The organism is Ureibacillus sp. MALMAid1270 (genome assembly GCF_049202975.1).
Lineage (GTDB): Bacteria > Bacillota > Bacilli > Bacillales_A > Planococcaceae > Ureibacillus.
Map to the genome: position 1 here is coordinate 1 of NZ_JBMIRP010000024.1, position 53573 is coordinate 53573.

The window sequence follows — 53573 nt, forward strand, 5'->3', positions numbered from 1 at the left end:
GTTTTCTAATCAATTACACTATACCAAAAGAACGAGGTGTTTTTCATTTTTCATTAACATTGTCAAGTAACATAATGAAAAGGCCGCAGGCCTTTAACAATCAACGTGGATCACCTACTTTATTGGTGCGAAAGTTGAGTATATAATAAATGTTAACACAATTTATATAATTTATATAATACTTAATCCATTCTTTCTTTTTATAATTGCAAATATGTAACACCCTAAAATTTATAATAATATTTCTTTTCCTATTTATTTATCAATGTAGAATCTTATTGTCTTATATATATCATTAACTTATCCAACTAGAACAGAAAACATAATACTTGAAAATACTTGAAAATTATATAAAACTCTTTTACTTTTTCTAATATCTCTAATGTCAATCAATTAATATTTCTACCTACTCTTCACCAATCCCAACGGGATTAAACAAAGAGCCAGCACCCAAATCTCTTGAGTACTAGCTCTCCTATATAAATGGCGAACCATTAATATTCGAATTTAGTAATTCTAGCTGGGACGCTTTTACTGTCCCCAATGTCCCACGGCCCAATCTCACACCGCGCAACGCCGCTTATGTTCCAGGTTTGATGATGATCACAGAATCTTCATCCTCATTTCGAACAGGTTGAACTTTTGTGTTTGCTTACTTTTTAGATCGTTTGGACATATAGAAAGTTGTGCCACCAAAATAAGTAATTGAAAATAGTACATCAATGGCTCTTGTTCGCTTTTCTTCTATTGAAGATTTTGAAAGGTCTACCTCAAAGCTTAAATTTTCATCAAGAATGATTTTACTTTTTGATTGTCCAATTCCCTCTTCAATTTTAAAATTCATTTCCCAGATCCACGTATTTTCATCTGCGTATTCACTTGGTATTTGTAAAGCCACCAATTGCGACATTTCTGAAATTAATACAGGTGGTTGTTTTCGATAACCGAATTTCTTTCTCGTACCATTCATACGACCTTGTAAATCAGAACCAAAGCATTGACAAATTTGATCCATCACTTCATAAGCTGTTTCTACTAATTTAATATTTCCCTGATGTGTATAAACAATAGTTGAATGAATTCCATCATAGTGGGGCTGTATTGCCCTAATGCCTTTTTCTAGTAAAGACTTTAAAAAGTAACTTTCCACTATCATAACCTCCAAAACAATTATTCTCGTATACATGATGTTTACTCAAGGTTGTAAAAAATTAATTTAATCAACTCCATGAACCTACCGACCAACAAGTTCCCCTCTACTCGATATGAAGCACCTCTCTTTACACATTTACTTAGCTCAGCACGATTATAAATTTTTACAATTATGTAGAACTATGTAAGTTAATTATATAGTGAAATAGAATTAAAAACAACCAAATAATTGAATATTATTCCAAATATTTTAATATTAACCATATACAAAATTAACAATAATGTAATATTTTATTTTCCCTCCGTACAATACTTGAAATCTATTAAATAACCTTAGGATATTTAAAGAATTTCCATTGAAAATCACCCTAATTTACTAAAGTTATCACACCGATACCCCATTGGATTCCTCCCAAATTCTCCCTTACGATAAAGTTACCCGGGAATACTGATCAAGCGCTTCGATCGTTAGGAATCGGAAGTTGGAAGAGTTTGAACTAATTTTGGAACAATATGAACCTATGATTACAAGTATTCTAAAACGTGCCCATGTGTACAAAAATCATGAACACTTCATACAAAGTGCTCGTATTGCCCTTTGGAAAGCTTGGCAAAACTACAATCCTGAGCGTGGTCCATTTGCACCCTATGCCTACCGCAGCATGCAAACAACAATCTATACAGAAATGAAAAATGAAAACGACTATTCTGAACATCAAATCGCATATGAAAGAGACAAGCTAACTGCAACAGCACAAATTATGGAAGATCGATACCACCAAACAGAGCATGAACTCGGTGATATTCTTGACACTTTAAAAGAATTGCTCAATGAAAAAGAGATCCAACTAATTGTGGACCTCTATGTCAACGGGTACAGTTATGAAGATCTATGTAGTAAATATGGCGTAACGATTTACGCCCTTAGAAAACGCCGAGATCGGATTATCCAAAAAATTCGCAGTGAAATAGGATGAAGCCAACGGGACATTGGGGACAGGTAATCTGTCCCACTAGTCGGGAGGATATAATAAGGTGTACCTGGTGCACAAACAATAACCAACTCCACCTCAGATCAATACCGCGCAAAACAAGAAAATGAAGTCATCTTCTGTTTAATAGGCAAACTAGATGGATTATATATATTGTTAAAAGGGGTTTTTATGGCGATTCAGTATATAAAAAGTAAAAGGTAATCACATCACGTGATACCAATATTCTATATTTATTTTATCAATAATAGTCAGGGGAAACATAAAATTATTCCTTTTGAAAAACTTTTGGGATATATTGAGAAACTATATGAAAATCAACTGTGGTCAGATCAGTTAATGATTCTGTTGGTCAGGTAGACAAAAAAACAATGAGGCCGATTTAGTATTGTATAAAGTGCACCTGGTACATAAACAATAGTTGCCTAAATCTCATATGTGATTCATTTAACATTGCTATTCAATTAAATAATATATAATAATAAGTAAAAGATTATTTCACTTTTTAACTAACAAATTCAACCCTACAAACAATGAACATTCACTTTGCAAAACAAAATTTGTAATAAAGGGGGGGTTTTATTTTGTCAGATCGTGAATTATTAGAACAAATATTACATAAGGTCAATAAGGTTGATAACATTGAGCAGTCACTAAAGAGTGTACATCAAAAATTAGATGGAATTACAAAACAAGTCGCAAAAAACAGTGAACAAATTATGCTAATTAAAGAACAAACTGCTACTAATTCAGAATTAAAAACCCCTTTAGATGCTGTAATTACCAAAGTAGATGAAATTGAAACTGATTTAAAAGTTGTTAAGAAAGCAATCACTTCATAGATGTACAAAAAATTGTATTTTGAAGTACATCGGGTGCACAAACAATTCAGACAGCTCACTACAATTAAAACTCACAAGCAATCATTTCAAGCTTGTGAGTTTTTATGTTCGCAGTATTCACAATAATAATCATATGTACGCTGACTTTCTAATCGAAAAAAGGTGAGTAACTGATCAGGCTTCAAAAATGATGGTATAGCGTTTTGTTTTTTAAAGTATTGATAGCTGCTATAAGGGTAATGTTCAAGCTTTGCTACGAGTGGGGTTTTTGTTCGAATTGGATTTTGATGAATATAGCGACTCACTTCGAGTACACCATCAGAAGTGAGAATCATGTCTGAAAAATAGCGATTTTCATATAGATGTCCAGTATAACGATATTTTTTCTTATAATAGTCACTATAGCGACGATTAATGACCATCATTACCTTGCTTAGCGGAACCTCACTACGAATGAGCAGATGAAAATGATTGTTCATCAAACAATAGGCAACTAATGTATAAGAATATTTATCATAAACATAGTGAAGAATGCGGAGAAATTGTTGGAAATCAGCAGCTTCATGGAATAGAATTTGGCGATTATTGCCTCTTACAACAACATGATCAAAATAGTTCGGATGCCATTTTCTTCTTACTCTACCCAATAATAGACTCCTGGTTGAATGATTGTAATTTCCAACTAATTGCTTCTTCCAAATGCTGCTGATTCACAACTTCACAACTTGTCAAATCGGCAATTGTACGTGCAACGCGCATAATTTTAAGCTGTGTACGATTGCTCCATTTTTGATGGTAACATATCGTTTTTAAAAATTGTGATTGCTTATCCGTTAATGCACATGCTTCCTGAATTAACTGTGCAGGTGCATTGCCATTTAAAAATTGATTGTGATAACGGACACGCCGTATTTCTCTGGCAGTTGTCGTTCGTATTCTAATTTTTTCAGAACGTTCAACCATTGATTGACTGTGAAAACCGACACTTTTTAATGTAAGAAAGAAATCTAACCGGTCGAGTAACGGACCCGATGCCTTTTGTTGATATGCGTGTATCGTCCAATCCCTCCTTCTACAATTAGCATAGTAAAGAGGAAATTTTTCGTCAATAGGACCCCATTATAAGTCAGTAGTTGAAATCTGAATTTTCATAGCAAAAAGAAAGAGTAAAAGTCACTTTTCACATTAAGACAATAGTACTACAAAATAAGCTGACCCCTTGACAATAAAATGCTCTACACACTTTTTTAAACATTTCAAAAAAATATTTTCGATACATCGAAACTGCACTTGTATTCGTACTATTTCTAAAACAAAGAAGCTCTAAACAACCGCAGCTATCCAGAGCCTTCCCACCTTATGAAATTGTAGCAAATTGTCAGAATTGTTTATGCACCCGGTGCATGTTCCTGCAAGGCGGACCAATTCCAAACTTAGAGGAGTTACCTGAAGAATTTGCTCCTGGTATTACTAGGGACGATTATGAATTAATCAAAAAACGTCTAATGGAAAATTTATAATGGATTTTTTGTAGGAAAGTAAGCATCAAACAGTCCCCACCTATTAAAAAAGATGGGGACTGACTTATAATCTATTTATCATGTTGAATAAGACAGCGAATTGAAAGACTATTCGACCAAGGAAGTAACTGAAAAACCATTCTTCTAATTGAGTTAATATCTTCAAAGTCAAGGCATCTTGAGCGCACTCGGTTTACAGCTACATTTCCAACCATTAACATACCTAACTTTCCTTCTCCTTCTCCTTCAGCTTCTGCACGAATTAAACGTGCTAATAGTTTAACGTCTTCTTCAGTAGCTTTTATGACTGCGAAGGTGAATTTCCCTCCCTTTTATAAACATAAAAGCATTACTTCAATTTATGAAGTAATGCAAATGTAATACATTATTGTATGAGAAAAGATTTCTTAATATCATCGTTTAACTGCTTTAATATAAATTTTTTCTTATGAGAGGGTAAATGTACAGTTAAAATAAGTAAATCAACTAAATCTGGTTGTTCATTAGCTATTTCTTGCAAGTAATCTTTGCCGAACTCTTTCATAACAGGTAATAGTTTACTCATTTAGTGAAAGTCCACATCAATTTTCTTTTTGTTATCATTTGTTTTCTTAGGCATTCTGACTTCAAGAACACCGTTTTTATAGGTAGCTTTTACTCCCTCATTAGATACAGGGCTTGGCAAGGATACAGTCCTATGAAAGCTACCTGTATAGCGTTCTTTTCTATACATATTTTCTTCTTTAATCTCATTTGTTTTATTGATGGTACCGTTGATGCTTAACATATTATTTTCAATATCAATATTTACATCTTCCTTTTTCTCAAGACCTGGAATATCACATGAAGCAATTACTTCATTTTCAGTTTCATGCACATCAACTCTGATATTACCAAAATTATTGTTTTCCATTCCAAGATCTAGAGGGAAGTCAGAGAAAAAACGGTCAAAATTTCTTCTCATATTTGCTAGTTGTCTAAATGGATCATACGGTATTAATGACATACAAATCACTCCTTGTTTTTTATCACATATATTTTCTTCTTAGAATTAAAAAATATACAAGGAAAGTTATGTATATAAGAAATTTTATATTGTGAAAAATATTAAAGGTTAAATTTGGAGTATAAGGGAGATTAATTGTTTATGCACCCGGTGCAGGTTATTTATGCACCCGGTGCACGTTCCTATTTTGGTACAACAGGAACCCATAGTTCATGTCTTGGTTTATGCTTAGGACCGTAATAACATTCAATACATGGTAAATTCGCCAGTTCATAACCAGAAGTTGGGACCCATTCTGTATAAAGGCGTTTCCAAGCCTCAACTATATTCGGAAAAACAGCCCATGTACTTGGAGGAATGATAAGAGTCTCCATATCAATTGAAGGGTCTCCATCATATCTTACTCCCATAAAGTAAGTAAATTCATCGTCAGTTATTGCTGCTTCCTTACCACAAACTCCTAGTAGGCTTTCAAGGGTACATTTTGGATTTTCCCATGCCATATCTTTTAGTTCCTGCATAAATCCATCTTTCTTTGCGCTATTCCAAAGCGTAGGAATGTTTTTAAATGCCCTACTCGTTTTAACAGGCTTTCCTTTTCCAACAATTCTTAATTCATAATCAATATTCTCAATTCTGTAGTCCATTTCAGTATCTCCTTTTATTGAAATTTGAAAGGCGATTTTTGGAAAGGCTTTTAATTGTACCCCTTCAGTTCGGGCTTCAGAGGGTTTTATTCCATGTATTTTTTGAAAAGCACGAGAAAACGAGTCAGCAGACCCATAACCGTATTTAATTGCTATATCAATAATCCGAATGTCGCTTTTTTGAATTTCAAAAGCAGCAAGAGTTAATCGCCTACGTCTTATATATTCTGAGAGTGATATCCCAGAAATAGATGAAAACATTCTTGGAAAATGATACTCCGAACTATAAGCAATTTGCGCAATCTTTTTGTAATCAATCTCTCCGTCAAGATTAGATTCAATGTAATCTAGTGCATTATTCATTCTTTCCAACCAATCCATATTTTCATCCTTTCAATCAATAAATCTATAGGAAAAGGGGATTTTTTGTCCGACATTTTATGCACCTAAATGTCGGATAAATTTTACTTCCCAATAATATTAATTCTATTATCTTTAAGAGTTTTCCTTCACGTAGATTAAGTGCATGTTAGTTGAATATAAACAACCCATTTTAATTCAAGGATAACATACCTAATCAACCTATTCCTTGATATAATTTATATCTTTCTAAAAAAGAAGGAATCTCTTGACGTTTGCCCAACATCATGTTAGTACACCATTATGATAGAAAGGACAACTTCCTCAACAATCGAACTCATTTGTTTCGATCGTAGTGCAAGATTTGAAATTAAGAAAAATGAGAATGTTAAATAATATCGATTTCGGTATTGTCTCATAAACTTTCAAAAGCTACTGTATTTTTTATACAGTAGCTTTTAGATTATCTTTATTAATTAACTGCAATAATACGTAAGCGTAAAAGTTACTTTTCACATTAAGACAAAAATACTACAAAATAAGCTGACCCCTTGACAATAAAATGCTTTACACACTTTTTTAAACATTTCAAAATATTTTCGATAAATCGAAACTGCACTTGTATTCGTACTATTTCTAAAACAAAGAAGCTCTAAATCTAAACAGCCGTAGTTATCCAGAGCCTTCCCACCTTCTGAAATTGTAGCAAATTGTCAGAATTGTTTATGCACCCGGTGCACGTTATTTAAAATAATGATCAAAGGAAGTGCTAAATCGTACAATTCCCAAATCTTTAAATTCATCATGGCCATTGTTAAGAATAGTTCTAGAGAGATAACAGAAATAATTTCAATTCCTTTTGTATTCATCTCTACAAATTGTTTTTTACTATTTACTGTTGCAAACAACAACCCTACAAATAAACTAAATACATGTCCAGGTACTGTGAATCCTGTTGCATCTGTAATCCATTTTGCAACATTCGTCCCTACTCCTAAAACGATAATAATCACCGCAATTAAAGTGAAAACATTTTTCACAGTAATATGGTCGGTTTAGGAAATTTAATCATTCCTACGCTAGGTGCTACAATGGGAGCGATCGCCATTGCAAGAGCAAACTTCGGTTCCTGGATTAAATTTATGATACCTTTATTCATTATATGGATGGTTGTCGGTTCAATTATTCTATACTACATTTCATCAATTGGATGGGTTGGGTTTTAATATAATTTTAGACTCTAGGATAAACCCTTCTCTTAGCAGTGCTGATCCTAGGGGATGATTAATTGTTTAATGTCCAGTCGAATGAATAGTCGGAGAGTTTCCGGTTAAAATCAAAAACGAAAAAAGTGAAATCGAAACGCAGATTTCACTTTTTCATTATTTATCAACATTTGTAGAAAATTGGTGGGCGAGGAATCTATCCTGAAAATGTAAAATCCTAGATATTTTATGGTTAGATTATAATTTTCAATTAATTTGTATACATAACCGTAATTGATTGCAAGGCCATCTTATAAATAGACGGAGAATTTCCGCTTATATAGTAAACAGCCTTGAAAATAGCTTAAATAGACGGAAGAATTCCGCCTATTCACGTGAAAAACATCAAAAAAGGCAATTTTAATTAGCATAACCGGAATTTCTACCCTTATTTAGTACTAAACATGCTTTATTTCGTATCTTAACCGGAAAATTTACGCTTATTTTACTATCACATATTACCTCAATTAAAAGCAGTTTACATGTAGATTTTGATTACATTCAAGTTCTACCCCATGCATTTTCGGAACCATATTGCCTGTCCCATTCTTAACAAGCTTTATTAATCCAACCTTTTCATTAGGTATTGTGGAATTGACAATGTTGAAGATAAACTGGAAGGTTCTACTCATGATTAAAGGGGGGAAATACGACGATTAAATAAATATTACAGGTAATATAGAGGTCTGTGACAGGTTACTGGTTCCATTAATCTAAAGAGGAATTGGACGAGGTACCTGTCCCCTCGCCCCCTTAGCTATTGTTTATCACTCCAATAAACGCGGGATTTCTCCCCACAAGTAAAAACCCACCTAGCAATCTAGGTGGGCCATAATTATTACCTATGTTTCTTAAGTAAATGATAAACAGCTGATTCAAATTCAAGATATCCAAGATAAGATGCAGGGTCTTGATATGGGAACATTTGTGTAGCCCAGAAACCGCCAATTCCGTTTTCGCGGTCAATCCAGTAGTAAAGGTTCGCCAAGCCTGCCCACATTAGCTGACCTGCAGGGCGACCTGTCGGTAGTTCTTCTTCATTGACTTGGAATGTATAAGACCATGATTTTGTAACACCTGGGAAGAATTCACCATCATTTGATAACGTTGTATCCGATGTAATCCATCCTCCACTTTTTAATTCACCGAGTCCGTTTTGGGCCATTTTAGCTACCGTATCAGAATCTAGCACACCCGCACCATCATTCAATATCATTCGAATGAACTTCATATACTCCTCAATACTCGCAAAAAGACCGTGACCACCCATGTCCATTTCAGGAGATTGTGGAATTCTTAAATCGCGCTGAGGAGTAAGTGTACCTTCTTGATTTCTTGTATGCATTGTTACTCTGCGCTCTTCCATAGAAGGCGTTAAGGCAAAGCTAATATCTTTCATATCTAATGGAGAAAAGATTCTCTCTTGTAAAACTTCTCCAAGTCGTTTCCCTTCAACCGCTTCGACAACCTTCCCAACCCAGTCAATATTTACTCCGTAGTTCCAACGTTCACCTGGTTCGAACAATAAAACACTTTTTACTGAATCAAATGTGCTTGTTAACAGTGTAGGTGTGTCTGTAGCTTCACGGTATTTTCGATCTTCATGACTGAAAAATTCATAGCCAAATCCTGCTGTATGAAGCATTAACATATTAATCGTCACGTCTGTTTTTGGTTCTCTTAAGATAGGTTGTCCATCAGAATCAAAACCTTCAAGTACTTTGATGTCTTCTATCTCTGGAACATACTTTTTCACAGGGTCATCTAAACTTACTTTGCCTTCTTCAACAAGTTTCATTAATGCCGCACCAGTAATAGCCTTTGTTGTAGAGAATAACGAAAATACACTGTCTGTAGTCATTGGTGTCTTTGTATTTAGATCTCTAACACCTGCAGATCCTTCATAAATATTCCCATCACGATCCGTAACCATCGCCACTATACCAGGCGCACCACCAGCACGATTAACCGTATTATTCAGGATTCTATCTAGCGTTTCTTGCAATTCAGTTTTTAATATTACATTTCCCAATAGTTTCACCCTCCTAATCTATTTATTAGATTCTATGCAATGGTGGGAGAGAATATGATAGAGATTGCGATAGATTTCAAATTGTATAAATAAAAAAGCCTATATGAATTTAGCATAGTTAAATTAACAAATTGAAATGAATAATTAGATATTAAAATAAACGGAATTTTTCCGGTTAAAGGTTAATTGTTATTCGTTTTTAGGACTAATAAGAGTAAAAATTCCGACTATATGAAAAAAATCGCCCCATTTTAACGCTTTTCAAGTTAATAGCCGTAATTTCTCCGGCTATTTCCCTCTATTTTTATTTTAAATTCTAATTAAGCTGATATTTTCCGGTTAAAGCTGAAATGATGCTCGCTTTTGGGGCAAATAAGGGAAAAATTTCCGACTACGTGAAATAAAACACCCTATTTTTAAGTTTTTCAAGTTTATAGCCGGAATTAATCCGTCTATTTCCCCTTATTTTTATCTCCATTTACTAATTAGGCGGAAATCTTTCGGTTATTTAATAGATTGGACGCTTAATTTGATCCCCCAAGCGATAAGACCGAATTCGCACAGTCCCAGACGCAGGGATAAGCATCTTTTTATCTACAAGATTAGAAAGTATTTTCTTTACTGTTTTGTCACTCAGCTTCAAATGCTTTTCAATTTCTATAGGTGCTATACTTTCTCCTTTTTGAATCGCTAGCCGAAGCACTTCCTTCTCCAATATGGAAAGTGCGGTATGATCCAGTTCATTCCCCAACCATCTGCCAATCACTTGCTGAACAATTTGTTGGCATCGACGAGGCTGCTCTTTTACTTGGTCGTAAGAAAAACGAATCACCGTCCATCCATCAATCACCAACTGATTTTGGCGTTCCAAGTTATCAGAAAATTGCCATCTGCTTATGTTCCTTAAGTGAGGGCCGTAACCATCGATTTCAAAGCAAATTCTGATAGCTGGACGAATATAGGCAAAATCCAAATACCTTTTTCCATCCTTGAAATCATCAACTTCATATTCAGGATGTAAATAACGAAAATGATTAAAAATTGGCCACCAGACCTGTCTTAAAAACAAAATCTCTGCATGATTATGACCTTCTTGTAATCGTCTTAACCGTTCACCGGTTCTTACCTGTAAGTGTGCATTCATAAAAATCTCGTACTCTTCTTCAAATCCCATAGAAAATATCCCCTCCTATTCAATGGTCATGTATTTACGGGATTCTTAAAACTATTATATTAAATATTGTTTCACACCAATTATTCATTGGAATTACAGAAAATTGTTATTAAAATCATGAATAATAATTGAGCTTTAATCTAGTATTAAATGGAAAATTAATAGGAAAGTAAAACAACGAAGAGGCTAAGAAGAGAGAAAATCTGAGGATAGAACCTATTTTAAGTTTATTAGAATTCCTAATTTTGTCAATACTTTATCTTGAGTCGGAGGAAACTGGATTACTAATAAGCTGATTTTTTCCGACTACCTGTTATCATCGTGCTAACATTCACCTGAATTCCATCTAATAGCACCGATAATACTGCATAAACTTAGATTCACACCTTGAACTAAGTAATCCAACCTTTTCTAACCATGAAAATTACGTATGAACATGATGAACTCACAGCAATCGCACAATATATGACCTAAAAAATTAACACCACCATGACCAGTCAGAACTGCTTACAACACTATAATGAGGAAACTGTTCTCTGAATCGAAAAAGCCGGTAAATTTTACAAGGATGCTATCGGCTTTCTGGTTTGATAGAGTAAATCTGACCCTTCAGGATAATTTCTGGTTAGATGAAATAAATAGGCGGAATAATTCCGCTTAATTTGAAAATTAAATAAAAAATCGCCAAAATAGGCGGAGAATTTCCGGTTATTACCGGAAAAAGCAGAAAAATGAGGCGTCTAATTTCATATAGGCGGAATTTTTTCCCTTATTTACCCTGAAAGCGAGCATCTTTTCCCCCTTAACCGGAAAATCTCCGCTTAATAATTTCACTTTTATCTAAGCTAGTTTTGTGCCGACCTCTTTATGTGAAAATAAAACTAAAATCTCCCCACTCCTATTAAGCATGGCGCCATTTGCACTTAAATGGGTAATAAATTTTCCAAAATTAATCTACAATTCCCCTTCCAAATCTATTACATTATATTTAATACCAATTTTTAAAAGAATGGAGGAAATCTCTTTAGAAATCTTTGTTCAATTATCAAACGTCAGCTTAACAGAACTTTTATCCAACAGTCTTCGTGATAGCCTAGGACTAACAATGAACAATCAGTGGGATGAACAAATCCATCAAGATAGAGTTCACGAACTGTATTATGGAGAAATTAATAAAAACGAAACCAACCCAGTACTCCTGCAACATTTTATCCAAGACTGGAAGACGATATATGAGCAGCTATCCCTGCAACATGATTACAATGCATTACGATCAGAACTTGCAACAAAAGATTCATACAACATAACCGCGAAATTAGATGAACTAATGGATGATGTACACACACCTTTGGATGAACCCTGCAACACGTCTCCAACACCTCGATCAACTAGACAAAACCATCTCCGAACAAAAAAACATCTCCAAAAACCATTTACACTACTTGGCTAGCAACACACTCTCAATCCCAGAACTCTTTGAACTCATTGAACAAAATATGACCAGAGACAACGTCATCAATTATGCGATCTCAGAACAAACACAACAACAAATTAAAGAAAACTTCGAAACTTTACATAAAGCGATCCAGCATTATAATGAAAAACAAGAAATCGAGATTCTATATTGTTTAGTAGATAAATTAGTAGATTTCTACTCGTGGTTGAAGGGGTTACTAACGGTGATAAAAAAGCATTTACAGCTAAATCGTTAAAATAATATAGGGGCAGACTAACCATGAACTCTTAAAGTTTATGGCTAGCTACTGCCCCTTTACTTACCTTATGAAAATCAAAAACCTACTTAAAATATTCATTAACACCATAAACATTTGCTTTCCTATAGGATGGTAAACTATCACTATTTTTCGATAAAACAATGAAAGAATTTATAAGAGCAGAAAAAGACGTTTGCTCCTCACTTTCGAGACTAAACTTAATACCATATTCCGTTATATCTTCATTCACTTCTTCTTTCCAGACGATGCTACCCTTCAAATTTATGGATTTTCCAAGAAGTTCTGAATTAAACTGGTAAATGACATCACCTCTAATTGGTAACTTAAGATTAGATACAAATCGTACACCTAACACCGCTTATTCATTGAGAATAATGTCCTAAAAAGAAAGTTATATAAAGTTAAGTATTTATTAAGCATTTTTATCTAGTAGAATATGTACATATATTAGAAGGTTAAATTTTTATCAAAGAGCTAGAAGTATTTCCTCTCGCAAAATATTCTGAATAATGATAGTATTTAGTCATATCATAGATTGGGGTGTTTGAAAGTGGAAGTTAAGATGAAGCAAAAAACAGCAAGTCAAGTTATTTATGTGAATAATTTCACTGATGGTATTCTTAATCCAAGTAAAGAAATGGAGTATATTGTCAAAGATGGCGGACGTATAATTGCCAATACGACTCCAGGTTGCTGGGGACCAATGATCACACCTGCACTAAAAGGCGGTCATGAGGTTACAAAACCTGTATATGTCGAAGGTGCTGAAGTTGGCGATGCAATCGCGATACGAATTGAGTCGATTAAAGTAACTTCAATCGCTACTGCTTCTGGAAATGACGCGCCTGTGGATGGGCACTATGTTGGAGATCCATTTGTTGCTGGAAAATGTCCACAATGCGGAAAAGTAAACCCTGAAACATATATCGATGGAATCGGTCAAGATGCGATTCGTTGTAAAACTTGTGATACAAAAGTCACGCCGTTTGTTTTTACAAATGGATACACTATGACCTTTAATGATAAGAAATCTGTTGGGATTACCCTACATAAAGAGGCTGCAGAAAAAGTTGCCCGTCAAGGGAAAGAATATATGAATACACCAGAAAAATCGATTCAAAATCCGATTGTTACGATAGCACCAAGTCATTTAGTAGGAACAATTGCAAGACTTCGACCATTCTTGGGTCAATTAGGTACAACACCAGCTCGGGCATTACCAGATTCCCATAATGCAGGAGATTTTGGTCAAGCATTAATTAATGCACCCCATGATTATAGTATTACAAAAGAAGAATTAGAAGATCGTACAGATGGTCATATGGATATTAATAGAGTAAGAGAAGGTGCCATCCTCATTTGCCCAGTAAAAGTCGAAGGTGGCGGTGTCTATTTAGGCGACATGCACGCAATGCAAGGAAACGGTGAAATCGCCGGACATACAACCGATGTTTCAGGTATTGTCACTCTTAAAGTGGAAGTAATTAAAGGGTTAAACATTGCCGGACCAATATTACTTCCAGTCGAAGAAGATTTACCATACTTAGCAAAACCATTTACAGAAAACGAAAGGAAAGAAGCATTACAGCTTGCGAAGGAATGGGGAGTTGAGGAATTAGAAGAATCCTACCCGCTTTCCTTTATTGGAACAGGTGCTAATCTCAATGAGGCAACCGACAATGGTTTGGAAAGAGCGGCTAAACTACTTGGTATCACAGTTCCTGAGGCGATGAACAGGGCAACGATTACGGGATCAATTGATGTTGGTAGACATCCTGGAGTGGTTACTGTTACCTTCCTTGTTCCAAAGCAGTTGTTGGAAGCGAAAGGGTTGCTGGAGTTGGTAGAAGGGTTTTATAGTTAAATGATTTATTAAATTTTTATTCTCGGAGAATATTGATAAATATCCATTTATGAAAATTAAATAAAAAGAAGGATAGATTAAATTTTAATTCTGCATATAAATTGATGCAGAATTTTTTTATTTCCAATAACTTTTGCAAAGTTACAGTAATAAATTGGTCTATTCAACACAAATTAGGGGAATATTTCGGATTCAATCAAACTATTTTCTGGTATTCGGATCATCAAGGGAATTTAAGGGACCCTATTAACTATGGATTAAGTGATAGGGCACTCACGGATTATTTAACTGAATATCGCCCTTACGACTTACTATATCCAACGAAAAACGTAGAGTTATTTCGTGAAAAAAAGGCAAGTCGATTAGCCGACCTTTCTTTAACGGATCAATAAGATCATTCCCCATTTTTTCAATCCTTTTGGAAGGAATATGGATACCACGATGAAATGGTGGTAACACTGGTTCACCAAGGAGAATTCGTCGGAGCAATTGGAATGGCTCAAAAAGAAGAACAAAATAAATTTACAACAAACGATCGGAATACATTACATCTATATTGTTTATGCACCCGGTGCACGTTATTTTTTCGATTTGATATTCTTCTCGTAATTGATTTGCATATAACCTCATTGTACTTTCACCAAAAACGAAATTAGGAAAGCGTTCAAGTAACCAGTCCTGCATTTGTGCTGCACTTATATGTGGGTACTCTTGCAACCAAGCAACAAGCCAATCTTTATAAGCATCTAATTTTTTCTCTCTAGAACTCAACGAGTTCACCCATTCAAAAGCTTCTTCTGATGACATTTCCAAGTATTTATAAACTGTAGTACGAGATATTTTAAGCTGTTTTGCAATATCAGTAACAGAGAATCCTTGATCTGCCATTTGATGAATTTCTAGATATAACATTAATTTGTCTTTCACCTTTCATTCCCCAATTCCTATGTACTATTTAATAGTATAAAAGAATTAAGTTAATAATTGGCGAAAGTGTTCAATCTTATTTAGCGATAACTGTCCATTTTATTTTAGCGTTTACAAAAATATTGTTTTCTACATAGCATGTGTCAAATGTTCACTTAATTGCCCAATGATTTTTCAGCGTTTCAGTTTCGCCACACTTTATGAAATTGTAGTGAATTGTCAGAATTGTTTGTGCACCCGGTGCATTTTCCTTTCGTCCCCTTAGGAATGAGACAACCTTTTGCCTGCATAAGTATTATCGAGGTGACGCTTATGACTGTTAAAAGTAAAATAATAAATCTGGGAAACATTGTTACCTATTATCACGATGAAATAATGAATATGGAGAGAGCCAAAAATATTGTGTATGCAGAAAGAATACGCAAAAGTAGATTGATTCCACTGGTTGTTGAGGAAATCGCAAAGGGAAAGTATGTGCTTATTGAGAAATTTGAGTACTATTCATCACTCTTGAAGGTCTTACCTAATGTACCTGTACCCTGTCTTATCTACCCAGCTACAACTGATATAGAACGTCTCATTCATATTCTTAAGATAAGTATTCCTTTAGAAAAAGGAACTAGTTGGCTATTTAAAAATGAACATGTTATGAAATTAATTCAAGATTATAATTTATCAGATAAAGAAATTGCTAGATTAACTAATTATAACTTGGCAGTCATTAGGCGATATATACTTGACACCCGTATACCATTTCACATTAGAGAAAAAGCACTTGAAATGAAATCTAAGGGAGTACTAGAAGATATAGCTAGGTCAACAATTTTTCCGGAAGAAGTAAAAATGATCTTATACGAAAAAGCAATTTTAAGGAAAGGAAATGTCTGCAGATTAACAAGGAAAAAGTTTAACTATATGAAGGTATTTTTTTCAATATGTGTATTACCAGAATCTATATTAAAAAATACAACCGATCTAGAAAATCTTATAAGTTGGCTATTATTTTCCAACTTTAAAATAGAAGATCATATGATTTACTTATTTAATTCTATAGTCAAAAGACAACCTCATTAAACGGCTCTCAATAGGAATTCAACAAAGTATCAATCCATTTTCATGTTTTTTCTTTAGTTTTTCCCGCACACTACACTTAAAAAATCTGAAGAAATATATCTACTTCAACTCTCCAGAACAAAGTAAATGCCCTCTATAAGCCACAATTCTATTATCTCCAACCTTAATATCGCTTTCTCGAATTTTTGTAGGTAGCCCACTGATCCATTTGCAGCACCAAATACCGCTCCAACTACAATAGTTGCGTAACATATTCCACCAAGTCATAACCCTCCAGTAAACGAATAATACTAGTTTACTAGAAGTCTATTAATCTGGCGAAAGTGTTCACGGGATTCTAGCGAAATCTCTCTATTTTAGTATAACGGTTACATCACACAGAATTTTTGGTTCATCCAATATTTCATAGCTACAAAAAATATATAAAAGAATGAATTCAAACATAAAAATTACCTCTCGGAATAAATAACTTTAAGTTCCGTGAGGTGCAATCAGAATATTCGATATTACTTACTAGCTAACATTTGATACTAACTTTAATGTTGTATTGAATTGCTTGTGCACCTGGTGGATGTTCTTCGCTTTTCTTTTTATTTCGGAATTACAAGCTATGCAATGCCCTTCTCACCTTCTGAAATTGTAGCAAATTGTTAGAATTGTTTTTGCAGCCGGTGCACGATATTTTCAAAACATACTAAAAAATATTTTCAATACATCCTTCATGCACCCATTACAAACACAACCATATTACTAAATCAAAAAAGCCCCACAAAGTCGAAACTATGCAAAGCCCTCCCACCTTCTGAAATTGTAGCGAATTGTCAGAATTGTTTTTGCACCCGGTGCACGTTATTTTCTGCTAATATTACCCAAACAAAAGAAAAAACGATTTGTTATGGAATTATGCATGGAACAATCTCGGATAACACCGGTGGGAAACTAGCAGATGTAACTCCTACAAGTTATCTAAGTGGCTGGTTATAGTTATTTTGAAAGTCTCTAGCGTAGTAACACGATATTTTCAGTAGAAATGAGTTATTAAAATTAATTGGAAGGTTCTTAGCAAAGCCCTTTCACGTAAATTCTCACCTAATATCAATAAATAAACCCACCAAGTATCCGTATAGAATCCTATACATACACTCGGTGGATTCCTTTGATATCTTTATACTTCTTCTTTTAATTTATTAATTGCTACTTTAAGTTCATAATCTACTACATCTGGAATTGTTGAAGCGCATCCAGTTAAAGTGTAATGAAATTCTTGTGTGACCTTTTTATTTTTCATTATCTGATCCAGTTCAATATCAAATACTAAAAAGTAATGTGAATCTTTCATTCTACATACTGGCAAAAGTTCAAATAGTATAAATGGATCGTAATGATAAGGTACAAAAATTTCAAATGAAGCTGATACTAACAGTGCTTCTTGATTCCATAATGGATGAACTTGCTTTTTAACAAGATACCACCCCTCTGGCATCAATTGTACATATGTTTTTCCGGAATTCTTATGAACCTGTATTAGACCTAATTGCTTTAATTGGTCAAATTCTATAGCAGCATCTGAAATAACAGTCATATCAACCCATTCATTAGGTTCGTGTTGGTATTTCGATATTTTTTGTAAAAGCAAAATTGCTCTTCTACCAATCTGCTTCTCATAAAAGGTTTCTAAAATCTTGTCTATCGTCTGCTTTTTCCAAGTAGAATATGATGATACATTAAGTTCATAAAGATTTTTAGTTTTCTTAATCAATCCATAGTTAACTAAAGTGTTAATTACTTTCCAAACTGTTTCCTTTTCCATAAGTAATTCTTCTGTCAAAAGACGAACATTACGATTATTTTTTCTCTGCGTTAATGTCACTTTTTGTACTCTTTCAAAAAAATGAAGTAATAATACACATTTTAAGAAAATACTATGGATAGGATTTTCATTAATTGATGCGAAAGTTTTTACAAACATTGATTTTGACCAATGAATTAAGTATTCTTTAATATCATCGGGGAGCTCGCCATCAATTATTATGCCATAATCTTCTAATAATTGTAATTGTTTATCATTAATAGGTTTTTGAATATGTGCAAAAAGAAGTAAATCATTTACTGTCTTTTCATCTATAATATTAACTATTCGTTGAAAATTTTTTGTATAAAATTCTACTATAACTCTAGCATACCAAGTCTTCGTGGCCCCTTTAAATGGATCGATTTTTAATTTCTTCAATATTGAATTTAACTGTTCAAAACTTAATTCCGAAAGCGCATCACTATGATTCAAAAAACTCACCTCTATCCATTAATTCCTCAAATGTGAGAACTCGATATTGAAATCCATAATTGATTAGATTTCGTCTTCTTTTGGAATAATGTCTTTCTTCATCCGTATTTAATGAAACTAGTGAGTACAATATAGCCTCTTCTTTCCACTCTTGAGCCGGGAGTAATTTTCCCAACCGTAGATATTCTTCCCTTACAGACCCTTGCTGATGGGATAAGGCAATCATCACTTCAACCATGGAAAGCGGCATATTTTCAATAAGTTTTGAGGATGTTATTAATTTATCAATCTCTCTACTGTTAAATGAACTTATAAGGTATTTTTGCTTTTCTTCACCTAACTGAATCGTCAATGTATCTATTTCAATTAATTCACTACATGCTGTTGTAACCTCATTGAAGTAAGAAACAACCAATAATCTTTTTGCTTTCTCTTTTTTCAATAAAATGGATAACGCCTTATATTTGTTAGAATTTAAAGTGTCCGGATTTACTTTCTTATTATGATCTCTAGCTATATATTCATGCCACTCATCTGGTGGTAAAGGGATTTTAATTTCTACGCACCTCACTGGAACTTGATATCCTTGGTTTACCAGGGTTCGATGAAGTACTTCGTACCATCTTGGCCCAATTAATGCTAAAACAAGATGGCCATTGCCATCAGACCTTGCAAGAGTTGATGCTAAAGCTAATTTATTTGTTGCCTGAATATCTGCTGTTCTTTCATGCGTTGGCGTTGGAAGTTTATGAGCATCATCATATATCACAAAACCAAAGCCCTCCAAATCCTCTACGTGATCAGCAAGAATTTCATATGTTCCAATTGTAATTGGTTTTAAGTCTTTATCTTCCTTACTAAAGATTGTAATATTGCTCTCAGATAGGTCTGTCTTTTCAATGAGTTCACTTTTCCACTTCTCTGCCCTATGTTTATCTTCGACAATTATTAGAGTTGATGTTTTTAATGCCTCAATAATTTTAATTCCGACTAGGATCTTTCCTGAGTTAGGTGGCATAATTATCGTTCCACCACCTCCAGCTTGGTGGTTAAAAGTTAAATAAGATTCAACTGCAGCATGCTGGTAATCCAATAGTTGAAGGTTTATGCTGGTAATATCTAATTCCTCTCCAACTTCATATACAATATCTTTCGCAAATAATTCATGCTCAAAGAGTAGTTTCTTAACCTCTTTTCTGTACCGAGCTTTAAACAATAAAGTCTTCGGATCCGGATGACCTACGATTTTACTTTGAATTCCCTCAATGACTTTAATTTCGCTTATTAACTCTTTCGTTCTTGCCTGTAATTGCAAATGATCATCATCCATGGAGAATTGTAATGCTCCAAAATGGTTCATATTCTTTTTAATAGTCTCTTTTAACGAATCTGGTACTACATTTTGAGATTGTTGCTCTAAGAAGTGAGTAATATAGTCTACTTCTAACCCTTTTGCTTTTGCAGTCCATAACGCATATGGGGTTAAAGCATATGTATGAACTTGCTCGGGTGCTTGAATTAAATCTGCGAATTCAATTAATCCCTGACCGACTTCTCCTTTTTCATCTAACCCTTCCAACAAATAAATATTCCTGCTGTCAGGATGAATGACCAACGGTTTTCTATACACTTCACCACTTCCTCATTTAGATATTGTTTTTAGGTAATTCAATAATATATGAATAATCCAAGAGACTAACTCTACTGTAGATTGGATCAAATAGGGATAAAGCTTTCCGAATACAAAAACAAAATAGAATTATAGAAAAGTAAAAATGTAGAGTAATATGTCCTCTGTAAAACTACCTGTTTTGTATGTAAAGGGGAGATTCGGACGGACTGGTTTAAATGGGGCAAGAATAGGAATGCTTCGTACTGAAAATAAGTCTCCGATTAAATGAAACAGGTACCCTAATGAAATGCCAACTGTTAAGAAAGATGGGTAGATTAAAAAAACAAATGATACAAGCATCCATGCAAATAAACTATGTGTAACACCGCGATGTCCATATCTTTGTTTAACATATTTAGAAAGACCAAAGGATCTACGATCGATGAACGATCGCGGTTCATCGATATCCGGCAGCAAGCTACCAAAACATATCCCAATTACATAGCCAATATGAAAAGGATAATTTAACATAATTGACAAACCAGCACCTGCTGTTAACGAGCTTACGATGTGTGTTTTATAACGCAATATAACCAAGCTCCCCATATGATTTTATTTAATTGATATGCTTGGTTATTTATGGATATAACTTTTCACCTATAGAAACATAAATAAAAGCCCATCACCTATAACGGCAATGAGCAATCTGATTATTTCATATCCCCTCTAATAAGAAAAAACGCATCGTTTCGCATTTTATATTTTATTGAATGTCATCTGGATAGTGATAATGGACAAAATTATATTCTTTTAAAATCCTTATTGGAATGTAGATATTTATTTTACCATTATCATCTTCGTAGGTTGTGAATGGTATCATTTCTTCATGAATTAACTCAACCAATCTTGTTAAATCTTTAATACATAGCCATTCAGTGATAATTTTTTTCCCCTAGGAGACACAGGGACAGGTTCACTGTCCCTGTTAACTCCAAAAGAAACTGGGAAGAGGTTCCTGTCCCCTCGTCTCTATCACTACCTATATTTGTTCTATCATTAACATTCAAGTTTAAAAATAATAGTTGGGAGATTTCCACTGTCCCCCACTAGGGTTATCTAAATACTGAGCGTAGTGTGTATTCCTTTACCCTATGCCCCCCATCACCTAATCCGCCCAATCACACTTTTGGATATACCAGTTATTCTTGATAATTGTCTAAGGCTTACCCCTTTTAACGTTTTAACTTTTGCTAAAATAGTATCTCGGTGAGCTTTGTCTAATTGTTGCAGTTGACTTGAGTTAGCAATGCCAAACGTATATAAATAGTCCCTGACTTCCTGATCGGTTTTCTTAATGTTGTAGTGAACCTCTAAACACTGGTCATTATTTTGTTGTTGCATATAGTCGATATATAATTGTATGGCTTTTGTTCGATCTTTTGAAAATAATTGAAGTCCATAATCGATATCGATATTTTTGCTATTGTGGAGATAATCATTGACACTTGTCCATTGACTGTCAAATACGTTCGACACTAAACCTGCCTTCAACGGATTTTGATGGATATACCGCAGGACAGTTATGAAATAAACGGTATTTTCGACATTTTCACTTTTAAATCGTTCTTGAAATAAATGTCCGAACCTTCCGTATTTCCAATTAAACCAATAGACATAACTAGAACAAATTCGCTTCATGGCAACTGAAAGTTCCTCTTCCCCTTCTTTTAATAACAAATGAATATGATTGTCCATCAAACAATAGCTATAAAGCACATATTGGCTAATCTCTCGATACTTTTGTAAGATTTCTAAAAATCGCTGTTTGTCCTCATTTTCTTCAAAAATCGTTTGTTTATTGATCCCTCTCATGATGATATGGTAAATACCAGTTCTGCTCTTTTTCCTTGCTTCTCTCGGCATAATAAATCACCTCAAGCTATGATTGTAAGTACTAATATCCAAAACGAGATGAATGTCTTCAACACAAAGGATTAGCCTCTTCCCCGTCCACCGATTTTTCCTGATGTCACCATTTCTTTTGGCATATGAAGATTTTGCGTGCGCCTCATCGTAACGGCTTCCCAAATCGCTTCATTCGTAATGAATTCACTGCCATTCAAGTCAGCAATCGTTCGAGCAAGTCTTCTAATTTTCAATTGAACCCTTGTACTCCAGTTGTATTTACTTCCCCACATACGTAACATGTTTTCTTGATCTTCTCTTAATTTGGCACATTCAAATAATAGCTCATTGGAAGCGTTGGCATTTAGGAGTTGTTGGCCATATCGTTCGAATTGAATGTCGCGAGCTTTCATAACTCGAGCTCGAATCATTTCTGAAGTTTCGTTTCCTTGAGAAGTCTCATTCTCTAGTGAAACCGTATCTAATTTTAATTGAATATCCATTCGGTCATGAATGGGACCAGAAATTCGGTTATGATAAGCTGTAATTTGTTTAGGTGTGCATGTACAATAGTGAGACCTGGAACCAAAATAACCACATGGGCATGGATTCATCGCACCAAGTAACAAAAATTCGGCAGGATAAGTGACTGTGGAGGCAGCTCGACTAATGGTAACAACGCCCGTTTCCATTGGCTGTCGTAACATATCCAATGTCCGTTTGGGGAATTCAGCCATTTCGTCTAAGAAAAGGACCCCTCGATGTGCTAAAGAGATTTCGCCAGGTTTTGGTTGCGTTCCACCACCTATGAGGGAAACAGCAGATGCAGAATGATGCGGTGAACGATAAGGAGCAGTTGATGGATAAGCGTTACGTAGTCCAGCCAATTGATAAATACTCATCACTTCAAATCGAGATTCTTGGGTCAAAGGAGGAAGAATCGATGGAAATGTTTCGGCAAGCAAACTTTTTCCACAACCAGGGGGACCAACCATTAACACGTTATGACCACCTGCAGCTGCGATTTCCAGTGCCCGTTTTGCTTGTTTATGTCCTAGTATACTTTTGAAGTCCTTATCATAAGTATGTGGAGTTGAATCCACCGTTTCATTTGAGGAGATTGGCGCATGAAAGGATGCAGACAGTTGTCCTGAAAAAGAATCAATCACTTCTTGAAGTGTTTCGACAAACCGAAATTCAATACCATCGATTGAATCAAAAGGAACATCCAGAATTCTAGGTAAATAAAGAATCTTAAAACCTTCCTTTCTCGCTGCAATGATCGCTGGAAGCATGCCTTCAACTGATTTAATAGAGCCATCAAGTGATAAAACGCCTAAAAATGCAGCATCATTCGGAATCTTGTCTTTAATCTCACCAGCTTCATTCATCACGCCAATAGCCATGGCTAGATCAAAAATTGGACTGTTTTTCTTTTGTTCAGCAGGTGATAAATGAATAACCACTTTTTGATCGATAATTTGACAATCATATGAATAAAGTGCTGCCATCACCCGTTCCCTTGACTCTTTCACCGAAGTATCCGGAAGCCCAACAATACTCACCCCTTCTCCAGGAACTAACTGCACCTCAACCTGCACACGGTAGCCCTCAATCCCTTTCAAGCCAATACTTGAAACAACAGTAGCCAACTCTATCATCCTTTCTTTAGATTCAAATTATTTACATAAATAATAAAAGACTCAAAATAAAAAGTCAAGAACGTACGTTCTATTTTTAAGTAAAAAAAAGAGAATACATTAGTAACTTTATACAGCAAAGTAATCGTTCACGAACAATATATAAATTCAAATTATTATAAGTACCGTTCCTAAATTGTAAAAAATGGTGGGACGTGGTGCCTGTCCCCGCGTCCCTTAAGCCTGCAATCCAAAAACTATAGATTGAGGCTGTTCGTATCAGTACTATAAAGTATATTATTTTTATATTTCGGGTTCACTGTAAAAAAATGGTGGGACGAGGTACCTGTCCCCTCGTCCCGTTATATGTCCTATATTGTTCAACACAACCACCTCTGACTCCTATTTTACAAATTATTGTTAATTTATTCTACCCTTGAATTTACTTTTAATATATTTGTAAATTAGCGGGTAGTATTTCATCTATGTTCGTATAAACAGTAAGTTCCGGCTCCCTTTTCCAAAGTAGAAAGTTAAGGATTGCACATTTTGGCTCAATCAAGATTGCTGATGGAAAGTGGTCTTCGACCATTTTTTCTGGAAAAATATAACCCTAGTCCTGTGGGGAAATAAATGTCAATGGAGTTATTTGTAAAAAAATGGTGGGACGAGGTACCTGTCCCCTTGTCCCCTATGAAAATAGAGAAGTAGTAAAAGATTCTCCATTAAACTATAGAAAACAAAGAGAAGAATTAAATAAGAAGTTTATTCAGATAATATTGGCCGACCTGTATGAAAAGTCATTTGAATGGAGTGTACAAAAGGAAAAACCCGAAGGAAGAATTAGGTTTCCCGATATGAGTCTTAATATTGATTATGAGGGATACAATAAGTGGTATTTAGATTTCTATCCTAGTATTCATAGAAATCATAGAGGTCCTTCTTTCAACCTTAGTTTTGTATACGGTAGCATCTCAATGTATGAGTTATTTAATACGGATAAATACACTATTGTTGTTAATGATGAGAGAGAATTTAATATGATTATGAGAAGACCGCCTTTATCCCTCAGGGCTAACTTATATGTCATGCTCATTGATCTTGAATGGGGTAAAATTGTAAAAGAAGAGTCATTGTGTAGATATGGAAAAGAATAGTTACCAGAGGATTATGCAGGGGAAGCGTAGTTCATTTCTGTATTCAAATCAGCAAATTAACGCATTAAAGTATAGAAACCAAAAAAGCCACCCGCCAAGCTGCCGAATAAGACAGCCCAGCGGGTATAACCCCGTTCATTCACATGTTTAGAATTTGTTAAGTTAATAAATTTCCATTACTTCTGACGCATTACGTCTATGGGATGAGGCAACCCTTAGTTTTTCAGGCACTTTACCAACTGCAATCATCATAATTAAAATTTCAGAATCACTAATCTTTGCAGTTCTTTTTAATCTTTTTTCACTTGAATCAACAAGAGATAAATTTAATGGACATGTTCCTAAGCCTAATGAATGTAAAGCGTAGATTAAAGACATTGCATACATTCCACCATCAATATAACCTTGGTTTCTTTCATTGACTGCTACAAAATTTTCCCTCTTAGAGGTTACGATTAAAATTTTATTTGCAGTTTCTCCAAACCCTGCATTCCCATATTGGCATTTTAGCACTTCTTTTTTTAATTGTTCGTCGCTGTAAACATACACTCTAGAACTCTGTCTATTACAAACAGAAGGAGTTTTTTGTGCAATTTCAACAGCTTCTTTTATTAAATCTAAGCTGACCTCATCTGGAGTAAAATTTCTAATACTATATCTAGAATAAGCAAACTCTTTAAAATTAGTAAACTTCTTATGAATATCTGTTCTAAATAGTTCCGTTACACCACCAGTTGTCAGGTTATTTTCTTTTGGCGCTTTATTTTTTAAGTTAGTAATTTTATTCAGGAGGTCATCCATTGTTTGACCACTTCTAACATTAAAATCATGATAAGCAAACAATGTGTTTAAGGTAACTATTGAAACTTCATCCCATCCATATTTATTTGTATAATTTACTAATAAGTCAACTAAAAAATAAACGTGCTTTTTACCAAAACCGGGCTTTGGATTTGGTAAAGATAACCCCTTTTCAATTTTATGATAGTAAAAAATTAAACTTGCCTCGTGGTGTTCTTGTGTTTTAACAGAATTAAAAACCCCCGAAAATTTAGCAAACTTCTTCATATCTATTAAATAGTTTTTTATTAAAGCAGCTATTAAATATGGTTTACTTTCTCTAAATGATTGAGATGTAAATTTATTCATTGTACTCAGCCTTTCCAATTCTATAATTTTTCTAAAATATTATATTCCACTTGTAAATAAGTACCAATATCTCAACTGATCCTAGTTTCTAACAAAACTGAAAAGGAATTGTAAAATGCTAATTTATTTATGAATGTATTTGGAAAACAAATTAGAAGTAGTCTCCGGTAATGCAGCAGAATACAATTCTTTAATTTCCTCGTACTCAATCGATCTACCTAAGTTCGAGGTGCAAAAGTTAAAGAGTTTTTGAGAATTCTCTTCCATTTGTTCAATATCGCATTTCAAGCATAGTGCAAGCGGATAATCCTTTAAAATATCTATAACTTTATCATCATCTAAAGAATAAATATGAACTATAGGTTTTCCTGTGGCAATATATTCAAAAATTTTGCTTGGAATTTGATAAGAAACGCTATTCCCTAAATTAATTAGTATATCAGCGTTATACATTGCAGACTGTGCTTCTTCAAATGCAACTCTTCCATGTAAGATTAAAGTATTTTTTAAAGACGGTATAAATTTATTTAAGATAGAATCACAATCTCCTGTTGTATACATGTGTAATTCTGATATTTTGTTAATTCCTGATATTTTAAAAGTATTCAAAAAGTACTCTGGATTTCTTATTTTCTGGTAAAGCGCACCGGTATATACAATTTTAATTTTGTTGTTTCGACTAAAAACCTGTGAAAGATTTTTATTATCTACTTTACCTAGTAAAGGATGCTCTGTTAGAACTATTTTTGATTTATGTTCTGAGAAAGGTGGTTGGGAAAATATCTCTTCTAACTGAGGTAATATGAATACCTTGTCAGATGCTTCAATTACTTTTTTTTCAAGCGCAAGGTGCCTTTTTTTTCTTATTTTAGTAACAAATGAACCCTTATGCAGAGCAATATTCTGAGTAAATGGATCAAACAAATAAGGAATAAATACCGTTTCCTTTTGGTCTAATTTTAATTTATATCCTGCAACAACTGATTCATACCCCAAAGAAACAGGGATTATTGCAGAAACCTTTTTTTCAAAATTAATAGCCTTTGTATTTTCATAAAACTTGTTAATTATACTTCTTCTTATACTGGTAGGTTTAATTAAAAACACTAAATAGTTCAGTATCCTAAAAAGTTTGAATATGACTCCAAATAAAACCTTAGTATAGGAAGATTCTGAGCTAAGATATTTTCCCTTTAAAAGGTTAAGAATATATGCATAATTATCCCTAATTCTTATTACATTTACACCATCCATACTTTCTTTAATAATCTTTTCTTCACCATAATGTAGGCAAATAACAGAAACTTCATAATTTCCTTTTAAAGACTGAATTACGTTAAATGCACAATTGCTTGTAGCGGTAATGTTAGGTTTATAGTTCGAAAGTAAAAACACAATATGTTTCAATTACTTAAACCTCTCTTTTATTTTTCAAATTTTTAATTTCATTAATAAATAAAATTATGTCGTTCCTTTTTAGAACGATATATACAGCCAATACTATTAAATAAATAATAAATGAAAGGACTCCATTAAGAATTGATGTTATTAAAATAAATGATGCTATTATTAAGAGTTCTTCAATAATATTAAGATTGGACATTCCACCCATTTTCTTTTTAAGAAAAATTTCTGAAGAATAACAACGCCATAGTAGTGTCAATAATGTACTTACGGCTATTACTTCAATGCTATCAAAAATTATAAAAAGAGGAATGCCAATAACAAGGAAAACAGCTATACTAGATAAATTTGCCAATAGCATTGCTTTTTCTTTTCTAAGCACTTTATAGAATGTATTATTAACAATCTGCATTTTACTTTGAGCCACTACGATGGGAAATAATATAAATAAATAATCTAATGTGGGAATATATTCAGTCATTATATTTTCAATTAGCCATCTTACTGGAAAGTAAACTAACATCATACTAAATATTAATACGGATGTCATTGAGTTTAATCTCTTAAAACTTGTTATTTTTTGAGTATCTGTCATTCTAGCAATAATTGGGTATAACACAAGACTAATAGCTGTTATAAACATTAATGCCAAATTTGTAGAAGTAATTGCAAATGAATATAATCCATATTCTTCAATACTTTTAGTATGCTCAATAATAATTCTTCCTAATCCTATAAGAAGCATACCCACTAGATTTGCAAGTAACAAATTAATACCGATTTTAATATTTTCCTTAAATTCTCTGAAACCTTCTACTAAAGATACTCCCTTAGTGAAAATAATTTCCTTACAATTGTAGATATTTATAAGTAAGACAATAATTTTCGATATAACATCTAGAGCCACAACAATCTGAAAATATTTGAAATCGAACAAAAATAACAATGAAATAGCAGTAATCATTGTTATTTTGTCAATTATTGTAGTAAAACTGTATAATTTCATACGATTCGTGATCTGATATATCATAATAAATACACTATTACATCCTAAAATAAATATTGTAAATGAAGCAAATCTATAAGCAAATTGCATCATTGGATCTGCCTCAAAACTTATTAATATATTTAATAGAGTAACAAATAATATTAGCATTATAGTATAGATCTTATAAGCGGTATGGAGAAGGGGTTTAGGTAACTCATTATAATCATATTTCCCGTACTTAAGGTATATCCCATCACCAAAACCTAAACCTAACACAGCAAAATAACTACTATAAAATAAATAAATCTGCCAGTAAGCAAAATGTGTTACACCTAAAAAATTGGGTAATACGAAAGAAGTTAACAAACTTAATACATATGCAATAATTTGTGAAGTAACAACATAAACAATATTTCGTAGACCTAATTTTAGTAGACCATTATTCAAATTAAATACTCCTTTTGGAGGTACACAATAATATTAATAATACTGCAGTATTAAATATTTTCACTTATGAAATTCTTTGAACTTTGAACAACTTCTTCAATCTTAATAGATTTAAAATGATAGGGAATAGAGTCTAGGATTTTTCCAAAATCTTCTTTTCTTTCTACCACTCTATTCTTATTATCCGTAATCTCTAAAAGATTTTCGATTCGTGTTCCTCTTTTATTATTTAATTTAATTGAAGCAAAATCCTTATTAAAAATAATTGAAAATGCTGTTCCATGAAATGAGTTGGTTATTACATAATCAGCATTCATAAAATAACCTAAAAATTCTTCTGGTCCTGCAGCTCTGATATGATAATCAGATTTGTACCTGTTGATAAAACTTCCAATTGATACAATCTTTAAATTGCGCGCTTCTGCAACCTTTCTGGCTAACGGTGTAACTAGAGGGTCATTTTCCAATGTATATATCAGTAGATATTTATCTATTTTCGGCTTTTTTGAAATTTTATTATAATCTCCCTTGTTAAGTAAAAACACAGGATCTACAACAAGTTCCGACTTTTTAATTCCTAGGTTTTCCAATATCCCTCGTCCTGATTCTTCCCTTATAGAAATAGCATCAAAAACTTCTAGATGTTTTTTGATCAGATTCTTTTCTTCATTTTTAACATATTCCTTTCCAAAACTTGCAGCATACGAAACCTTCTTACCAAAAGTAACAAAATCCAGAAAGAATGCAGGATCGACACCTTTAGTAATGTCACTATTCCATACCTGATCACTACCCACTATATATACATCACCCTTTGGATTACTTTCCTGAAGTTGAGAATAAGTCTTAAAAGTATTATTAGTAAGTTTTAAATTCTCATTAATGAATTTATTAAAACGATAACTCTTAAGAATTCTAAAAGGCAATGAAATAAAAGAAGAGACTATTGACCTATGAATTGGAATATTATTTTGCTTTAATTGTATTATTTTGTATTCATTAGATATATAATCAGGTCTATAATCAATTATTTCATTTTTATATCCTCTTTGTATTAAATAGCTTTGTAATGCAAATGCCTGCAATACGGCACCGTAATTATGCGCACTATGCATTGTTAATGTTAATACCCTTTTCATGTTTTCTCCTCAAATTCTGTCTTTTCTTTTTGTTTTATATAATAAAAATAATTAATTAAGAGTTTTTTATACGGCTTCTAAACTCAAATAGTTTTGCCGTAATAAAAGATCCGAATACTTTTTGAAAAAGTTTAATAAGTTTTATATTAGCTCTGTTTGAGTAATTTAATAAATTAATATTATTATTTATTAGCTTGATTAAACTTTTTCTTTCTAATTTAGATACCTTGTTTAGCTGTAAAAAAACAGCAGCAAAGTTAAAGGCAAAGCGGTTGTAGATACTCTGTTTTATTGTCTGAGGTAATTTACTATCTTCAGCAAAGTCTATCCAGTACTTACTTAAATTTATGGAATCAGTACATTTCTTTAAATCTAAGCTATTAGTTATAGACTCAGGCCTCTCTAACCTATAGCAGACATGAGGGTTGTTATTAAAGGACACTACTTTTGCACAAAGCATAACCTTAATGAACCAATCAATATCTTCTCCTATAACCAAATCTCTCTTAAAAAATAAATTATTGGTTAAAATAAATTCCCTATTGTAAATATTTCTCCATGCTGCCCAAGTTTGTTCTGGAATTTCATCAAATAAATATGAAAGAATTTCCTTTCCTTCTCTTAAGGTTACTTTACTTGCATCATATTCAAAGGGAACTGTTCTTTTATCATTTTTACTTTGATAATAATAATTAAATTTACCTAAAACTATATCTAATTTATTTTCACTTACTATTGCTTCTATTATTTTCATACATTTTTCTTCTAAAAAATCATCACTATCAAGAAACATTATATAGCTTCCAAATGCATTTTTTATTCCATAATTTCTACTCTCAGAGGCTCCTGCATTTTCCCTGTGGAATACTCTTATTCTTGAATCACGTCTCGCATAGTCTTCACATATTTCTCCACATTTATCAGGGGAACCATCATTTATTAGTAAAATTTCAATATTATCTATATCCTGAGATAATATACTATCAATACATTCACTTAAATATTCTTCAGTTTTGTAAACAGGAATTATAATACTAATTAAAGGCTTCATGCTTTCTCCTTCATTTTAAAAAGATTGTTCTACCCTGAAATTTTCATTTAGTTGAATTGAATTTTTTTCATTCAAAACCTTGCCTCTAAAAAGAATTGCTAAAAGTAAAATAGCCATTGAATACATTGTGCTAAGGCCACCGGCAGTCACCCAAGACATATACATTACTATCATAATTAAGAAGTTATCAAAATTAATTTTCATCTTTGCGATTACAAAGAATATTAATATGTTCCATACGAAGAACCCTATTAAACCTACATTAGAGATAATTGTTGGTAAGAAACCAAACGCATAACTTGTACCTACTCCAATTCCAAAAAAAGGTCTAGATACTAACAAATCGAAATTTTCTAGTACACTAATTAATCTAACATGCTCTGAAATTGTATAATCAACTTGTGTTACATCTTTAAATAACATTAGACTGTTAATAATTCTATTTAAATAATACGAAAAGTATTCAGAAAAGAAAATAAAGGGAAAAGTACAAGCCATAATAATAAAAGCAAATATTTTTTTCTTATTAATTACTGCATAGATAGCTATAATACAAATTGCAAGAACTACACCCATTAATGCTCTACTAAGTAACAATTCTATTATTGCAATAATTAGAAATATATTGTTTTTTCGGTTAGTCTCTTTTGATAAAATAATTACAAATGAATAATAGAATATTCCTATCGAAAGCTGTGAAGGCTCTCTCGTTAGTCCTTGTAGCGAAAATATCCCGTCTCTAACTAATAAGTCGGTAATTGTTGAATTTCCAATTCCGAATATCCAGTTGACTGCAGTATTGTAAAAACTGCTTTTAAATATATTTTTAATTATGAACTCAATTAAAACTAGGATTATTACAATATTACCTGTTCCTATAAAATACTTCTTTAAAATATTTATGTCCTTCTTTTTAATAACACTAATAGCAGCTATCGCGATTAAGATGAATAGTAATATTCTTAATGTCATTTTTATACTCTGAAACGTAAATTGAGCGTTTGTTGATTCACCAGTACCCCAACCCATACCATAAGTAACAATAGGTTTATCAATTGGGTTTATAATTAGCATAGCATTACTTATTATTACTACAAATCCTAGGAGGAATCCGAAAAAAACCAAACCTTTGTTTAAAGGTTGCTTAATTATTATTATTATAGAAAGAACACCAAGTAATAATAGCAGGAATTCAGAATAGGTAAACTCATAGGAACCAAATCTTAGAAAATAACCCACGTTAACAAACGATTCAACAGAAATTGTGATTGCTAATAAAGAGACGTAAATTTCCTTGAAGTTCTTTTTTTTAACAAAAACAAAAAATACTACTAAAATAATAAATAAACCAAAAGGATACAAAAAATCTACCTCTTTCAATTGGAACATGTAACATATAGAGCGCTAATACATGAATTACATATCATTAGATTCTATATACTTTACTTTGTTCTTGTATGTGGAAAATAGTAATTCAGCAAGTTTATTTGAATCAAACGGCTCAAAAAAATAGGCATTTTTATAACCATCCAAAACTTCATGTGAGAAAGGACAATCCGATGCTATAATTAATCCCCTATGCAACCTTGCTTCTAGCAAAGGTAATCCAAAAGTTTCTATAAATGATGGAAATAATAATATTGATTTTGTATAAAACTCAAAAACTTTATCTCTTTGAAGGTTCCCAACAAATTCTATAGGTAATTGGTATTTTTTTACTTCTTGATATAAATTGGCAATATTCTCATTTTCGTTCCCATCTAATGTAAATATTACTTTGAAATTAATATTCTCACTCTTTAATTTTTTACATGCCTCAACAATTACCTTATGGTTCTTATACACAAACTCACTTGCAGGATAAAAAAAAGTAGAATAGGATTCTTCGTTTGGTTTAAAATATTGCTTCACAGCTAAATTAATTTTAGGTGGTACTACTTTAATTTTCTCACTTTCAACATTCGTCTTTTCAATAATAGCTTCTTTCATCCATTTAGTTTGAACAATTACTTTATCCGCTTTTTTTATTGATTTAATTATTTTTCTTGAGATTATGTTTTGATATATCCATAAATGCCTATTTTCTTTTAAAGAAAATTTATAGTCTATAAAAGGTAAACAGTTATGAACATATAAAGTTTGTGTAACATCAGTATTTGGAATAATAATATTTTGGTAAGATATCACTTTATCAATTTTGTAGTCTTTTATTAATCTAGGAGCGATAATATTATCAAAGTATAACCTATGAAGCCAACTCTTTTTCACCCATGGAAAGCGCAGTACTCTAATATTCTCAGTTTCTTCAAGAGTTGGCTTACTAAGAACAAAAGTCCAATTAATAATCTTTTCCTGTGAGTTCCTTACTTCTCCATAAAATTCATTTAAAATTGATAATGCTCCAACAGTCTCTGCTGGAACATTAAAAACCATAATATTCATATGAATATCTTATCCTTTCCCCCAAACAACCTTATTCACAATAGGTGTATAACTCTGAATTAGTTTTATAACTTTAACTGAAACATTTATATCTTGATAATCAATAACTGGTTCAATTAATTCATTACTTTCCCACATGCTTCTACATAATTCAACAGACTGAATTACATCATCCTTTTTAATTCCACCCAGTATAATAGCTCCTTTATCCAATGCTTCAGGGCGTTCAGTAGATGTTCTGATTGAGACAGCTGGAAATCCTAATATAGAGGCTTCTTCTGGAACTGTACCGCTGTCTGATAGCACACAAAATGCATTTAATTGAAGTTTATTATAATCAAAGAAACCAAATGGCTTTAGATTTTTTACTAAGGAGTGAAATTTAAAGTCTCTTTTCTCGATAATATTTTTACTTCTTGGATGAGTAGAATAGATAACTGGTATTTGATAATACTCTGCAATTTCATTAATTGCATTCATTAACGATAAAAAGTTTTCCTCATTATCAATATTTTCCTCTCTATGTGCCGAAACTAATATATAATTTCCTTTTTCTAATCCAAGAGTTTCAAGAACTGTACTCTTATGAATATTATCTTCATATTTTTTCAGAACTTCTGTCATAGGAGACCCAGTCACATAAATATGTTCCTTTCTTACTCCTTCAGAAATTAGATACCTTCTTGCATGTTCGGTGTATGGCAAATTGACATCAGATATGTGATCAACAATCCTTCTGTTAATCTCTTCAGGTAAATTTTCGTCAAAACAACGATTCCCAGCTTCCATATGAAAAATAGGAACTTTAAGTCTTTTTGCTGAAATTGCTGATAATGCTGAATTTGTATCTCCTAAAATTAGTAATGCATCGGGTTTTTCTTTGCTAAGAAGTTCATACGATTTAGCGATAATATTCCCCATGGTTTCACCTAGATTATTCCCAACACTCTCTAAGTAAAAATCAGGCTCGCGGATTTCTAATTCTTCAAAGAAAACCTGGTTAAGTGAATAATCCCAATTTTGGCCTGTATGAACAAGTATATGATTAAAATATTTATCCATTTTCTTAATTGTTTCACTTAACCTTATTATTTCAGGTCTAGTTCCTACGATCGTCATAACTTTAAGTTTTTTCATTAAAATCTCCCTTTTGCATTAATTAAAATAATGTGGATATATTTCTTTATGAACTAAAATCCATTCTTTCATTTCAATAATCATTTCTTCGTATGATGGGACAGTAAAATTAAAATCCCCTCTATTATTAGTCAATGACTTATTTAACGAAACTTGATCACTCTTATTAATTTTTAAATGATTGCCTTTAAGATATTTATTAAAAAGGTTTAAAAGATCATACTTTGATATGGTGTCATTATTGACTAAATTATATAAACCAACCAAATTATCTACCATTGCCTTTTCCATAGCCTTTGCTAAGGTTATAGTAGTTACTCCAGTCCAAATTGCTTTGGTAAAACCATTAATTTCTCCATCCTGCTTCATAAACCAATTAAACAGACCTATACCATTTTCATTAATATCCGGACCAATTATAGAATTTCTAAAAGTTAAATCTTTGTCATTTTCTAGTTCCCCTAAAGCTTTGGATCTATCATAAAAAGTTTCTCCATCTCTTAAAGAACTTTCATTATAATTTCCACTCTTACCTGAAAAAACACAATCTGTGCTCATATGAATAATTTTTGTTTTGGTTTCCTTTGTTATATGACTCAGGTAATGAGGTAAATAACTATTTAAAAATACAGCTTGATGCTTATTTTCCTCAGCATATTGATTTAGTATACCTATGCAATTTAATACAGCATCATATTTGCCATTTACAATTGTTTCTGACACTAAAGGTAAATTCGTCACATCTGCAATAATATTATCACAATAAGGAAAAGGCCTTCTAGTTAAGGCAGTTACATCATGACCTTGCTCTTTTAAATAAATGGCAATTACGTGTCCAGCCATACCAGTAGCCCCTAATATTAAAAATCTCATGCGTACACCTTCATCCATTTATCAAGTTCTTCTCTAATATAATCGAGTTCCATTAACTTTTCTTTAATTTGCTCGATATTTAGACGATGTGTATTATGAGAATTGTATTCTTGATCAATAGAAAGTTTTTCATTTCCTTGTTCAAAGTACTTTTCATAGTTTAGATCACGTTTATCAGCTGGAACCCTGAAGAAACCACCCATGTCGTCCGCTACTACGTACTCTTCTCTTGTTAAAAGCGTCTCATATAACTTTTCTCCATGGCGTGTACCAATAACTTTTATCTCATTATTTGCCTCAAAAAGTTCTTTTAGAGCGATGGCTAAATCTCCAATTAAACAAGCAGGTGCTTTTTGAACCATAATATCTCCAGCCACAGCGTTTTGGAATGCAAATATGACCAACTCAACTGCTTCCTCAAGACTCATTAAATATCTAGTCATATTAGGATCTGTAACAGTTAGTGGTTGACCACTTTTGATTTGCTCAATAAATAATGGAATTACTGAACCTCGAGAAGCCATTACATTACCATATCTAGTTCCACAAATAAGCGTCCTATCTGGATCTACAGTTTTGGATTTAGCAACAAATACCTTTTCCATCATTGCCTTCGATATACCCATTGCATTAATTGGATAAGCCGCCTTATCTGTTGATAAACAGATTACTTTTTTTACTCCGTAATCTATTGCAGCGGTTAATACATTGTCAGTACCAAGTACGTTCGTTTTTACAGCTTCAAGAGGAAAGAACTCACAAGAAGGTACTTGTTTAAGTGCAGCTGCATGAAAAACATAATCAACCCCATGCATCGCATTCTTTACACTTGCTAAATCTCTTACATCACCAATATAAAATTTTAATTTATCATTTTTATATAACTTTCGCATATCATCTTGTTTCTTTTCATCACGTGAAAAAATTCGAATTTCTTTAATATCACTATCCAAAAATCTTTCCATAACTGCATTTCCAAAAGAACCGGTACCACCTGTAATTAATAATGTTTTATTTTCAAACAATTTTAACATCCCCATCTAATATAATTTTTGTTAACAACATATTCAATCTATTCATATATTTTACTTTCGAGAAATTTTCATCATAGTATCTCTTTGCATTTTGACCATAATCAAAATGCTTTTCTTTTTCTTTCGCAAACTTCCTTATATTATTAGCTAACTCTTTTGAGTGTTCAGCTGGAGAACAATAGCCACAGTCTGCTTCATTAATTACAATTTGAGTTTCTCCATCTATTGACCCTATTATCGGCTTACCTGCCGCCATATAGGATTGCACTTTATTCGGTAGTGTATATGAAATAACTTTATTAGCTTTCAATGTAACTAAAAAAGCATCAGCCATTTCATAAAATCGTGGCATTTCTGTAATAGGGTGTTGTCCATGAAAGGTTACATTATCAATTTTTAGTTGTTTGACTAATTCTTCACATTTTGTTTTTGAAGATCCATCACCGACTATATGAAAGTTAATTTTCCGATTATCTTTAAGTTCGTTAGCAGCATATATAATTGTTTCTACGCTCTGCATTTCTCCGATATTTCCTGCAAAAACAAGATTTATATTCTCATTTTCCTTTTTTCCCGGTTTAATATTTTCAAATAAGGCTTCTGCATAAACCGGCAAATGAGTAATATCTTTTTTAACATTTAAAGTATTCATGAAATATTCTTCGAATAATTTTGAACTTGTAAATATGTGATCTGCTTTATTATAAATCCACCTACTTAACTTAAGTAACAAACTATATATCTTACTATCCGAAGAGATACCTGCTGATGCTATACTTTCTGGCCATAAGTCGTGGCAGTATATTATGAGAGGTTTTTTTGTGAGTTTCTTTAGCATAATTCCTGGCAATGCCATCGTTACTGGTGAAAGTTGATAGACTAATATTAAATCAAAATCTTTTTTAATAAAAAGGGCTTTAAAAGTAGAAGATATAGCAAAACTCAAATAGTTTACTACTAATCTCTTAGTACCTTCTCTCCTTCCCAAAAGCCAAGAACGTATAACTTTAACTCCATTTATCTCTTCTTTTCTATTTTTAAAACCTTTGTACTTTTCATCTACAATTCCATTAGGATAGTTTGGTAACCCAGTCAAGACGGTTATATCATGTCCCTCTTTTACTAGTTCAAAGCATATATCATTTACTCTAAATTGTTCAGGATAAAAATATTGGCACACTACAAGTATTTTCATTTTATTTTCCTCTTTGCCTGCTATTCAAATACTCTTCTACTTCACCCTTAATTCCTTCTTCAAATGATATAGGAGAGTATCCAAAGTCTTTTGTCGCTTCCTCATAACTAAAATCCTTATCTTCCTGCATTCTAAGTACCTGTTCAACGGAGATAATAGCCTTTTTATCTATGACATTGTAAATTTTTGCTGATAATACAGAAAGCCATAATGGTATTTTAACCAATGTATTTTTTCTATTTAATGTTTTAGAAACACATCGAACTAGATCAATATATTTAATAGGAGCTTTACCAGACAAATTGTAATCCTTATTAAATGTCTTATCTTTATTCATCAGTACATCATAGTAAGCATCGCCTAGATCTTTAGCATATACGGGCTGCATTAAGTTCTCTCCCTGACCAAACATTGGGAAAAATTTATGTCGATATAAATAGTCCACCAATTTATACATATTTCTATCTCCAGATGATCCATAAATCATTGTTGGCCTAAGAACCGTTATACCTATCTTATCTCGCTTTTCAATTAATCCATCTTCAATATTAATATACTCTTCAGAGGCACTTTTATATTTAGAAAATCTCCCGGTAGTATGAACAAGTATCGCCCATTTTACGTTATTTTTAATTGCGGCATCTATAACATTATTTGAAAATAATATAGTCGAGATGTGCACTACCGTTTCAACACCCGACATTAAATTTTCAATTGAACTCTTATTACTTAAATCTCCATAGACCTTTTCAATATTAAGTCCGGATTTATCTATTAGATCTGTGTTACTATTTTCCCTTACCAAACACCTTATTTTCCCTTTATAATTTTCTTCAACTAATCTTTTTAAAAACCACTTCCCAGTGTGGCCAGTAATCCCAGTAACAAATAACATTTTTACACCCCTAATATCCAATTTACTTTTATCATGAACTGGTCTCCTTAGAGCTCGCAATTTCTTTCTTAACTCCTGTACCACCTTCAACAACCCCGTCGCTTTTCAAAACACTTACGATAGTTAAGAAGAAACATTTAACATCCATCCAAAAGCTAATCTTCTCAACATACTCGCCATCAAGCTTTGACTTAATCTCAATAGGGAGTTCATCCCTACCATTAATCTGTGCCCAACCTGTCAATCCAGGTGGTACATCATTAGCGCCATATTTATCTCGTTCAGCGATAAGATCATATTGATTCCAAAGTGCTGGCCTAGGCCCGATTATACTCATCTGTCCAACAAAAATATTCCAAATTTGCGGTAGCTCATCAAGTGAGGTCTTTCTCAGAAATTTACCCATCTTTGTGATATACTGTTCTGGATTACTTAATAAGTGAGTTGGAGTGTCCTTCGGTGTATCTATTCTCATGGTACGGAATTTTAAAATGTTAAAATGTGTCTTGTTAATTCCTACACGCTTTTGCTTAAACAGAACCGGCCCTCTTGAATCAATCTTAATAGCAATAATTAGAATTAAAAAAATGGGAGATAAAACAATAAGTCCAATTAAAGAAAGAATGAAATCTATCAATCTTTTAACCTTCATATACATCCTGCTACACTCCTTAAAATTTGTTCTTTAGTAGATTAGGACTTAATTGGAAGTCACTTATTCCAACCAACTACTAAACCACCAAAATTGTTATCTATAACTTATAGCCACCTCGTAATATCTATTCAATCTAACAAGCTAATACGAATTAGATATTCTCTTCATAACCACTCTCAACCAAGTTTCTTCCTATTATTTATACCATTCAATCAATCTATAATTCTCACTAAAAACGCCTCAAACCCTTATCCCACAAGGTTTCTAGCACTCAATCTAACTACGATACTCAGTTCCTTGAATTTATTTAATCTATTTTCAGAATATTCTTACTTAAAAACCCTGTTAAATCAACGTTTTCAGAATCCATATATTTACAAATGAGTGTTTTTTATCTATTTCATCTAGTACATAGTAACCCCACGAGAATTATGTACAATAGATAAATCCCATATATTGTACCAATCACTAACCCGAAAGGGTTTCAATGCACAATATATAGTGGTCATCTACCCACCATTCTCACTTCCACATCACCATTCAATCATTATTTATAAATAAGGCACCTCTTCATTTGATCTTCATCTAGCTCTTGGTCAGAATGTACGCTACACAACACATGTCCATCTTTAAAAGTAATGACTCCATTTACAGGACAGATACTTGTATGAAATTTAAAAAGATGTTCCATAAAAAGAATTTCCTGATGTTCCAAACTTTCGACGGTAAGGTGAAGCTCATAAGACTTTTCCAATTCCATTCTATTATAGTTACACACTTCAGCATTCATCTTATCCATAATTGCTGATATAGACGGTATCGCAAGTAATATAATAATACTAAGGATTACGATCACTGCAAGAAGCTCTATTAAAGTAAGGCCCTTATTATTTAAATACCTAAACTTACTCATCGACAACAAACTTAACATTTAATCCACCCCATTGGTATAGTACAGTATTCTTCTTTAGTCCAAAGATTCATCTAGTCTATTCAATGAGGTAAATTAACAAATATTTATATTATTGCTCGATTTTTGTTCTATTCTAAAATTATGAGTAGTATGTATAAATTAGGGCATCTAACCCTACCTCACACCACACTAACGACAACAATTTGTATCTAAGGTATTTTTTACCCACAACATAGCCGAGTGCCTCCAATGATAAAGGTATAGTAGACATTACCTTAATACTACTGTTATAAAAAATAAAACAAAAATATTAAGCAATTGTAAATTTCTTTACTTAGGCATTCTATTAATCTCATAATCTACTAAACATTAACCATTAATTAAAAAATTTAAACCCTACAACTTCTTATTAACTAATTCCTTAAATCTAATAGTTATTATATTTTTAAAGTTACTTTTTCTTGTTCTACTACATTCTCTTCATTCAACAATTCCTTTATTTCATTCTTATAAGCCTCAACACCCGGCTGATCAAAAGGATTCACTTCCATTAAATACGCACTCATCGTACAAGCCTTCATAAAGAAATAGATTAAATAACCCATATGGTATTCATTTAATTGTTTTAATTCAATTTGTATTACTGGAACTCCACCAGCAGCATGTGCTCTTGCTGAGCCATTTTTTGAAATGTTATTAATCTCATTAAAACTACGATTTTTTAAGTAGTTTAATAGATCTTCATTTCGTACATCATCTGGAACAATATAATCATCATTAATTTCACTGAAATGTAATAACGTTTCAAAAAGAATTGGACTAGCCTCTTGTATAAACTGCCCAATCGAATGTAAATCCGTCGAAAAATTCGATGTTACTGGTAAGATTCCCTTCTTATCTTTCCCTTCACTTTCCCCAAACAACTGCTTCCACCTTTCATGAAAACTCGCAAGTCCTGGTTCAAAAGAAGCTAACATTTCTACTTTGTATCCTTGGATATATAATTCATGTCTAATTGTTGCATAACGATACGCTTCGTTCTTTTCAAGAGATTCTTCTTTCAACTCTATCGCTGCTTGCTTTGCCCCATTAAGTAACTCTTTAATATCGATACCTGCTACTGCAATTGGTAGTAAACCAACAGGAGTTAATACAGAGAAACGTCCACCAATATTTTGTGGGATTTCAAATGTGCGATAGTTGTGTTTTTCAGCTATATCATTTAACAGTCCTTTTTCAAGATCAGTTGTTACAATAATGCGTTGTACTGCTTCGTCTCCGTATCGTTCTTCCATATATTGACGAAGAACTCGAAATGCAAGTGCTGGTTCCATTGTAGAACCAGACTTTGAAATGACATTCACATACACTTCTTTGTTTGTGAGACTCTTCACTAATTGATGAATATATGCACCACTTAAATTTTGACCAGCGTAGATTACTTCAATTCCGTTTTCGTGCGTTCCGAAGTAAGGTATTAAAGCATCTTGGATAGCTTTTGCTCCTAAATAAGAACCACCAATTCCAACTACCACTAATACGTCCGCTTTTAACTTAACCTCATTTGCTACATCTAAAATCGACTGAATCAATTCACTGTTATCTTCTAAAGGTGCATGGACCCAGCCAGTTGGCTCATCTTTTGTTGTGTGTAAATGATGATGAATCTTTGCTACAGTAGAAGCATATTTCGATATATCTACTTCAATCAATTCTTCATTTAATATTTTAGTTTGAAGGTTTTGCGTTGACACGTTCTCCCTCTTTTCGACAAATTTTATAGAGTTAGTCGGAATTCTAATTCCTCTAACTCACTGATATTTTTAAAGGTTCTCTTTCTTCTTTTCTATTCCATTTTCCGTTTGCCACTGAAACTATTTCCTCTTTAATCTCGTCTATAGTCATAGATTGTAATTTATACAGTAGTTCATGAAGCGCTTGGTGTTCCATTGGGGTAGCCCGTCCAACGTGAATTTTTGGATAAATATGTTCTTGTTGGATTTCTTCTGGTTTTAAAAGTTCTTCATACATTTTTTCACCTGGACGGATTCCAGAGAATTCGATTTTTATCTCGTTTTCTGAGAAGCCCGATAATCGAATTAAGTTACGTGCTAAGTCGACGATTTTTACTGGTTCTCCCATATCAAGAACAAATACTTCTCCACCTTTTGCAAGTGTACCTGCCTGTAGGACAAGTCTTGAAGCTTCAGGGATCGTCATAAAGTAACGAGTCATATCAGGGTGAGTCACAGTAACTGGACCACCTAATGCAATTTGTTGCTTGAACCGAGGAACAACACTCCCACGTGAACCAAGTACGTTACCAAAGCGTACAGCTGCAAAATTTGTTTCACTTCTCGTTGCAAGATTTTGAACAACCATTTCTGCTATACGTTTTGTTGAACCCATTACGTTTGGAGGGTTAACAGCCTTATCTGTTGAAATGAGTACAAAGTTTGACACTCCAAATTCATGGGCAGCATCCGCTACGTTTTTCGTACCAAATACGTTGTTTTTCACAGCTTCTTGTGGATTGTATTCCATTAATGGAACATGTTTATGCGCAGCAGCATGGTAAATCACATCTGGTTGATAATTCGCTACTACATCAAATATTCGGTTCCGATCTTGTACATCTGCAATAATTGGAACGATTTCTGTATTATCTTTACCGTATTCCTCATTTAGCTCCATATGGATAGTATAAATAGAGTTTTCACCATGTCCTAACAGAAGGAGCTTTCTAGGTTTGAACTTCATCACTTGACGACAAATTTCTGATCCAATGGAACCACCTGCACCAGTAACTAAAATAATTTTATCTGTTAATTTTTTAGATATTGCTTCCATATCAAGTTTTACTTCATCGCGTCCAAGTAAATCCTCAATTTTCACTTCCTGCATATCTTTTACAGATACTTTTCCTGTCATGACGTCTTCGATCTTCGGCATTATTTTGATAGGAACGTTTGATAGCTTACACACTTCATAAATTTCTTTCAATTCATTTTTCTTTAGCGAAGGAATCGCTATAATGATTTCTTCTACACCTTTTTCCGAAACAATTGAAGGGATATCTCGAACCATCCCCAACACTTTTACATCATTTATGTTGAGTCTTTGTTTTAATGGGTCATCATCGATAAATCCAACCGGTTTATACTCAGGATTTGGATTATGCTTTATATTACGAACTAACATCGTCCCTGCTTGTCCAGCACCAATGATTAGCACTTTTTTCAAATCACCAGATGGCGACATTAAACGGCGATCGTGAAACAGTCGCAGTAAGAACCTTGAACCACCAATTAAAATAATGTGTGAAAACCAAGTAATCATCATGACGCGGAAATATACATCACCAATAATGACAAACTGCATTAAGCTTGCTGCTCCAATTGAAATCGATACTGCGTAAAAGATGATGACTAGTTCTTTGACGGAGGCAACACTCCACATCCGGTCATATAAATGATAAAAATAGGCTACGATATGATGGCTTAGTAATATAGTCACAGAACTTAGAGCGATTAGTGGATTTGAGAATAGAGTTAGTTCTGGATGTATGAGCCAATTACTAAAATAAATGGAGTATACGACGATAAACGAATCTAAAAGGAAAAACACAAGGTACCGAAACTTATAATTCATACATTTTAAACCTCTTTCAATATGCTAATTTTCACAATTTGCATTTAATTCCATTTTAACGAATCAATAAACCTATTACCATTTATCTATATAATAACATCCATTCTATACCAAATTTTTGGTAATTTCAATAATACTGAAAGAATTTACTAGTTTTTTTATATTACTGATCTGTAAACTACTTGCATTTTGTATACATAATTTATAACGATTCTAACAATATCATATTTTTATCATAATGATTTTAGTAATTGCTAGAACTTTAGGATGTTCCACCATTTCTTTTTCTTTACTTCTTCTGGTTCAAATAATTCTAAAGGTATATTTCGTAAGATTCGCTTGTTGTTCTCTAGTAATATATTCACAGAATCTAGTAATTTTTGTTTTTCAAGATAAGCTAACCCTTTTTCAAATAAGAACGGTCTTGTATCGTGATTGTGTACATCAGATCCATATGTGTGAACTAAATTTGCTCGGACTAAATCGATCGATAACTTTTGTACAGCTCGCCCAAAATGCCCAGCTACACTTCCTGCTGTAATTTGTGCTACTGCTCCTTCACGTATTAATCGTTCTAATCGCTCAGGTTTCTCTGCGATTCCTTTATTTCTCTCTGGGTGTGCAATAATTGGTGTAATACCTTCTGCAATTAAAGAATTTACGATATTCTTCGTGTAATGTGGCACACTGTTGGATGGGAGTTCTAGTAATAGATAGTCTGAGTTCGCTAGCTTGTGAATTTGACCGGATTTACATAATTCAACAAGTTTATCATTAAGGCGTACTTCATGACCTAGATGAATGGTTAATGGTATTTGTAGGTTGTTTAGTTCTCTTTGTAATTGGTTCACTTGCTCGATCACCTTTTGCGCCGGAACATTATATTGAGGGTGAAATGCATGGGAGGTTGAAATAATATCAGTGATTCCTTCACTGGCAGCAGTTTTCAGCATATTCATAGATTCTTCTTTTGTTTTAGGACCATCATCTAGGTTAAATAATATATGGCTATGGATGTCGATCATTTTCAATAACCTCCTGGATTTTGATTGGGTGGGACATTGGGGACAGTAAATCTGTCCCAGTTTACTTGTATCCATAGTCGTTAACTAGGAAAACTTTCCTACCCCAGCTTTGATAATATATTATTAGGTGAGGTTGCATATGTTAATTTGTATGTAATAGTGCGAAAAAAGTAATAGGCCAAATTTTGCGCCTATTACCTCTCTGTTCCGTAATATTGATAGTAGTAATGGTCTTTTGATAGTTTATGGTTATTCATTACTACACCAATAATATTTGCTTTCGATTTATCAAGCACATCTTTTGCTTTTGCTACTTCTTCTTTTCCTGTTTCACCCGAATTGATAACCAATATAGTTGCATCGCATTTGTGGGAGATGATTTGTGCATCTGTGACAGAAAGGATTGGCGGCGCATCAAATATGATTAAATCAAAGTTTTCAAGTAATTTTTGAACTACAACTTCCATTTGTTTAGAAGCAAGTAGTTCCGCTGGGTTCGGTGGAATAACACCACTCGGAATGACATAAAGTCCTTCAACATTGGTCGGTTGAATCGCTTCTTGAACTTCACATTGTCTCGCTAAAACACTAGATAGACCATTTGTGTTTCTTAACTTAAATGTATAGTGCACTGTTGGCTTTCTTAAATCGGCATCTATCAGTAACACTTTTTTTCCTTCTTGAGAAAATACCCCTGCAATATTAGCAGCAGTTGTCGATTTCCCTTCGCTAGGACCTGCTGAAGAAACAAGTAACGTTTTCAACTCTTGGTCAGGCATTGAAAATTTAATATTCGTACGTATGGAACGGAATTGTTCTGATATAAATGATTTCGGGCTAGCTTGAACGATAAGTTTCCTAGCCATTGCTGTTTTCACTTTTTTATTCTTTTTAAACATGTATACCCTTACCTTCCTCTTTTCCTTGGTTTCTACTCTTGCCTCGGCTGCTTTTGGAGGAATCGGATGTTGCAAAATCTTCAGGAATTGGACTCACTAATCCTAAAATTGGTAAACCTAAAATATCTTCGACGTCTTGTTCAGTTTTTACAGTCGTATCTAGGTATTCTAGTAGGAATGCTAAACCAACACCAATCATTAACCCAACGACCATGGCGATAGCTACGTTCATTGTTTTGTTTGGCTTAATTGGACTTGGATCTGCTGGTAATACTGCTGGTGATAAGATGTTCACATTATCCGCATTCATTAACTTTGGAATTTCTTCCTTAAAAACTTGAGCAACGGTATTCGCAATATCGACCGCCATGAAGGCTTGTTCGTCTTGTACGGATATAGTAACGACTTGAGAATCGTTTGCATTCGTAACTGTAATTTGGTTTGTTAATGCAGATGGAGTTGTATCTAGATCTAATCTTTCAATAACAATATTTAAAATTGCAGGACTTTTAATAATGACATTATAAGTATTGATTAACTGTAAGTTCGTTTGTATGTCTGATGTTTGGATTGGTTGCTGTTCTTGTTTTGTTTGGTTTACAAGAATTTGTGTGGAACCTTGGTATATAGGTGTTAAGAAGAAAAAGCTAATAATCCCTGCAATTAACATAGCTCCAATCGTGATACTAATAATTAGTCCGATTCTCTTCTTCAACACCTTGAATATGTCTTGTAAGCTGATTGTTTCTTCTTGCACTGGTGCTCATCTCCCCCTAAATAACTCTACATATTATAACTTATAGACCATTTTTTGTCTTTGTTTTATATGATATTCACAATTTCGAAACAAATATTTGATAGAGTTTAAGATTGTTGGTATATGGAGGAATCCATGCTTATTCTTAGTGAATACGCATAGATCTCTCATATTTTTTTGAATTCATTTGAGTGGTCATGATCCTTTGGGCAACAGGGAAAAGTATGTAGGTGATTCGTGTTGATATCAAATCAGATTTAACTATAATACCTCTAATGCTTTCTTTAGGAGATTACTTCTACGTGTTTCTTTTGTCGCATTGTATTCGTCACGGAAGCTAGAAGCATGGTCTTTACTAAAACCATTTCGCTCAAAATCATTTTCAATTACTTTAATTAGGCTGTTAAATGCAGCATCAGTGCTTGCTTCTAGTGCATCTGCTGCACCCATGTATTTGTTATAAAAATAACCAAAGCTAATACTTTCACCGTTTGATTTCTTTGTTGAATACTCTTTTTTCGCTTGAGAAATCAGGCCATTAATTTTTGTTTCGGCTTGGGCTTCAAGTGCTTCGAGTGTTGGCATATATTTTGCTTTGATTGTAGCAACAGTAGGTTTTTCTTCAGTTGGTTGGTTTGTTGTTGGCTTGTCCTGAGATTTGTTGTCTTTGCCTGCTGTTGCACCTTGGTTTTGGTTATTTGTATTTGATGTGTTAGTATCACCAGTGTTAGTATTCTCAGTTGATTCGTTTGTTTGAGAATTAGTGTTGTTAGCTGTTGTTGACTCAGCATTTGACTCAGCAGGTTTTTCTTCGACTATATTTCCTTCTTTGTCAATTACTAGTTCACTACCATCAGGTAACTGAATCACATAGTTTTCTTCAATGAGTTCATCTACAACAGGATCCGCCACATCATATTGTTTGATTTTTAACTCATAGATGATATATCCACCTAAACCTAATATGATTAACAAAAATCCACTAAGTACATAAAGCCAAATTTTCTTTTTCTTCTTCTTTGATTTCTTCGAACGGTCTTTCATAAAAAATCTCCTTTTCCTGCATTACATTTCCTGTTAAATTAACCTTAACACTCAAATTCCCCAGAACACCCGTGTTCTGGGGAATTAAACCAACATTGAATGGGCAAAACTATTATTTTTTCAATACGATTTTATATGTTACATCTGTAACGTTTACATAATCGATTTTGACTGTAATTTTATCTGTTCCAAAAGTATCAACAAAATCGCCAAGCGTAGTAGTCCCAGGAGCAACATCGCTTACAAATCCATCAACTAGCGTTACAATTAAATTTCTGTTTGGTGATGATTCACTAGGTAATAAGTCAGTTTTATTAAATACTTTTACTACATGTTCATCTTCTTCCGGTACGTCAATAGTAACTGTCATAGAATTTACTTCATCATATAAAGTTCCTAAATAGTCTACTTTAGAAATGATCTGAGCAAATGTATAATCGTTTTCTCTATCTTTTAATTCAGTTCTTACTTTTGATAAAGTTTTACCAGATGTAGCAACTGTAAATCCAATTTCATTATTACTTAATTTATTTAAATCCATAGTACCAAAAGGTGAAATTGAAGTGCCAAATTCTGTATTAAAATCTTTAATAGCTTCGTGCATTTTTTCATTTACAGTAAGAGTTACTCCTCCACCGCCGCCACCTGTATTCCCACCAGTATTTCCACCTGGTGTCGGTGTAGTAGGTTCTTCTTTAACTTCTTTACCTTTTTCATCAACAACTACGATGTCTTTTACGATATCTTTAACTTCTTCGTAGTTAGAGATTACGTCAGCTAATGTTTTACCAACAGGAACTTGGATTTTTTCGATTTTCGTTGTTGCATCTAGTTTTAGCTTGGTATCGCCTTGAATAGCAACTTCTTTCGCTTCAACACCAACTAATTCTACAGTTAAACCTTCAGCAACAGTAATTTTTTCTGTTACTACGTTTTTAACTACTACTTTTGTTCCGTTAACTGTAACGTTAGGAATGTAGTAACCGCCAGCATCAAATGTAGCATCAGAAGCAGTAATAGTTAATGATTTTAATTTTAATTTTGCAGTTTCAGCAGCTACGAATGTTTGTAAAGAAGCGAATGCTGTAGTTTCTTCTTCTAATTTGATTTTAGCACCTTTTAATGCTGCTAAGTTTGCAGCGTTGAATACTTTTGCAAGTTCTGCATCAATTGCATATTTGCCTTTAGTTGTAATAAGTTGTCCGTCTTTAATATCCACAACTTTTTCTGGGCTAGCGATTTCAGCTTTTACTACGAAAGTAGCAAGTTGACCACGAGTTACTTTGTCATATAAACCGAATTTAGTTGATGATACACCTTTTGTTACACCATTAGCAAATAATGTAGATACGTAAGATTCATAGACACTTCCTTTTGCATCAGTGAATGGTAAATTATTAGCTTGTCCTTCTAATTCAAATGCTCTATTAATGATGATTGCCATTTGACCTCGAGTTAATGTGTCTTTCATACCATATGTACCATTAGGGTAACCTTTAATGATGCCTTTATTCGCTAGGGCTGCGATAACACCATAATAAGGATGTGATTTCGGAACGTCTTTGAATTTTGGATCTGTAACATTTTCAGTATCTATATCTAGTACTTTTGCAATGATTAATGCAGCGTGAGCTCGAGTAATGGGTTCACCAGCTCTGAAAGTGTTATCTGGGAAACCATTAATAATACCACGGTCTACTAGATTCATAATAGTGCTGTAAAAATTATCACCTTCCTTTAGATCTGTGAAATTTTTTGCAGCTTGTGCGTCAGCTGGCGCAAGTGCTACTACTGAACCTGTTACAACAGCGCTTGCCATTGCGATGTTAAAAAGGTTCTTTTTAGTTTGCTTTTTCATTAGCATTTCCTCCTAATACATTTCCTTTATAATTGTAAAATAATCCCTAATACTTCTTTATGTTAACATAACCACTTTGAAAAAACTATTAAATTAGCATTATTCAAAATATTTTAATATAAATGATAGAAAAAGACTAGTAGATTATGTATTCACTTATGCTATTATCTCATTTTTTCTATCAATGGTATAATTGATTTGTAAATTTTTCCTTAATTTTATACCAAATTTTCCATAAACTAAAGCCCCTTCCATATATTTCTCTGGAAGGGGTTGATTTGTAGTTATTTATTTTGCGTATTCGACTGCACGCGTTTCTCGAATAACTGTCACTTTAATGTGTCCAGGGTAATCGAGTTCTTCTTCAATGCGTTTTCTAATATCACGCGCTAAGCGGTGTGCAGCTAAGTCGTCAATTCTTTCAGGTTGTACAATGATTCGTATTTCGCGACCAGCTTGAATAGCATACGATTTTTCTACACCTTCGTAAGACTCTGAAATTTCTTCGAGTTTTTGAAGACGGCGAATGTAGTTTTCAAGTGTTTCACTACGAGCACCAGGTCTTGCAGCTGATAATGCGTCTGCTGCTGCAACGATTACAGAAATAACAGATGTTGGTTCTGTATCGCCATGGTGGGAAGCGATCGAGTTAATAACAACTGGATGTTCTTTGTACTTCGTAGCAAGCTCGACACCGATTTCTACGTGGCTACCTTCTACTTCGTGGTCAATCGCTTTACCGATATCGTGTAGTAATCCTGCACGTTTTGCTAACAATACATCTTCACCTAGTTCGGCAGCAAGTAAGCCTGATAAGTGTGCCACTTCTATGGAATGTTTTAACACATTCTGACCATAGCTTGTACGATATTTCATACGACCTAAGATTTTCATTAAATCTGGATGTAAATTGTGAATGCCCACTTCGAATGTTGTTTGTTCACCTGTTTCACGGATTTGCTCGTCCATTTCACGACGTGATTTTTCCACCATTTCCTCGATACGAGCTGGGTGGATACGACCATCTTGTACTAATTTTTCTAATGCAAGACGCGCCGTTTCACGACGGATTGGGTCAAATCCTGAAAGAATAACTGCTTCTGGTGTGTCATCGATGATTAGATCGATGCCAGTCAGTGTTTCAAGTGTACGAATATTACGACCTTCACGACCGATAATACGGCCTTTCATCTCGTCATTCGGTAGGTTTACAACGGATACAGTTGTTTCGGCAACGTGATCAGCTGCAAAGCGTTGTAGGGCTAGTGATAAAATTTCTCGTGCTTTTTTGTCAGATTCTTCTTTGGCACGTGTTTCTGCTTCTTTTGTCATCAATGCAATTTCAGTTGAAATTTCTTTTTCCACTTCACTGATGATGATATTTTTTGCTTCTTCACGTGTTAAAGCTGCAATGCGCTCAAGCTCTGATTTTTGCGCGTTCACAAGCTCCTCCACTTTACTCTCCATCTGTTCAATATGCTGTTGTCTTTCGGCTAGGGTTTCTTCTTTCCGCTCTAAGCTCGATTCTCTTTTATTCAGAGCATCATCCTTGCGATCAAGATTTTCTTCTCTTTGCAATAACCGGTTTTCTTGTTTCTGAAGCTCATTCCGGCGTTCACGGATGTCTTTTTCTGCTTCAGTACGAAGTCTGTGAGTTTCATCTTTTGCTTCTAGTAGTGCTTCTTTTTTCAGCGTTTCCGCATCGCGTTTAGCTTCATCAATGATGAGGCTAGCCGTGTGTTTAGCACCATTCACGTTTGATTCATTCACTTTTTTCATATAGAAATAGATAACAGCGGCACCGACAGCGAATCCAAGCAAAGCGGAGATAATTAGTTCAAACATTTTGAACACCTCCATTGCTTTTTCATTTCATTTTCAGTCGGCTATATATTGATGTACTTATAAATTCGAATCAAATCGGAATAGTCCGAATTGAAACGGTTGGATCGAATTTGATAGATATCAATTCTCCTATTAGAATATCAGAGTCTAATCGGAGGCAAAACAATCCTAATGCAAATCAACATACTGCCTATTTCATTTCAAAATTTAGAAATTATACAACTTTAATTGTATAGTTCCATTTTTGGTCTGTCAAGGATTGCTACAGTAAGTAGACTCCTAGTAATAACATATTTTCGTAAACTGGTCAGAATCTTTGTAATTTTGAATGTCTTAGGAACAAGTAAATTATTCCTGTTAACTAATATTATTGTTATATTTTATAGATTTCATTCATTTTTTGGGAAATTTGGGGGTTGATAGGTGTTCTAGTTTCCGGCACTGGGGAACGTTGCGAAGCAGGTACGGGATAGTTTGGAAATTTACATGAAAGTTTTATACATGGACAAAACTTGTGATATTTTTAGTTGAAATGTCCATGAGTAGTGCTCTCATGGACAAGACTAGTGGAAATTTCAGTTAAAGTGTCTATGAGTAGCTGGCTTGCGGACAAAAATGGTGGAAATTTCACCGGAAGTGTCCATAAGAAGTGCTCTCATAGACAAGTCTAGTGGAAATTTCAGTTAAAGTGTCTATGAGTAGCTGGCTTACGGACAAAACTGGTGGTATTTCCTATTGATATGTCCATTAGTACGAGGTTAATGGACAAAGCTCTAGATTTTTACTTGGAAATTGTCCATTATAACAGGGTTATTGGACAGTTCCCCTAGATAATTCGGTGGAATTGCCCATTACCCACCATTTAATGGACATTACTAAATAATATTTCATTCAAATTATTCATAATTGCTTTGATATTGGACAAATCGAAGCTAGAAAGCTATTGAAATGTTTCGTTGGATCTGGCTACGAGACAAAAGGCATTGTAAAGTTACTCAGAATATCTTACGTGATGCTTATTTTTATTCCCTTCAACCAAATATGCCTCACCTAGTTCTTTAAAAATCCGGTGACTCTCAATCATCTCACTACAATCCAGGTTGTCAGGTAGCAAGATTTCATATATATAATCTTTTTCGAGTATGAATGGTAGTATTTGTGCGAAGTCGATCATGCCTTTGCCAATCATCAAGGAATCATGTTTAATTCCCTTGCTGTCGACGACATGATAGTAATGGATATGGTTCTGAAGGAGCTCGATAGTTTTGTAAAGTAATTCGTTGTCACCATTGAGACTGATAAATGCATGACTGACATCAAAACAGAGTTTTAGTGGAGTATCTATTATTAGATTTGCTAAATACATATCTTTTCGAAAAGCGCCGACTCCCCTTACACCATTCTCCCAAAGAATACGACCCTTTCCGTATTTTTCGTCAAACTGAATGGTTCTGGAGATTGTGTGAATCAGGCTTTTTTTCTCGGCCAGATCCGGTTCTGGCAAACTATTTTTTCGTCCATAATTCCAATGGACAACCACATAACAATTATACCGTTCACAGAGATCGACTAAAATTCGTGTACTTAATTTGAAAAAGTCGCCTGCTTTAGAGAATTCGTCATTTATATGCAAGATTTGCTCATGACATTTCATTGGGTGATGTAGATAGACTTTTACACCTTGTACTTTCAGTCGGAGAATGGCCCTTTCAAGTTCGTGAATGCGGTCGCCGAACAAATCCTCTTCAACTAAATGAAATTCATATATGTCGATTCCTTTATGAGATAAGCGATTTTCAATTTGCTTTGGATCGGTTGAGCCCTTCAATCCTAATTTGAAAGGTAAGCCCGTAATCAAATAACGCATATTTTCCGACGGCACCTCCCGGTACTATAAAAGTATCAATTTATGGGAGGTGTTTTCTAATGTCAAAAAATAATGTGTCGATCGTTCCAGTTAAATTGGAACCCACTCCAACATCA

Annotated in this window: 46 protein-coding genes and 2 pseudogenes; 9 read left to right on the forward strand and 39 right to left on the reverse strand. The window is 33.5% G+C overall.

What is annotated here, in order from left to right; all coding sequences use genetic code 11:
* Window positions 1-652 precede the first annotated feature (652 nt).
* Window positions 653-1150 carry a competence protein ComK gene (locus ACOQFO_RS02020; RefSeq protein ID WP_421688051.1) on the reverse strand — a complete coding sequence of 166 codons (498 nt, stop codon included), beginning with the start codon at window positions 1148-1150 and terminating at the stop codon, window positions 653-655.
* A 484-nt stretch (window positions 1151-1634) separates the two neighbouring features.
* On the opposite strand from ACOQFO_RS02020, the gene ACOQFO_RS02025 reads away from it, so the two are divergent.
* Both ACOQFO_RS02025 and ACOQFO_RS02030 read left to right on the forward strand, forming a co-directional pair.
* Window positions 1635-2129: a sigma-70 family RNA polymerase sigma factor gene (locus ACOQFO_RS02025; RefSeq protein ID WP_421688052.1), complete on the forward strand. Its 495-nt coding sequence runs from the start codon at window positions 1635-1637 to the stop codon at window positions 2127-2129.
* A 599-nt stretch (window positions 2130-2728) separates the two neighbouring features.
* Complete coding sequence (locus ACOQFO_RS02030; RefSeq protein WP_421688053.1) at window positions 2729-2986, forward strand: hypothetical protein; 258 nt, start codon at window positions 2729-2731, stop codon at window positions 2984-2986.
* An 86-nt stretch (window positions 2987-3072) separates the two neighbouring features.
* Here the strand turns inward: ACOQFO_RS02030 and ACOQFO_RS02035 are convergent, their stop codons facing one another.
* Window positions 3073-3633 carry a transposase gene (locus ACOQFO_RS02035; protein ID WP_421688054.1) on the reverse strand — a complete coding sequence of 187 codons (561 nt, stop codon included), beginning with the start codon at window positions 3631-3633 and terminating at the stop codon, window positions 3073-3075.
* Window positions 3626-3949, reverse strand: a complete 324-nt coding sequence (locus tag ACOQFO_RS02040) for a hypothetical protein (RefSeq protein WP_421688055.1) — start codon at window positions 3947-3949, stop codon at window positions 3626-3628. Before ACOQFO_RS02040 ends, ACOQFO_RS02035 begins: the two co-directional genes overlap by 8 nt.
* A gap of 449 nt (window positions 3950-4398) precedes the next feature.
* Here ACOQFO_RS02040 and ACOQFO_RS02045 point away from each other — a divergent pair.
* Window positions 4399-4506, forward strand: a pseudogene (locus ACOQFO_RS02045) (manganese catalase family protein); the annotation flags it as partial.
* Window positions 4507-4634: 128 nt separating this feature from the next.
* On the opposite strand, the pseudogene ACOQFO_RS02050 reads toward ACOQFO_RS02045, so the two are convergent.
* The 5 genes and pseudogenes from ACOQFO_RS02050 to ACOQFO_RS02070 form a co-directional block, all read right to left on the reverse strand.
* Window positions 4635-4811 (reverse strand): annotated as a pseudogene (locus tag ACOQFO_RS02050) (cell wall hydrolase); the annotation flags it as partial.
* Between the two features lie 80 nt (window positions 4812-4891).
* A complete protein-coding gene (locus tag ACOQFO_RS02055) occupies window positions 4892-5071 on the reverse strand; it encodes a hypothetical protein (RefSeq protein WP_169187919.1) in 180 nt (59 codons plus the stop codon).
* On the reverse strand, window positions 5072-5512 hold the full coding sequence (locus ACOQFO_RS02060) for an Hsp20/alpha crystallin family protein (RefSeq protein ID WP_169187920.1): 441 nt from the start codon (window positions 5510-5512) through the stop codon (window positions 5072-5074).
* Between the two features lie 182 nt (window positions 5513-5694).
* Window positions 5695-6540, reverse strand: a complete 846-nt coding sequence (locus ACOQFO_RS02065; RefSeq protein WP_421688056.1) for an AraC family transcriptional regulator — start codon at window positions 6538-6540, stop codon at window positions 5695-5697.
* A gap of 692 nt (window positions 6541-7232) precedes the next feature.
* Window positions 7233-7559 carry a sodium/glutamate symporter gene (locus tag ACOQFO_RS02070; RefSeq protein WP_421688057.1) on the reverse strand — a complete coding sequence of 109 codons (327 nt, stop codon included), beginning with the start codon at window positions 7557-7559 and terminating at the stop codon, window positions 7233-7235.
* 6 nt (window positions 7560-7565) lie between these two features.
* Between ACOQFO_RS02070 and ACOQFO_RS02075 the strand changes: the two genes are divergently transcribed.
* Complete coding sequence (locus ACOQFO_RS02075; RefSeq protein WP_421688058.1) at window positions 7566-7745, forward strand: hypothetical protein; 180 nt, start codon at window positions 7566-7568, stop codon at window positions 7743-7745.
* Window positions 7746-8622: 877 nt separating this feature from the next.
* Here ACOQFO_RS02075 and ACOQFO_RS02080 read toward each other — a convergent pair.
* Window positions 8623-9816 (reverse strand): serine hydrolase domain-containing protein, encoded by a 1194-nt coding sequence (locus tag ACOQFO_RS02080; protein WP_421688059.1) that lies wholly within the window; start codon window positions 9814-9816, stop codon window positions 8623-8625.
* Between the two features lie 508 nt (window positions 9817-10324).
* Entirely contained in the window at window positions 10325-10990 is a 666-nt protein-coding gene (locus tag ACOQFO_RS02085) for a DNA-binding response regulator (protein ID WP_421688060.1), read from the reverse strand.
* A 1009-nt stretch (window positions 10991-11999) separates the two neighbouring features.
* Between ACOQFO_RS02085 and ACOQFO_RS02090 the strand changes: the two genes are divergently transcribed.
* From ACOQFO_RS02090 to ACOQFO_RS02100, 3 genes are all read left to right on the forward strand, one after another.
* On the forward strand, window positions 12000-12440 hold the full coding sequence (locus tag ACOQFO_RS02090) for a hypothetical protein (protein WP_421688061.1): 441 nt from the start codon (window positions 12000-12002) through the stop codon (window positions 12438-12440).
* A 46-nt stretch (window positions 12441-12486) separates the two neighbouring features.
* On the forward strand, window positions 12487-12702 hold the full coding sequence (locus ACOQFO_RS02095) for a hypothetical protein (RefSeq protein WP_421688062.1): 216 nt from the start codon (window positions 12487-12489) through the stop codon (window positions 12700-12702).
* Window positions 12703-13288: 586 nt separating this feature from the next.
* A complete protein-coding gene (locus ACOQFO_RS02100; RefSeq protein WP_421688063.1) occupies window positions 13289-14590 on the forward strand; it encodes an acetamidase/formamidase family protein in 1302 nt (433 codons plus the stop codon).
* A gap of 522 nt (window positions 14591-15112) precedes the next feature.
* On the opposite strand, the gene ACOQFO_RS02105 is transcribed toward ACOQFO_RS02100, so the two are convergent.
* A complete protein-coding gene (locus tag ACOQFO_RS02105; protein ID WP_421688064.1) occupies window positions 15113-15502 on the reverse strand; it encodes a helix-turn-helix domain-containing protein in 390 nt (129 codons plus the stop codon).
* Between the two features lie 327 nt (window positions 15503-15829).
* On the opposite strand from ACOQFO_RS02105, the gene ACOQFO_RS02110 reads away from it, so the two are divergent.
* Window positions 15830-16591: a hypothetical protein gene (locus ACOQFO_RS02110; protein ID WP_421688065.1), complete on the forward strand. Its 762-nt coding sequence runs from the start codon at window positions 15830-15832 to the stop codon at window positions 16589-16591.
* A 1165-nt stretch (window positions 16592-17756) separates the two neighbouring features.
* Here the strand turns inward: ACOQFO_RS02110 and ACOQFO_RS02115 are convergent.
* From ACOQFO_RS02115 to ACOQFO_RS02135, 5 genes are all read right to left on the reverse strand, one after another.
* Complete coding sequence (locus tag ACOQFO_RS02115) at window positions 17757-18875, reverse strand: hypothetical protein (RefSeq protein WP_421688066.1); 1119 nt, start codon at window positions 18873-18875, stop codon at window positions 17757-17759.
* On the reverse strand, window positions 18865-20505 hold the full coding sequence (locus ACOQFO_RS02120; protein ID WP_421688067.1) for a helicase-associated domain-containing protein: 1641 nt from the start codon (window positions 20503-20505) through the stop codon (window positions 18865-18867). The genes ACOQFO_RS02115 and ACOQFO_RS02120 overlap by 11 nt, the downstream gene beginning before the upstream one ends.
* A gap of 129 nt (window positions 20506-20634) precedes the next feature.
* Window positions 20635-21075: a metal-dependent hydrolase gene (locus ACOQFO_RS02125; protein ID WP_421688068.1), complete on the reverse strand. Its 441-nt coding sequence runs from the start codon at window positions 21073-21075 to the stop codon at window positions 20635-20637.
* A 573-nt stretch (window positions 21076-21648) separates the two neighbouring features.
* Window positions 21649-22410 (reverse strand): transposase, encoded by a 762-nt coding sequence (locus tag ACOQFO_RS02130; protein ID WP_421688069.1) that lies wholly within the window; start codon window positions 22408-22410, stop codon window positions 21649-21651.
* A 71-nt stretch (window positions 22411-22481) separates the two neighbouring features.
* The gene (locus ACOQFO_RS02135) at window positions 22482-24044 is read right to left on the reverse strand and encodes a YifB family Mg chelatase-like AAA ATPase (protein ID WP_421688070.1); all 1563 of its coding nucleotides are present in this window, start codon (window positions 24042-24044) and stop codon (window positions 22482-22484) included.
* Between the two features lie 647 nt (window positions 24045-24691).
* Between ACOQFO_RS02135 and ACOQFO_RS02140 the strand changes: the two genes are divergently transcribed.
* Window positions 24692-25189, forward strand: coding sequence for a hypothetical protein (locus tag ACOQFO_RS02140; RefSeq protein ID WP_421688071.1), 498 nt, complete (start codon window positions 24692-24694; stop codon window positions 25187-25189).
* A 162-nt stretch (window positions 25190-25351) separates the two neighbouring features.
* Here the strand turns inward: ACOQFO_RS02140 and ACOQFO_RS02145 are convergent, their stop codons facing one another.
* From ACOQFO_RS02145 to ACOQFO_RS02255, 23 genes are all read right to left on the reverse strand, one after another.
* Window positions 25352-26338 carry a nitroreductase family protein gene (locus tag ACOQFO_RS02145; RefSeq protein WP_421688072.1) on the reverse strand — a complete coding sequence of 329 codons (987 nt, stop codon included), beginning with the start codon at window positions 26336-26338 and terminating at the stop codon, window positions 25352-25354.
* Between the two features lie 123 nt (window positions 26339-26461).
* Entirely contained in the window at window positions 26462-27745 is a 1284-nt protein-coding gene (locus tag ACOQFO_RS02150) for a hypothetical protein (protein ID WP_421688073.1), read from the reverse strand.
* Between the two features lie 4 nt (window positions 27746-27749).
* The gene (locus tag ACOQFO_RS02155; RefSeq protein WP_421688074.1) at window positions 27750-29177 is read right to left on the reverse strand and encodes a lipopolysaccharide biosynthesis protein; all 1428 of its coding nucleotides are present in this window, start codon (window positions 29175-29177) and stop codon (window positions 27750-27752) included.
* Window positions 29178-29227: 50 nt separating this feature from the next.
* Complete coding sequence (locus tag ACOQFO_RS02160) at window positions 29228-30316, reverse strand: polysaccharide pyruvyl transferase family protein (RefSeq protein WP_421688075.1); 1089 nt, start codon at window positions 30314-30316, stop codon at window positions 29228-29230.
* A 55-nt stretch (window positions 30317-30371) separates the two neighbouring features.
* Window positions 30372-31367: a glycosyltransferase family 2 protein gene (locus tag ACOQFO_RS02165; RefSeq protein WP_421688076.1), complete on the reverse strand. Its 996-nt coding sequence runs from the start codon at window positions 31365-31367 to the stop codon at window positions 30372-30374.
* Window positions 31368-31382: 15 nt separating this feature from the next.
* The gene (locus ACOQFO_RS02170; protein ID WP_421688077.1) at window positions 31383-32729 is read right to left on the reverse strand and encodes a hypothetical protein; all 1347 of its coding nucleotides are present in this window, start codon (window positions 32727-32729) and stop codon (window positions 31383-31385) included.
* Between the two features lie 54 nt (window positions 32730-32783).
* Complete coding sequence (locus ACOQFO_RS02175; protein ID WP_421688078.1) at window positions 32784-33809, reverse strand: glycosyltransferase; 1026 nt, start codon at window positions 33807-33809, stop codon at window positions 32784-32786.
* A gap of 9 nt (window positions 33810-33818) precedes the next feature.
* A complete protein-coding gene (gene wecB, locus ACOQFO_RS02180; RefSeq protein ID WP_421688079.1) occupies window positions 33819-34946 on the reverse strand; it encodes a non-hydrolyzing UDP-N-acetylglucosamine 2-epimerase in 1128 nt (375 codons plus the stop codon).
* A gap of 18 nt (window positions 34947-34964) precedes the next feature.
* A complete protein-coding gene (locus ACOQFO_RS02185; RefSeq protein ID WP_421688080.1) occupies window positions 34965-35837 on the reverse strand; it encodes an SDR family oxidoreductase in 873 nt (290 codons plus the stop codon).
* Window positions 35816-36844 (reverse strand): polysaccharide biosynthesis protein, encoded by a 1029-nt coding sequence (locus tag ACOQFO_RS02190; RefSeq protein WP_421688081.1) that lies wholly within the window; start codon window positions 36842-36844, stop codon window positions 35816-35818. The genes ACOQFO_RS02185 and ACOQFO_RS02190 overlap by 22 nt, the downstream gene beginning before the upstream one ends.
* Window positions 36837-38048: a glycosyltransferase family 4 protein gene (locus ACOQFO_RS02195; RefSeq protein ID WP_421688082.1), complete on the reverse strand. Its 1212-nt coding sequence runs from the start codon at window positions 38046-38048 to the stop codon at window positions 36837-36839. Before ACOQFO_RS02195 ends, ACOQFO_RS02190 begins: the two co-directional genes overlap by 8 nt.
* A gap of 1 nt (window position 38049) precedes the next feature.
* Entirely contained in the window at window positions 38050-39027 is a 978-nt protein-coding gene (locus ACOQFO_RS02200) for an NAD-dependent epimerase/dehydratase family protein (RefSeq protein ID WP_421688083.1), read from the reverse strand.
* Complete coding sequence (locus ACOQFO_RS02205; protein ID WP_421688084.1) at window positions 38975-39601, reverse strand: sugar transferase; 627 nt, start codon at window positions 39599-39601, stop codon at window positions 38975-38977. The genes ACOQFO_RS02200 and ACOQFO_RS02205 overlap by 53 nt, the downstream gene beginning before the upstream one ends.
* Before the next feature lie 544 nt (window positions 39602-40145).
* The gene (locus ACOQFO_RS02210; RefSeq protein WP_421688085.1) at window positions 40146-40529 is read right to left on the reverse strand and encodes a prepilin-type N-terminal cleavage/methylation domain-containing protein; all 384 of its coding nucleotides are present in this window, start codon (window positions 40527-40529) and stop codon (window positions 40146-40148) included.
* A 419-nt stretch (window positions 40530-40948) separates the two neighbouring features.
* Entirely contained in the window at window positions 40949-42265 is a 1317-nt protein-coding gene (locus ACOQFO_RS02215) for a glucose-6-phosphate isomerase (RefSeq protein WP_421688086.1), read from the reverse strand.
* A 52-nt stretch (window positions 42266-42317) separates the two neighbouring features.
* Entirely contained in the window at window positions 42318-44162 is a 1845-nt protein-coding gene (locus ACOQFO_RS02220; RefSeq protein WP_421688087.1) for a polysaccharide biosynthesis protein, read from the reverse strand.
* A 254-nt stretch (window positions 44163-44416) separates the two neighbouring features.
* Window positions 44417-45187 carry a tyrosine-protein phosphatase gene (locus tag ACOQFO_RS02225; RefSeq protein ID WP_421688088.1) on the reverse strand — a complete coding sequence of 257 codons (771 nt, stop codon included), beginning with the start codon at window positions 45185-45187 and terminating at the stop codon, window positions 44417-44419.
* A 194-nt stretch (window positions 45188-45381) separates the two neighbouring features.
* Complete coding sequence (locus tag ACOQFO_RS02230; RefSeq protein ID WP_421688089.1) at window positions 45382-46086, reverse strand: CpsD/CapB family tyrosine-protein kinase; 705 nt, start codon at window positions 46084-46086, stop codon at window positions 45382-45384.
* The gene (locus ACOQFO_RS02235) at window positions 46079-46843 is read right to left on the reverse strand and encodes a YveK family protein (RefSeq protein ID WP_421688090.1); all 765 of its coding nucleotides are present in this window, start codon (window positions 46841-46843) and stop codon (window positions 46079-46081) included. Before ACOQFO_RS02235 ends, ACOQFO_RS02230 begins: the two co-directional genes overlap by 8 nt.
* Before the next feature lie 261 nt (window positions 46844-47104).
* A complete protein-coding gene (locus tag ACOQFO_RS02240) occupies window positions 47105-47887 on the reverse strand; it encodes a hypothetical protein (protein WP_421688091.1) in 783 nt (260 codons plus the stop codon).
* 112 nt (window positions 47888-47999) lie between these two features.
* On the reverse strand, window positions 48000-49745 hold the full coding sequence (locus ACOQFO_RS02245; RefSeq protein ID WP_421688092.1) for an S-layer homology domain-containing protein: 1746 nt from the start codon (window positions 49743-49745) through the stop codon (window positions 48000-48002).
* Window positions 49746-50033: 288 nt separating this feature from the next.
* Window positions 50034-51590 carry a ribonuclease Y gene (gene rny, locus ACOQFO_RS02250; protein ID WP_421688093.1) on the reverse strand — a complete coding sequence of 519 codons (1557 nt, stop codon included), beginning with the start codon at window positions 51588-51590 and terminating at the stop codon, window positions 50034-50036.
* Window positions 51591-52581: 991 nt separating this feature from the next.
* Complete coding sequence (locus tag ACOQFO_RS02255) at window positions 52582-53457, reverse strand: sugar phosphate isomerase/epimerase family protein (protein ID WP_421688094.1); 876 nt, start codon at window positions 53455-53457, stop codon at window positions 52582-52584.
* Window positions 53458-53573 lie beyond the last annotated feature (116 nt).

Coding starts and splice junctions, on each gene's coding strand:
- ACOQFO_RS02040 (WP_421688055.1), bottom strand. CDS start 3,949: ATGGTTGAACGTTCTGAAAAAATTAGAATACGAACGACAACTGCCAGA.
- ACOQFO_RS02055 (WP_169187919.1), bottom strand. CDS start 5,071: ATGAGTAAACTATTACCTGTTATGAAAGAGTTCGGCAAAGATTACTTG.
- ACOQFO_RS02060 (WP_169187920.1), bottom strand. CDS start 5,512: ATGTCATTAATACCGTATGATCCATTTAGACAACTAGCAAATATGAGA.
- ACOQFO_RS02065 (WP_421688056.1), bottom strand. CDS start 6,540: ATGGATTGGTTGGAAAGAATGAATAATGCACTAGATTACATTGAATCT.
- ACOQFO_RS02075 (WP_421688058.1), top strand. CDS start 7,566: ATGGTCGGTTTAGGAAATTTAATCATTCCTACGCTAGGTGCTACAATG.
- ACOQFO_RS02085 (WP_421688060.1), bottom strand. CDS start 10,990: ATGGGATTTGAAGAAGAGTACGAGATTTTTATGAATGCACACTTACAG.
- ACOQFO_RS02090 (WP_421688061.1), top strand. CDS start 12,000: ATGGAGGAAATCTCTTTAGAAATCTTTGTTCAATTATCAAACGTCAGC.
- ACOQFO_RS02095 (WP_421688062.1), top strand. CDS start 12,487: ATGACCAGAGACAACGTCATCAATTATGCGATCTCAGAACAAACACAA.
- ACOQFO_RS02100 (WP_421688063.1), top strand. CDS start 13,289: ATGAAGCAAAAAACAGCAAGTCAAGTTATTTATGTGAATAATTTCACT.
- ACOQFO_RS02105 (WP_421688064.1), bottom strand. CDS start 15,502: ATGTTATATCTAGAAATTCATCAAATGGCAGATCAAGGATTCTCTGTT.
- ACOQFO_RS02110 (WP_421688065.1), top strand. CDS start 15,830: ATGACTGTTAAAAGTAAAATAATAAATCTGGGAAACATTGTTACCTAT.
- ACOQFO_RS02130 (WP_421688069.1), bottom strand. CDS start 22,410: ATGCCGAGAGAAGCAAGGAAAAAGAGCAGAACTGGTATTTACCATATC.
- ACOQFO_RS02140 (WP_421688071.1), top strand. CDS start 24,692: ATGGTGGGACGAGGTACCTGTCCCCTTGTCCCCTATGAAAATAGAGAA.
- ACOQFO_RS02145 (WP_421688072.1), bottom strand. CDS start 26,338: ATGAATAAATTTACATCTCAATCATTTAGAGAAAGTAAACCATATTTA.
- ACOQFO_RS02160 (WP_421688075.1), bottom strand. CDS start 30,316: ATGAAAAGGGTATTAACATTAACAATGCATAGTGCGCATAATTACGGT.
- ACOQFO_RS02165 (WP_421688076.1), bottom strand. CDS start 31,367: ATGAAGCCTTTAATTAGTATTATAATTCCTGTTTACAAAACTGAAGAA.
- ACOQFO_RS02175 (WP_421688078.1), bottom strand. CDS start 33,809: ATGAATATTATGGTTTTTAATGTTCCAGCAGAGACTGTTGGAGCATTA.
- wecB (WP_421688079.1), bottom strand. CDS start 34,946: ATGAAAAAACTTAAAGTTATGACGATCGTAGGAACTAGACCTGAAATA.
- ACOQFO_RS02185 (WP_421688080.1), bottom strand. CDS start 35,837: ATGGATGAAGGTGTACGCATGAGATTTTTAATATTAGGGGCTACTGGT.
- ACOQFO_RS02195 (WP_421688082.1), bottom strand. CDS start 38,048: ATGAAAATACTTGTAGTGTGCCAATATTTTTATCCTGAACAATTTAGA.
- ACOQFO_RS02205 (WP_421688084.1), bottom strand. CDS start 39,601: ATGTATATGAAGGTTAAAAGATTGATAGATTTCATTCTTTCTTTAATT.
- ACOQFO_RS02210 (WP_421688085.1), bottom strand. CDS start 40,529: ATGTTAAGTTTGTTGTCGATGAGTAAGTTTAGGTATTTAAATAATAAG.
- ACOQFO_RS02220 (WP_421688087.1), bottom strand. CDS start 44,162: ATGAATTATAAGTTTCGGTACCTTGTGTTTTTCCTTTTAGATTCGTTT.
- ACOQFO_RS02225 (WP_421688088.1), bottom strand. CDS start 45,187: ATGATCGACATCCATAGCCATATATTATTTAACCTAGATGATGGTCCT.
- ACOQFO_RS02230 (WP_421688089.1), bottom strand. CDS start 46,086: ATGTTTAAAAAGAATAAAAAAGTGAAAACAGCAATGGCTAGGAAACTT.
- ACOQFO_RS02240 (WP_421688091.1), bottom strand. CDS start 47,887: ATGAAAGACCGTTCGAAGAAATCAAAGAAGAAGAAAAAGAAAATTTGG.
- ACOQFO_RS02245 (WP_421688092.1), bottom strand. CDS start 49,745: ATGAAAAAGCAAACTAAAAAGAACCTTTTTAACATCGCAATGGCAAGC.
- rny (WP_421688093.1), bottom strand. CDS start 51,590: ATGTTTGAACTAATTATCTCCGCTTTGCTTGGATTCGCTGTCGGTGCC.
- ACOQFO_RS02255 (WP_421688094.1), bottom strand. CDS start 53,457: ATGCGTTATTTGATTACGGGCTTACCTTTCAAATTAGGATTGAAGGGC.